The sequence below is a fragment of the Roseibium sp. QJM3NY_11 genome (assembly GCF_056173175.1).
Genome location: NZ_CM149660.1, coordinates 4768063 through 4823577, shown reverse-complemented (window position 1 = coordinate 4823577; position 55515 = coordinate 4768063). Strand labels below are relative to the sequence as shown.

Sequence of the window (55515 nt, the reverse complement as noted above, 5' to 3'; positions counted from 1 at the left end):
CGCAGGAAATGCAGCGCCCCGAAGATTTCCGACAGGCGCATGAGCTGCTGTTCGAAAGGCGGTTCGTCCGCCGTGACCTGCTGCGCGGATACAACCTGCACCGGACACACCAGCAGCGTGGCCGCGACCAGGGACACCGGAAAACAGCGGAAGTGCGATCGGCTTCTTGTCATGGGCGGATCATGCTGAACGGCTGGCGCCATCGCAAGCGTCCTCGTGAGGTGATCCCAAGAAATGCGGCTTGCCGGCCTGCGGCGCGGCGCGGGCGGGCCGAAAGGGGCACCCGTGACAGCTCCAAAAACAGGTCCATTGGTCGACCTGTCCTTGCGTCGCCGTCAAAAGGACGGCTATCCTCTCGAACAGACTGGGAGGAACGGTCTCATGAACAAGAAATGCGGAACGCCGGAGGGCGTCCAGATCCGTTCGATTCTCGTGATCGACGATCACCCGCTTTATTGCGACGCGCTGGCGTCGACACTGGAAAGGTTGTTCGATTCAAGGTCGGTAAAAAAGGCGACATCGCTTCAGGACGGTCTGCGACAGATGAGTTCGCGCGTGCGGCTCGATCTGGTCATGCTCGATCTGAAACTGCCCGACGCCACCGGTATCAGCGGCTTCATCAAGGTGAAGAACCGGTTGCCGGATGTGCCGGTCCTGGTGATTTCGGCTGAATCATCCGATGACTCCGTCGGTGCGCTGATGTCGGCCGGCGCCGCCGGTTTCATCCCGAAAGACGCGTCCGTGCAGGTGCTGCAGAAGGCGCTGCTGGAAGTGCGCGAGGGGCGGCGGTTCTTTCCGCCCGGGTTCACGCCGAGCCCGAAATCCCGCAAATCGGATCTTTCGACCCGGCAGATCGCCAGCAAGATCGCCGATCTCACGCCGCAGCAGAGCCGGATCATGAAGCTGATCTGCGCCGGCAAGCCGAACAAGCAGATCGCCTATGAACTGTCCCTGGCCGAAGCGACGGTGAAAGCCCACATCACCGCCCTGCTGCGGCGCCTTGGCGTAAGCAACCGGACGCAGGCCGCGATGATGGTCAACAGCATCAGCCTTGGAGCGGAGCCTCAGATTTCGGATGCTGACGCCCGGGCCATGTTGAGCTGAGGCTCTTGATGTCCCTGGCAGACACCTTGTGCGACAAACCGACGACGGTCGAAATCGGAGTGTCGCACGCACGCGGCGAGGCAGAGGCCGTTCGGGAGGCGACCGCCGGCTTCAAGCCCGGGGGAACCTGCTTCGTTCTCTTCTTCATGCCGGACCATCTCGATCCTGAAAAGGTCGCGGCGGAACTGTCGGGGCGGATGCCATCGGCGGCCGTGTTCGGCTGTTCGACAGCGGGTCAGATCACGTCGGTGGGTTATGAAAACGATGCACTGCTCGTGATTGCCTTTCCAAGGCGGCATTTCCGGTGTTCGTCCACTCTCATCAAGCCTCTCAAACCCGGCTCCATCGAACGCACGGCCAACCAGGCGCAGGTCCTTGCGGAAAGGTTCTCGCGCACCGGCAACTGGAAGACGGTGGCCTTCGTCATCGCAGACGGCATGTCCAAGCAGGAGGACCTGCTGGTGGCCGCGCTGAACGCCGGCTTGCGGGACATTCCCGTTTTCGGCGGCTCGGCCGGCAACGGCCTCGCTTTCAACGAAACCTATGTTCTTCATGGCGGGGTGGCGCATCAGAACGCGGCGCTTCTTCTGCTGATCGAAACCGACCTGTCCTTCGGCGGTGTCGGCTTCGACCATTTCCGGCCCACAGACCGGCAGATGGTCGTCACCGGGGCCGTTCCCGAAGAACGGCTCGTCATGGAAATCAACGGCGTTCCCGCCGCCCGCGAATATGCACGCTATGTGAATTGCGCGGTCGAAGACCTGTCACCCAGGGTGTTTGCCGAAAACCCGGTTCTGGTGCGAAGCGGCAAAAGCTGGCATGTGAGAGCCATTCAGCAGGTCGCGGACAATGACGGGCTGTGGTTTCTGTCCGCCATTGACGACGGTCTTGTGCTGACACTCGGCCAGGGAACCGAAATTCTGAACACGCTCGAGCAGGGGCTGGAGCAGTGCCGGGGCGAGCATGGCGACCCGGACTTCATCATCGGTTTCGACTGTTACCTCCGCCGGCTCGAGATCGAACAGAACGAACTGGTCGAAGACGCGTCCAGGGTGCTCACGCGCAACCGCGTCTTCGGCTTCAACACCTATGGAGAGCAGCACCTGGGCGTTCATGTGAACCAGACATTCGTCGGTGTGGCTTTCTATCCGCCCGAGGACGGCGTGCTTTATTGATAGATGCCGATCAGCCGCTGGAAGTCCAGCTCGAACGCCAGGCGCGGATCATCAACGCGCTCGTCCGGCGGGCAGCCAGGGAAAACGATGTCGGGGGCTCCGCCTACTCCCTGTTCCAGTCGGCGATCGCCCTCCAGGGGGAAGTGTGGGAAAAGACCAGGCACCTGGAACAGGTGCTCGACACGCTGGGCCAGGCCAGCAACCAGCTCAGGATTTCCGAATTCGCCCGGGAGCAGACCGAACGCAATCTTGTGGATGCGCTCGATGCGATGGAAGGCGGTTTCGCGCTGTTCACCGAAGGCAGGCTGGAAATCTGCAACACCCAGTTCAAGAACATGGTGCCGGAAATTTCGGAGGCAATCGTGGCCGGTCTCGGCATTGATGATTATTTCAATGCCTTGAACAGCAGCGCCGGGGTCATATCCAGCGGTGTGCCGGCCGCCGCGCCGAATGAGGCAAGCGGTGCGCTCAAGCGCAATTCCTCCAGGTATCCGTCCGTTTTCGGATTGAAGAACGACCGCTGGTTTCAGATCACCCAGAAATCCGCCTCCGCCAGCAAGACGGTTCTGCTGTCGACGGAAATCACCAGCATCGTTCTGCAGAACCGCATTGAAAAAGATCGTCTGATCGACGAGCAGGCGGATTTTCTCAAGGCTGCCTTCGAGCATATCTCACAAGGTGTTTGCACCTTCTCGCCGGCCGGATCCCTGACCCTGAGAAACGAGAGGTTTCGAAAGCTGTTGCGCCTTCCGGTCCCGCTGGTGCGCAAGGGAACGGCGCTCAGCCAGATCCTGGAATTCTTTGCCCGCCATGAACTTCCGGCCGAGACCGGGCCGGAGACCGAGAAGGAGTTTCTGGCTGCTGTCGAGCCGGACTGCGAGGGCATCGAGAGAAAGGTCCGGCTGGCGTCGGGTGACATCTTGAACATCAGCATTCATCGCCTGCCGGACAACGGCCTGATCATGAATGTCATGGATTTCACGGCCGAGGCCCAGACGACCGATCTTCTGGAAAGGCGTGTCCGGGAACGGACGATCGAGCTCACGAAAGCCAACAAGCGTCTGCGGTGCCAGAACGAGGAGCAGATCCGGATCGACGAGCAGCTGCGGCAGGCCAAGGAGCGCGCGGAAGACGCGGTTTCGTCGAAAACAAAATTCTTCGCGGCCGCCAGTCACGACCTGCTGCAGCCAGTCAATGCCGCCAAGCTGCTGATTTCGACCATGAGCGACAGCACCCGGAACCAGCCCATTGCGGACACGGTCTCGCGCCTCGAAAAGTCGTTCAAGTCGATCGAATCCCTGCTTCACGCCCTGCTGGACATTTCAAGGCTGGACTCGACGGGCACGGAATTGACGCTCAGCACCTTCAATGTGGGGGAACTTCTGAATTCGGTTGAACGCGATTGCAGGCAACTGGCGGAGGAAAAGGGCCTCCGGCTGGATGTCGTTCCGTGCAGCCTCTGGGTGAAGAGCGACCAGCGCTATCTTCTCAGGTCGATCCAGAACCTGATCGTGAACGGGATCCAGTATACCGAGGACGGCAGGGTGCTGGCGGGCTGCCGGCGCCGCGGACCGAACCTGGTCATCGAGGTCTGGGACACGGGCATCGGCATTGCCAAGAAAGACCAGAAGCGAGTTTTCACCGAATTTACCAGAGCGTCCACCGATGGTGCCGGCTTCGGCATGGGGCTGGGCCTGTCGATTGTGGAGCGTGCCTGCAGACGGCTCGGTCATACGGTGTCGGTGCGCTCGAAACCCGGTGTCGGATCGGTCTTCTCAATCACCGTGCCGGTCGTCGAAGCTCAGGAGGAAAGCGACAGCGGGGAGAACGCGGATCTGGCGGTTCCGTCTAGCGACATGGATGTGATCGTCCTGATCGTGGAAAACAATCCGGATGTTCTGTTCGCGACCGCGCAGAAGATCGAGGCCTGGGGCGGGAGCATACTGACCGCCGCATCGACGGAAGAGGCTCTGGACCTGGTGCGGGAGCTCGGGATGCCGCCGGATATCATTCTTGCGGACTATCAGCTCGATGGCGAGGACACCGGCGTGAAAACCATCCTGGAAGTGAGGCGGGAGACCATGAGTGATGTTCCGGCGATCATGATAACCGCGAACCGGGAAGAGAGCCTCGTGAAGGAAAGCCGCACGCACCAGTTCACGATCCTCACCAAGCCCGTCGAGCTGTCCCGATTACGGCCCCTGATCGACTGGAAGACACGCCGCTTCACGTCGATCGACGGCGAGGACGGCTGACGCCCATCCCCGGCGGCGGGAGGAATGCAGACATAAGTCTGTGCTGACAGGGAGCATGGTCGGCTTAGGCTAGGGGTTCGTGATATTGGCAAAGTCCTTGAAAGCGGGAGGCGAAACAACATGCTGCCATCTGCCATGATGCCAAGGAGCATCATTTCATTTGTCCTGGCGGGACTGGTTGTCTGGCTGGGGGCCTCTGCGGGGCAGGCGGCGGATACTTATGCGCTCCTATTCAAGGAAGGTACCTTGGACGCGGTGCCGAGAACCGCGTCGCTCGACTACCGGAGAAGCGTTTCGGCACCTGAGGACCGGGATTTCGAAACGAGAAGCAACGGCACCATAAAGCTGACATTCACGCCCGGCGACATGGTTGATCTGAATTTCGAAACCGACAGCAAGGCCAGACGGGTCGGGACCTTTCCAGCCAACGTCGGCAATCCGCTGATCATGTATTTTCTTGAATCCGTGGTGAAGGACCTGGCGAGCTTTGCCGGTGGAAGCCCGTACTACATCCGCAACCGGATCAAGGCGGCGCTCCTGCAGGACAGGCCTGTTCGGGAGCGTCAGATCGCCCTGGAGGGGCGCGAGGTGGCCTCCCGGTCGATCGTTCTTTATCCGTTCAAGGATGATCCCGCCAGCGACAGGATGCGCGGCATCGAGACGCTTGCCCTGACGGTCACGGTCTCCGAGGACGTGCCCGGTTGGTATTATGCGCTGAAGGCGGAGACGACGACGGACCGGGGGCAACGCTCGGAGCTGCCCGACACGCTGCCCGCCTATTCCAGTTCGATCGTGTTTCTCAAGCAGGGAGAGACAAAGTGAGGCAAGGCGGACGTATGCGGTCAGACCTGCGCGCCAGCATGACTGTTGCCATGCTTGTTGCAGCCGCGGGTCTTCTGGGGGGGGCGATTTCCGGCGGTGAAAGCGCGCGGGCACAGGGCACCATACAGGCACAGTTGAACGACTACCCGACGGCGGCCAGGGCCGAATATGTGTTTGCCTGCATGGCTTCCAACGGCCAGTCGAGCGATGTTCTGCGCCGGTGTTCGTGTTCAATCGACACGATCGCGTCGATCATTCCCTATGAGAAATACGTCGAGGCGGAAACCGTGCTCTCGATGCAGCTTGTCGGCGGAGAACGCATGTCGCTGTTCAGGACGGCGGCCAGCGCCAAAATGCTTGTCGCCGATCTCCGCCGGGCCCAAGCCGAAGCCGACATTCTTTGTTTTTGAAGCAGGGGCCGGCTTTGTTCTTGAAACAGGGGCCGGGCCCCGCGTTTTGAAAACGCCCTAGCTTTCCTTGTTCTTGCCGAAGACTTCTTTCCAGACATTGCCTTCCGTATCTTCCGCGTGGACGCTCAGGGAATCGGTGCCGTTGTCGTTATACGTGAAGCGGATGACCGGGTTCTCGGACAGGGAAATGCCGCCTTCCAGCGTGAACAGGACATCGTCGCCCTGTTTGACTTCGATGAAGTTGATGAAATGGGCGGAAATGAAAAGCTGAGTGATCTGGTCTCTCTGCAAGCCCGAATAATTCGGATGCCGGATCATGATCTGGGCCTCGCGGCGATTGCTCGTGTCCGCGGCCGGCGGTGCGAAATGTTTCGCCCGGATCAGTCCCATCTGCGAGAGCGCGAGTTCAGGCGATTTCGTTGCCGGGGCGGAGCAGCCCCCCGACGCCTTCACGTACCGCCCGGCCATGACCGACCCGGCCTGTGTTTCAGCGACCACGCGAACGTTGGAATACTGATTGACCCGAACCCTGATCTCCATGTCGAGGGGATGCATGGCTTCACCGAAGGTCATTTCCGCGGCCACGGGAGCGGGGTTTTCGTCGATGATCAGGAGTGCCCGTGTCACGGACGGAGAATTGGGCGAAGGCTGCTTCAGTCCAATGGGCACAGTGGCGGCGTCATGGGCACGATAGGGGGCGTCGAGATCTATGGTGCCGGTGTCCGGTTCCGGGACTGACAGTCCGACAATGTCCTCGCGCAGATCGTTCCAGCTGCCTTCTGACCGCAACGGATTTTCGAGCCTGTCCTGCTCCGCGCCGGTTGCGGCCGAGGACAGGGCAAGAACGGCGCATGATACCGCGATCGGGACAGCCAGTAGCGGCCTCCTCAGACAGCCAGCCGTTTTCCGAAACTCCATGATACGTTCTCCCACCATGCCGCTTGTTGAAACCATGCGGGAACCCGGCTGAGGCAAACGGAGGTGCTTCGGCGAAGTTCAGCCTGTTGCAGCGCAAGATCTCGTCAGTGTAACACGAATGGCCCTGCGCCGAAATCAAGCCTTTGGGATGTATTGTTCAACCTTCTTCGTGCTGTGACGCTGGGTTGGTTCCGCCGGAGACCTCCGGCGATGTTGAGCGGGGTCACGAAACGCATGTTTGAGATCGTCGTCAGTCTGTGTCTGCTTGGCGACCCCGGCATCTGCCGGACACAGTTGCTGGCCGGACTTGAAACGGTTTCCGAAGAAGAGTGCGTTGCCGTTCTGCAGAACCTGGACCCGGGCTCCCGCCTCGATCCGGCAACGGACTATTCGATCGGAAAACCGGCCTGCCGGGAAATGCCGGACGGGATCGCCCTGGAGGAAGTGGCGCAGGGCGTTTTTGTCCATACGGGAGAGATCTCGGAGCCCGATCCCGGAAATCTGGGCGATATCGCGAATCTGGGGGTTGTCGTCGGCGACACCTCCATCGCCGTCATCGATGCGGGGGGCGCCCGCGCGGTTGGGGAGGACCTGTATCGGGCCATCCGGAAAATCAGTGCGTTGCCGGTCGGTCATCTTGTCCTGACACACGTCCACCCCGATCACGTCTTCGGCGCGTCTGTCTTTGCCGAAGCCGGGGCCAGGATCGTTGGGCACCCCAATCTGGTCCGCGCCCTCAGGGACCGGGAACAGTCCTATCTTGAGAGCTTTCGCGCGGAAATCGGTGCGTCCGGATTTCTGGGAACGCGCGTGGATTTTGAGGTTCTGCCGCCGTCAGCGATTGACCTGGGCGGCCGCTCCCTGGAACTCAGGCCCTGGCCGATGGCGCACTCGACTTCGGACCTGACGGTACTGGATGTTCAGACCGGGACCCTGTTCACCGGGGACCTCGTCTTTCATCGTCATGTTCCCGTTCTGGACGGGTCCCTGAAGGGCTGGTTGAGCGTTCTGGATGAGCTCGAAACGCTGGAAGCGGTGCGGATCGTTCCGGGCCATGGCAGTCCGTCCCTGCGGGTGGAGGAAGGTCTGGCGCCGGTTCGGGAGTATCTGCGGGTTCTTCAGGACCAGACACGTCAATCGCTCGACGCCGGCAGCCGCATGAGCGATGCCGTGACCGGGATCGCGCAGGACCAGCGACCCCGCTGGAAACTTTTCGACGCCTTCAATATCAGGAATGCAACGGTCGCCTTCACCGAACTGGAATGGGACTGACCAAATGAGACTGACCGGGGGGAATGACCGGCAGGAATGATTGGCGGGCGCCTCCCGGGGACATTCAGGGGCGCGGATCAGCCGATGCCCTAATCGGCATGCTTGAGAAGAATTTGCGCCAGGGCGTAAAGGCGTTTTTCGATGAGCACCGGTGTTTCACAGACGTAGGTCAGTGATTTGCTCCGGTCGCGGAAGATGCGTTCGTCCCAGTCCAGCTGCTCTTCCAATGCATCGATCCTGTCGAAATCAGGCGTCTCGGAATTTTCCAGCGCGCGCATTTCGGAGCGGACCCTGTCGATCTTGTCCGACAGGGCGATCTGTTTCAGGGAATAGTCCTCGATCCCCCTGATGATCCGCAGGCGGATGCCGCCGAGGGCGTCGAACACGCGCGCAAAGATGGCGGCCATCTGCACGGGATCCGGGTTTTCGTCCCCCGACGCGAACGCCTGCACGGCCGCGCCGGCTTCCTCGAGCGTTATCCGCCGCTGCGCCAGAAGTGCGGCAAGTTCGGCTGCCTGCGGTGGCAGAACCACCTCCGGGAGGCCGGCCGGTCCGTCGGGCAGGGGGGCGGTCCATAAAATCGCAAGAGACAGGGTTTCGACCTTGCGTTGCTGACAGGGCCATGTCGGGTCGTCGAAGGAAGCAGCTTGAACGTATTCAACGCAGCAGAAGCCGAGAAGGACGTTCATAAACAGTATTTTAGAAATAGATTTGATCGGATTCATTCTATTCGGCTCCCTTGTTCCAATGTTAGCGAAACGACCAATTTTGTCCATGCAAAGAAATGCACACTAAGGTCGCAATTGCTTGGTCAAGACCCCCGCCTATAGTCAATCTCAAGGTTGGAAATGCCTGATTTTGATAGAGCGGAGACGTAAATGAAAGTTCGTGCAGCGGTTGCAGTTGCCTCAGGAAAACCTCTCGAAGTCACCACCGTGAACCTTGAAGGTCCGCGCGCGTTCGAGGTGCTGGTCGAGATCAAGGCGACCGGGATCTGCCACACGGACGAGTTCACCCTGTCGGGGGCCGATCCGGAAGGCCTGTTTCCGGCGATCCTGGGCCATGAAGGCGCCGGGGTTGTCGTGGAAGTCGGCCCGGGTGTGACGACATTGAAGCCGGGCGATCACGTGATCCCGCTTTATACGCCCGAGTGCCGCACCTGCGAATACTGCCTGAACCCCAAGACCAACCTGTGCCAGGCGATCCGCTCCACCCAGGGCCAGGGCCTGATGCCGGACGGCTCGTCGCGGTTCACCACGCTCGACGGCGATCCGATCCTTCACTACATGGGCACGTCCACCTTCGCCAACTACACGGTTGTGCCGGAGATCGCGCTGGCGAAGATCAATCCGGACGCCCCCTTCGACAAGGTCTGCTACATCGGCTGCGGGGTCACCACCGGCATCGGCGCGGTGATCAACACGGCCAAGGTCGAGATCGGATCGCGGGCGATCGTGTTCGGCCTCGGCGGCATCGGTCTCAACGTGATCCAGGGCCTGCGCCTTGCCGGTGCGGACCAGATTGTCGGGGTTGACCTGAACGCGGACAAGAAGCCGATGGCCGAGCGCTTCGGCATGACCGATTTCGTCAATCCGACCGAGGTCGAAGAAGATCTGGTTCCCTATCTGGTCAATCTGACCAAGGGCGGGGCCGATTACACTTTCGATGCCACCGGCAATGTCAATGTCATGCGCACGGCGCTGGAAGCGGCCCACAAGGGCTGGGGCGAAAGCATCATCATCGGCGTTGCGGCCGCGGGTGCGGAAATCTCGACGCGTCCGTTCCAGCTTGTGACCGGGCGGTCGTGGCGCGGGACGGCCTTCGGCGGCGCGCGCGGGCGCACGGACGTTCCGAAGATCGTCGACTGGTACATGGACGGGAAGATCGAGATCGACCCGATGATCACCCACACCATGCCCCTGGAAGACATCAACAAGGGCTTCGACCTGATGCATGCCGGCGAATCGATCCGCTCCGTCGTGCTTTACTGAAGCGGGTATGAAATGGAAACCGTTTCCGAAAACAGATGCTTTGGTGGCATGCAGGCGGTGTACAAACACACCTCGAAGGCCTGTGCCTGCGACATGACCTTCGCGATGTTCCTGCCTCCGCAGGTGTCCGAAGGACCGGTGCCGTGCCTGTGGTATCTGTCGGGACTGACCTGCAATCATGAAAACGCCATGACCAAGGCGGGCCTTCAGGCGCATGCCGCCGAACACGGCCTGGCACTGGTGTTTCCGGACACGAGCCCCCGCGGAGACGGCGTCGCGGATGACGAAGCCTATGATCTGGGGCAGGGAGCCGGCTTTTACGTCAATGCGACCAAGGCACCCTGGAATGCGCACTTCAAGATGTATGACTACATCGTCAGGGAGTTGCGCGACCTGGTCCAGGACACGTTTCCGGTCAATGGCCGTCACGGCATAACGGGGCATTCCATGGGAGGCCACGGGGCGCTGATCATTGCCTTGCGCAATCCGGATCTTTACCAGTCGGTGTCGGCTTTCGCGCCGATCACCAACCCGACGCAGTCCGCGTGGGGCCGCAAACAGCTGACGGCCTATCTGGGGGACGATGAGGCTGAATGGGCCGAATACGACGCAACCATATTGTTGCGCGAACGTGGCTGGAACGGCGAAATCCTCATCGATCAGGGTGCGGATGATCAATTCGTGAACCTGCTGCGCCCGCACGCCATTGCCGGAGTGGTCACCGAGACCTGCCAGCCCGCGGTGATCCGTTTGCAGGAACGCTACGACCATTCCTACTTTTTCGTATCGACATTTGGAGGCGACCACATTGCCTGGCATGCGGACAGGCTCTGCGGAAACGGCCAGGCTGCGGTCCCTGCCCGGGAGGCGGCACAGTGAAGTTGAATGAAAGGATTGCACTCTCTTTAATTGTGCTGTCGTCGGTCTTGTGGCATTTTGGCCCGGCGCACGCGATTGAACCGGGAGACCCGGCGAAGGGTGAAAAAGTCTTTCGAAAGTGCAAGGCCTGCCATGCGGTTGGTGCCGATGCCAAGGCAAAGGTCGGGCCGGTCCTGAACGGTGTGGTCGGGCAGTCAGCGGCTGCAAAAAGCGGGTTCAAGTATTCCAAGGCGCTTTTGAAGGCTGCGGAACAGGATCAGCTGATCTGGACTGTTGAAAATCTCAATGAATTTCTTGCGAAGCCCAAAACTTTTCTGCCGGGAACGAAGATGAGTTTTGCAGGACTGCGCAAGGAAAAGGATCGTCAGAACATTGTCGCTTATCTCGCGACCTTCGAAGTGGAAGGAGGATCTTAGGACAGCTTTTGGAGGAGATGGCTGGAATTGACACCTGATTCGAGAACCGTTCGGTGGGAGTGACCGAAACGATCCGGGATAAGGGGTGCCGACACTGGCCGGGAGCATGAAATGGACTTGTCTCGTTAAGGGAGGATTCAATGAGACGTTTACTCACTTCTGCCGCCATTCTGGTGCTGAGCGCCGGAACCGCATTCGCGGATGCGGAATTGCAAAAATTGATAGACGATCCAAACCAGTGGGTCATCCAGACCGGCGACTACAAGAACCAGCGCTTTTCGACGCTTGAGCAGATCAACAAGGACAACGTCAAGGATCTGCAGGTTGCCTGGACATTCTCGACCGGTGTGCTGCGCGGCCATGAAGGCTCTCCGCTGGTCATCGGCGACATCATGTACGTTCACACGCCGTTTCCGAACACCGTTTACGCGCTCGATCTGAACGACGATGGAAAGATCATCTGGCGCTACGAGCCGAAACAGAACTCGGACGTTATCCCCGTCATGTGCTGCGACACGGTCAACCGCGGAGTGGCTTATTCCGACGGCAAGATCTTCCTGCACCAGGCTGACACCAAGCTGGTGGCCCTCGACGCCAAGACAGGCGAGGAACTCTGGACCGTCCTGAACGGTGATCCGTCGATCGGCGAGACCAATACCGCGACGGTTCTGCCCGTCAAGGACAAGGTCATCGTCGGTATCTCCGGTGGTGAGTTCGGTGTCCGCGGCTCTCTGACGGCCTACAACACCAAGGACGGTTCGCTGGCATGGCGCGCCTATTCCATGGGTCCCGACAGCGACATTCTGATCGATCCGGAAAAAACCACCCATCTCGGCAAGCCGGTCGGCAAGGATTCCGGTCTGAACACCTGGGAAGGCGATCAGTGGAAAATCGGCGGCGGCACGACCTGGGGCTGGTATTCCTACGATCCTGACGAAAACCTCGTCTATTACGGAACGGGCAACCCATCGACCTGGAACCCGGCTCAACGGCCTGGCGACAACCGCTGGTCCATGACGATCATGGCCCGGGACATCGACACTGGTATCGCGCGCTGGTTCTACCAGATGACGCCACATGACGAGTGGGACTATGACGGGATCAATGAAATGATCCTGACCGAGCAGGAGTTCAACGGTGAAAACCGCAAGCTCCTGACCCACTTCGACCGGAACGGTTTCGGCTACACGCTGGATCGTGTTACGGGCGAACTTCTTGTCGCCGAGAAATATGACCCGACGGTCAACTGGGCAACCGAAGTCAACATGGATCCGGACTCCGACCAGTACGGTCGTCCGCAGGTCGTGTCGCAATATTCGACCGAACAGAACGGCGAAGACGTTAACTCCACCGGCATCTGCCCGGCTGCCCTTGGTACCAAGGATCAGCAGCCTGCCGCATACTCGCCGGAAACCAATCTGTTCTACGTGCCGACGAACCACGTCTGCATGGATTACGAGCCGTTCCGCGTGAGCTACACGGCCGGTCAGCCCTACGTTGGTGCGACGCTGGCAATGTACCCGCCGAGCGACAGCCATGGCGGCATGGGCAACTTCATTGCCTGGGACAACGTCAAGGGTGAAATCGTCTGGTCAATCCCCGAGCAGTTCTCGGTCTGGTCCGGCGCGCTGGCCACCTCCGGTGACATCGTCTTCTATGGCACTCTGGAAGGCTACCTGAAGGCGGTCGACGCCAAGACGGGTGAAGAACTCTATCGCTTCAAGACCCCGTCCGGCGTCATCGGCAACGTCATGACCTACACCCACAACGACAAGCAGTACATCGGTATCCTGTCGGGTGTTGGCGGCTGGGCTGGCATCGGCCTTGCGGCCGGTTTGACCAACCCGAACGACGGTCTGGGTGCCGTCGGTGGCTATGCGGCCCTGTCCGACTACACCGCACTGGGTGGTCAGCTGACAGTGTTCGCACTGCCGAACTGATCCGAACCTGAAAGACCACTGGAACCGGCGCACTCCTTCAGACTGCGCCGGTTCGCGTCAGAGGTGGGTAATACCACCGAAGTGAATTCCCGGTTCGGCAGCCCGGCATCCTGAATGGCCGGAGGACCGGTTCTCAAAGGACAGGTGATGAGTAAAATCAGACCAATCTGTGTAGTCGCGACAGTCGCATTCTCGGTCTTGTTCGCTGCGCCCACGGCCGCGGAACAGGCCTATGACGAATCCCTGGTCGCGGTGGCCTATTCCGAAGATGGCATTTACTACACGGAAGATGACATCCCCACGTACAACGTGCAGGAAGACGGCACGATCGACTGGCCGACCTATTCCGGTTTCCGCCGGTATCATTCCGAGTGCCACGTCTGTCACGGGCCCGAGGGCGAAGGCTCGACCTATGCGCCGGCCCTGAAGAAGTCCGCGCTCGATATGGACTATTACGATTTTCTCGACGTTGTGACCAACGGCCGGAAGAAGATCAGCGCGTCGGAGAACTCGGTGATGCCCGCGTTCGGCACCAATCCGAATGTGATGTGCTACATCAACGATATCTACGTTTACCTGAAAGCCCGGGGAACCGACGCCGTTCCGCGCGGACGACCGCGCAAGAAGGAAGCGAAGTCGGATGTGATCCGGGAGGAAGAAAATGCGTGTCTCGGCGGATGACAGCCGGCGCCGTCCAGCGAGCCGGAAAAGGCCAGGAGTTCCCGTCGGAGCGCGGCCCGGCGGACTTTCTCAGCGCTTGAAACAGGCGGTTGCAAGCGTGTCGTTACCGTTGTGCGCGGTTTTCCTTCTGGGAACCGGCATGCCGGCGGGGGCACAGACATCGGATCTGGTGTCGCAGACGGAACTGCGCGTCTGCGCGGACCCGGCCAACCTGCCGATCTCCGACAAATCGGGTTCAGGCTATGAAAATCGGCTGGCCGAACTGATTGCCGCCAAGCTCGAACGTCCCGTGTCTTATACCTGGTATCCGATGGCAACCGGGTTCGTGCGCAACACCTTGCGGGCCAACCGGTGCGATGTGATCATGGGCTATGCGCAAGGCCATGAGCTTGTCCTCAACACCAACCACTACATGACCTCCGCCTATACGCTGATCGTCCCCAAAAGCAGTGCTCTCGCCGATGTCTCGACGCTGGCCGATCCGAAGCTGAAGGGCAAGCGGATCGGTATCATCGCGGGGTCTCCGCCGGCATCGCACATGGCCCGCAACGGTCTGATCGCCGCCGCCAAACCCTATAACCTGATGGTGGACAGACGGCACGAATCCCCGGCTCTCGACATGCTTTCGGACCTGGAAGAGGGCGAGATCGATGCCGCCATCCTGTGGGGTCCGATCGGCGGGCCTCTGGTCAAGCAGGAGCACCCGGATCTGCAAGTCACATCGCTGATCAGCGAAACATTGCCTCCACGGCTGGTGTTCCGCATCACCATGGGCGTCCGACAAGGCGAGAAGGTCTGGCAACGGGCGCTCAATTCGCTTATCCGGCGCAACAAGGGCGAAATCAACGAAGTCCTCCAGAAGGCGGGAGTGCCGCTGCTGAACGACATGGGAACGGCACCTTATACCAAAGAGCGTTGATTATGACCCATCTGATGGACCATGGCCGGTCGCCGGCGAGGCGCGTTGCGCAGTCCGGCCTGGTTGGCCGGACAAGCAGCGCAACGACGCCCGGTGCGCGGCAATGGTCCACCGGAGGCCGATCCTGGAAGGTTTTCGGACGGCGTCGCACGTCTTGTCAGATACCCCGCATCGCACTGCGACGTGCTCCTGGCCGAAAACCCTCCAAGACCGGTCAGATGAGTCATAATCAACGCTCTTTGGTATTACGGGGAGGAGTGACGATGTCGTCTTTCCTGCCGGTTGGAATACTGAACGGCAGGACCTTGCGCGCCGCAGTGGTCGCCGCCCTGCTCGCCGCGATGATGACTGCCTGGCCGGCGCCGGTGAGCGCGCAAGGCGTGCCCGAACCTCGGGACTATCGTGAAGAACCCTACCGGGCCCCGGTCCCGGAGACGCTGAGCGGTGGAACGGTTGTTTCGAGCGAGGCGGCGCACGCGCTCTGGCAGGCCGGAGGGACGGCCTTTATCGACGTGTTGCCGCGCGCTCCCAAACCCAAAAACCTTCCAGCCGGCACGATCTGGCGCGACAAGCCGCGTCTGTCGATCCCCGGAAGTCTGTGGCTGCCCAACGTCGGTTACGGACGGATCGCGGAGCTGACGGCGGATTATTTCAGGTCCGGCCTTGAAAAGGCCACCGCGGGCGACGCCGCGCATCCCGTGCTGTTTTTCTGTCTCGACGAATGCTGGATGTCCTGGAACGCCGCCAGACGGGCCCTGGAATACGGCTATGCCAATGTCTACTGGTATCCGGAGGGAACCGACGGCTGGACGTTCGAGGACTTTCCGTTGGTCGAGATCAAGCCCGAGCCGGAGCCCGAATAACACGGCAATGACCCCGGCAAGACGGATGTCTTGAGCGCGCGGACCGTCACCGGCAACACCCGCTCAATAATCCGCCAACACGCGTTCCACTTCGGACGTTGAGCCGTCGGTATCCGTCAGCTTCGCCTTGACGCGCCGGGTGCCTTCGGGGACCGAAACGCTGACTTGCGGGTTTTCACTCAACGAGATGCTGCCGGTCATCGTGGCGAAGGGGGCACCGTTCAGATCGATGTCCAGTGTCTCCACATAGCGCATCGGAGTGTAGAGCAGCGACACCTGATCCCTCTGCATGCCCGAATGGCTCGGATGGCTGATGGCCACGTCCAGGGCGAGGTCGTTGGACCGGCCCGCGCGTCGTTTGCGGACAAGACTTGCGGAATCCGTGAGCGGCCTGAGGATCAGTTCCATCTGTCCCAATGTGGCGAGCGCCTCGTCGGGGTCGGTGCCCGGTGGCGCTGAGCAGGCCCCAAGCCCGGAGGTCTTCACGAAGGTCTCGGCGACGAAGAGCTGGCCGTTATCCAGTTCGGCCACCGCATGAACGGGGGTCGGACCATTGAAACGCATGGTGGCGGCGAATTCGAAGCTTGCAAGCGGCCGGGTAAAGGATACCTGGGCGGAAAGCGGCATCGGGTTGTCATCCAGGATCAGGTGAAGTTCCCTGAAGACATGTCCATCCGGAGCGTCCAGCCGGATGGTCACCTTGGTACGCGCGTCATCGGCGGTGCGGTAAGGGGTGTCGATGCTGATCACATCACTTGAAACGGCAAGGAACCGGTCGCCGTATAGTTCAAAACGAAGGTCCGGCCAGGTATCCTCGCCAGCAGCCGCCGGCTCCGGCAGCAGCAGCGCAAAGACGGCGGCGGCCGCCATGGCCGGCCAGTTCATTCCGCGTGCCGTGTGTCCTGACATGGAACCTCTCCTCCCGGAAATTCATGAATGAAACGCCCGACGGCGCGCGGGCCGTCGCCGGTCCCGATTTCGCCGATGACGTCCAGTGTCACCGGATCGATCAGGCTGACCGTATTGGAAAACCAGTTGGTCGACACAATCAGCCTGCCGTCCGCTGTCACGTCGATGCCTTCGGGGGCCTCTCCGACATCAAGCGTTGCTTCGCGTTCGAAGTCGGAAAGCCTGTAGACGCTGACGGTATCCGAATACTGGTCGGTGGTGAAGGCATGCCCGCCGGCGAAGGCGATCCCGTAGGGGCGGTCCCCGACCGGCACCGTGGCGGTGACGCTGGCAGTCAGCGGATCGATGATCGTGATGTCATCCGAGCCGACATTGGCCACATGGATGCGCCCCTGCGGATCCACGGCAATGCCGAACGGCCGTTCGCCGACGCTGACGCGCGCCCGCAGCGTCATTTCCGGCAGATCGAAGATCGAGACCTGATTTGAATCCCGGTCAGCGGAGGCAAGCCAGCTGCCATCCCCGGCGACGACCAACCCGGCCGGCGCTCCCCCGCTCTCCAGTTCCCCGATTGCCGCAAGGCTTTCGGCATCGAGCACGAAGATGCGGGCATTGTACCAGTCGGAAACGAATATACGACCTGACTGCGGCGCCGTGGCGACGCCGACCGGGCCGCCTTGCACCTCGGTTTGCGCCAGCACCTCGCAGGTGGCAAGGGAAAACCGCCGCACGGTCTTGCTGTCGGGACTGACGGTGTAGAAGGCGTTGAGCGCCGAACTGACCGCGATGCCGGCGGGTTTCCCCTCGACCGGTATCCGCTGGATTTCGCGGCGCCCCTCAAGATCCAGCACGCTGAGATCGGAACTGCTCTGATTGGTGATAAAGGCAAAAGACCCCGCGAGCGCCGGAACGCCCGTGGGGATGGTCAGGAGGAGGCACAGCAGAGGAACGCTGGCAAAGCGTTTCTCAGTTCCCCGCAAAACGCTCATGAAGGGCATCAAGGCCGGCCTTGTAGACTGCAGTGACCGCCGCGATCGCGGCTTCGTCGTTCAGGTTCTCCGGCGGATCGTTGTTGGGATAGCCGCGATAGAACGCGCCGCGCCACGCCACCAGGGACCCCCCGTCTTTCCCCGGCTTGACCGTCAGGTGCGAGGAATAGTTGGTGACCGGAAGAACCTCCACCTTCACGTCGGTGATCCGGTAGGAATAACTCATCTTTTCATCGCTGAACTTGTAGAGCACTTCGTCGATGGTCGGGCCGCCGTCCTGTCCGAGCGTAAGCAGCCGGGTCGCATCAATGGCATTGCCGCCTTCGCCGTTCGTGCTGAACACCGCGGGATGCCAGCTCATGTCCTGAAAGTTTCCGATTAGAGCCCAGACTTCGGCGGGCGGAGCGGCGACCTCTTGCGTGAGCGTTATTTTCTGACGGGTGGGGCCGTGTGCCTGCGCGCCCTGAAACGCGAACGAAGACAGCAGACAGAAGACGAAGATCCGTAGAGCAGTGCGCATTGTCAGTCTATTCCTTGAAGAACGCGGTTTTCAGAATGTAGTTCATCCCGCGGCTCCAGGACCGGTCGGTATTGGTGCGAACGTCGACCGCCCTGGCACGCAGGACCTTTCCCGTGTCCGCGTCGCGGAGAAACAGGTTCATGGAGATGACCAGATTGGAGATCTTGTGGACTGCACCGGTTAGTGCGAAGTCGGCGCCGAGTGTTTTCGCCATACGCACATCGCAGCCGTAACAGTTTCCGGGGTTGGCGATATTGTCGAGTTTGGCGGCAATCGGAGCGAGGTCGACCAGGATCATGCCTTCGTCTAGAAAGCGCTGTCCGACAAGCTCCTCCACAAGCACGAGACGACGGGTCTCGTCTTCCCTCTCGCCGTTGTAGGCGCCTTCGGTCGACAGATCGACGAAACCGAGGCCGAGAAAGGCCACCTTGCTGCCGCGTGGCACACCTTCCGCGGATGCACTGGCCACCAGCGCAGCGGCGTTGAACAGGACCAGAACAATGAGCGTGATGAACGACTTCATGCAAATATCTTAGGGCGCTCAAATTGCACGGCAATAGAGCCTAAAGTATCGATTTTTTTCCCAGGGCGGCTTTGGCACACTCTTGAGAACCGGGAGGAACGGATAGGATCATGGTACAGTCTTTGATCGCGATCTGCGTGTACTGTCTTGTTTTCACTTTCGGATTTTTTCCTTTCGCAAAAATCCAGGCCGCCATGGCTCTTGACGTGACTGTCGGTGTTCTTCGGGTTGATTATCCAGAGCTGGCGCCCGTCTCGCGCTACGACCGCAAGCCGGAAGATCTGGGGTTCGCCGGTGCCGGGCTCGGCAACGAGGACAATCAGACGACCGGTTCCTTCCTGGGGCACGCATTCTCGATGAAAACCGCGACGTCCGCCCCCGGCGACATCGAGGAGGCGGTCGGCTCGTTCATCGGCAACGGCTTGAAAATTATCGTGGTGATCGGGCGCGGCGAGGATGTCCTGAAGGTGGCGGATCTCGCCGGTCCAGGTGTCCTCGTCTTAAACGCGGGCGCTCCGGAAACCGCTCTGCGGGACGCGCAGTGTCGGGAGAACCTGCTGCACGTCGCCCCCAGCCGAGCCATGCTCGCGGACGCGCTCGCCCAGTTCCTGATGTGGAAGAAATGGCCGCGCTGGTTCTTGGTCGAGGGTTCCAATCCCCGCGACGTGAAACTCGCGGAAGCCTATCGCCGGGCAGCGAAGAAATTCGGTGCGAGGATCGTCGAGGAGCGGGTGTTCGAGGATACCGGCGGATCGCGTCGGGCCGACAGCGGCCATGTGCTGGTGCAGCGCCAGATACCGGTCTTCACCCAGGAGGCCGACGAGCATGATGTCATCGTCGCGGCGGACGAGAGCGACGTGTTCGCGCTCTACCTTCCCTTCCATGCCTGGACGCCGCGTCCGGTCGCCGGATCCGGCGGACTGCGCCCGGTGACCTTTCACGCCGCCCATGAAGCCTGGGGAGCGACCCAGTTCCAACGCCGGTTCGAAAAACAGAGCGGCCGGTACATCAAGCCGGAAGACTACAATGCCTGGGTCGCGCTGCGCGTCATCGGCGAAGCGGTCACGCGCGCACGGAGCGACGATCCGCAAGTTCTCAAAGACTATATTCTGAGCGACGCGTTCGAACTCGCCGCCTTCAAGGGGCAGAAAGTCACCTTTCGGGCCTGGAACGGACAGATGCGCCAGCCGGTTCTTCTCACCGACAGCAAGATCACGGTCAGCGTATCCCCGCAGGACGGCTATCTGCACCACCGGTCCCCCCTGGACAGTCTCGGCATTGATGAAGCGGAATCCGCCTGTGAGGCATTCAAGAATTGAGAGACCGGAAATGATGCGGCACCTTCGAAAACTTTCGCCAACACCTTCCCTTTTTGGACGCATGGCGCCTGCGCTCCTGCTGGCCGGCAGTCTTCTGGTTTCCGGTCCGGCGGTCGCGAACAAGGTGTTCGTGAGCAACGAGCGCGGCAACACGGTGACCGTCGTCGACAGCGCAACCTGGGAACAGATCGCCGAATTCCCCGCCGGCAACCGGCCAAGGGGCATCGGCATCAGCCCGGACGGCAAGCATCTTTACGTGTGCGCATCCGACGACGACACCATCAAGGTGTTCGATACCGATACCTACGAATTCCTGTGGTCCCTGCCGTCCGGTCCCGACCCGGAACTGTTCGTCATCAGCCCGGACGGCAGCACGCTGTATGTCTCCAACGAGGACGACAATCTGGTCACCGTCGTCGATACCGCCAAAAAGACGGTGGTCGCGGAGGTTCCCGTCGGTGTCGAACCCGAGGGCATGGCGGTCAGCCCCGATGTGCGGTTTGTGGTCAACACGTCCGAGACGACGAACATGGCGCATTTCATCGCCACCGAAGACTACCAGATCAAGCACAACGTGCTGGTGGACCAGCGCCCGCGCTACGCCCGTTTCACCAATGACGGCAAGACGCTTTACGTCAGTTCGGAAATCGGCGGAACGGTGTCCGTCATCGACATGCTTGGCGAGGCCGGTCCCGAACTGGTCAAGAAGATCGGGTTCGAGGTTGCCGGCGTCCAGCCCGAGTGGCTGCAGCCGGTCGGCATGCGGATCACGTCGGACAACAAGTGGCTGTTCGTGGCCCTCGGGCCGGCGAACCGGGTCGCGGTCATTGACGCCGCCAGCAACGAGGTGGTTCGCTATATACTTGTCGGCCAGCGTGTCTGGCAGCTCGAGTTCACACCGGGCGAACAATACCTGTTGACGACCAACGGCAACTCGAACGACATCACCGTGATCGATGTCGCCGAACAGGAAGCGGTAAAGTCGATCCAGGTCGGACAGCAGCCCTGGGGGGTCGTGGTCGCACCTGACTGATCCGGCGGTCAACGCAAAATGAAATTGGAAGGGTTCCAGATGCACAGGCAGCAAACCGCGGTCTCGAAAATACGGCGATTTCTCGCCGGACGGACGCACAGGCGGCGGATCCTCGGGGGCCTGCTGTGCGCGAGCCTTGCGCTTGCGCTGTCCCCCGCGACAAGGGCCTCTGCCTCGGACCTGCCTGTCCTTCGTGCCGCGGTTCTCAAGATCGGGACCGTCAACTGGGAACTGGACACCATCAAGCGGAATGGCTTCGACACCGAAAACGGGTTCGAACTCTCCGTCGTGCACTATGCCGACAATGGTGCGACACGGGTCGCTCTCGAAGGCGGCGAGGCCGACCTGGCGGTCGCCGACTGGATCTGGGTCGCCAGGCAGCGCGCTGCCGGCAAGGACTATGTGTTCGTTCCCTATTCCAGGGCCGTCGGCGGGCTGGTGGTGCCCGGGGACAGCACGGCGACGACCTTGAAGGACCTGCGCGGCCAAAAGATAGGTATCGCCGGCGGGCCGGTCGACAAAAGCTGGCTCATCCTGCAAGCCTACGCGAAGAAGGAATATGGTTTTGATCTGGCCGCCGAGACCGAACAGGTGTTCGGTGCGCCGCCGCTGATCTTCAAGGCCGGTCTGGGCGGCGACACGGCCGGGGCCATAAATTTCTGGCATTTCCTGGCCAAGATGAAGGCCGCCGGCATGCGGGAACTGATATCCGTCGAAACCGCCGCGACCGCACTCGGCCTCGATCCGGACATTCCGCTGCTGGGCTATGTGCTCAAGGATAGCTATCTGCGCGAAAACCCGCAGATGGCCAGTGCACTTTATGGCGCGTCGCGGGCCGCGAAAGATCTGCTGGCAAGGGACGATGCTGCCTGGGAGGTTCTGCGGCCGCGCATGAACGCGAAGTCCGATGCGGCCTTCGAGGCGCTTCGTCGGGATTTCAGGGCGGGCATCCCGGCTCCGGGAAATATCGACGAGGATGGTGCGGCAACATTCTTCAGCCTGATGGTCAGTCTTGGCGGCGAGAAACTTGTCGGCGGCGCCCGGGAATTGCCGCCCGGCCTGTTCGCAGAACTCGAGTAGAAGCCCTTGGCGACGCCGATCATCCGCGCGATTTCCCTGACGGCGTTCCTGTGCGCCTGGTTCCTCCTGGCAGCGATTGGCAACGACCCGACGGTCCTGCCGTCACCGGCTGCGCTGGTGCAGCCGTTCTGGCAGGAGCTGATGTCGGGAGAACTGGCCTATCATCTGACGATGACGGTCGCGCGGGTGATCGCCGCCTTCATCATCGCCCTTGCAGTGGGCATCGTTCTCGGGTTCCTGATGGGAACGCGCCCCGAACTCGACAAATGGCTGGACCCGTGGCTGGTGGTGTTCCTGAACCTGCCGGCCCTCGTTCTGATCGTGCTGTGTTACCTGTGGATCGGTCTGAACGAGACCGCGGCGGTCGCGGCGGTCGCGCTCAACAAGATCCCCGGCGTAGCGACGATCATCCGCGAGGGCGCGCGGGCACTCGACCGGGAACTGAAATCGATGGCGACGGTCTTCCGTGTCCGTCCGGTCACCTATCTGCGCCACTTCGTGGTGCCGCAACTGGCGCCTTATATCGCGGGCGCGTCGCGTTCCGGCATTGCCGTGATCTGGAAGGTGGTCCTCGTTGTCGAGTTTCTCGGCCGCTCCAACGGCATCGGGTTTCAGATCCACCTGTATTTCCAGCTGTTCAACGTCGCCATGGTGCTGGTCTATTCGCTGAGCTTCATCGCCTTGATGCTGACAATCGAATGGCTGTTGCTGCAGCCCGTTGAAAAACGGGTCCAGGCATGGAGGCAGGCATGATCTCGGTCGATATCAGGACCAAGAATTTTGGCCCGACCCGGGTCCTGAAAGATGTCGCCTTTGAGCTGCAGCGCGGCCAGTGCCTTGCCATTCTGGGCAAGTCCGGGATCGGCAAATCCACCTTGTTGCGGCTCGTCGCCGGAATAGATCCCGATTTCGAGGGAACGGTCAGTCGACCGGAAGCCATGGCGATCGTGTTTCAGGAACCGACGCTTCTGCTCTGGCGCAGGGCGATCGACAATATCCTGATCATTCATCCCCGGCTCGAGGAAACGGCGGCGCGGGACATGCTCGCCAAGGTGGGGCTGGCGGACAAGGCGGACATGTATCCAAGGCAACTGTCGCTGGGTCAGCAACGGCGCCTGTCGCTTGCAAGGGCTTTTGCGGGGCGCCCGGAGCTGTTGATCCTGGACGAACCCTTCGCTTCGCTGGACAAGGCGACGGCGGCGGACATGATCGCCCTGACCAGGACGCTGGTTTCGGAAGTGGCGCCGGCAACCCTGTTCGTCACCCACGAAAAGGACGAGGCCCGCCAGCTTGCGGACCGGACACTTGAACTTGCGGGCTCCCCGGCAACAGTGGTTCCCGATTGCAGGATAATGGAATTTCAAAGGGAGGAAGCATCATGAAAATCAATCTGAAAAGCATTCTGGGCGCCGGTCTGGCCGCGTTTGTCCTGTCTCTACCGGTCCAGGCACACGAATTCGGGTTCGCGGGCATAATGGACAAGACGAACCGGGAAGAGCTGCCCGACCTGATCCTGTCCTCGGGAAAACCGATTTCCGACGGTCCGCTCGTGCTGAAATCCGGGACCATGTACGAGATTGAAATCGTCTCCGACGGCAGTGCGGAACTGGCCCTCGAAGGGTCCGGGTTCTTCCGGGCGATCTGGGTCAACGAGGTCGTCGTCAACGGTCTCGAGATCCGCCCGTTCGGTCTGGAAAGCGTCGAGTTCGATGACGAGGGCACGATGGAGATCGAGTTTCTGGCGATCAAGCCCGGCCGCTATTTCCTGCGCCAACCCGGTTCCACGGGTGAGAACCAGCGTGTCGAGATCACCATCCAGTAAACCGGGTGTCCGGGGGGGGGGGCAGAGCGCATGACGATTTTTTCGGTCCGCAATGTCAGCTACAGTTACGGACCGAAAATGGCTCTGGATGATGTCACCATCGACCTTGAAGCAGGGCGGTTCTGCGCGCTGCTTGGTCCCAATGGCGCCGGCAAATCCACACTCTTCAATCTGCTGACCAGGCTGTTCGTGACGCGGGAAGGCTCGATCCGGATCGCGGGTCACGATCTTGCGCGCGAACCGCGCAAGGCCCTGGCCGCGCTGGGGGTGGTGTTTCAGCAGCCGACCCTGGATCTGGACATGTCGGTGGCGTGGAACCTGAAATATTTCGCCGCCCTGCAGGGCCTGTCCGGGGCCCATGCGAAAAAGCGCATCGACGCGGCCCTGGAGCGTTTGGACATGTCCGAGCGCGCAAGAGAGAAGGTCCGCGAGCTGAACGGCGGCCATCGCCGCCGCATGGAGATTGCCCGCGCGCTGATCCATGAACCGAAGGTCCTGCTGCTGGACGAGCCGACAGTCGGGCTCGATATCGAAAGCCGCATCGCGATCACCGATCATGTCCACGACCTTTCCCAGACCGGGCTGCTTGTCTTCTGGGCGACGCATCTCGTCGATGAAATCAGGCCGTCGGACGATGTCGTCGTCCTGCACCGGGGGTGCATCCTCAAGCATGAGCGGGCCGACAGCCTATGCGCGGGCGGCCGTCTTCAGGACGCCTTCAAGGCCTTGACCAGCGGGCAACAGGCAGAGGTGGACGCCGGGTGAAGAGCTATCTTACAGCGCTGCAGGCCATTGTCTTCCGCGAGGGCTGGCGGTTCATCAATCAGAGAAGCCGCTTTTTCGCCGCCCTGGTGCGGCCGATGGTGTGGCTGGTGGTGTTCGCGGCCGGTTTCAGGGCGGCCCTCGGCCTGTCCATTATCCCGCCGTACCAGACCTACATCACCTATGAAGTCTATATCGTGCCCGGCCTGTGCGGCATGATCCAGCTGTTCAACGCGATGCAATCCTCGCTGTCGCTGGTCTACGACCGCGAGATGGGCTCCATGCGCCTGTTGCTGACCAGCCCCTTGCCGCGGGGCTGGCTCCTGTTTTGCAAGATCCTGGCGGGAACCATCGTGTCCATTGTGCAGGTGTACGTGTTTCTTGCCCTGGCGGCCCTGTTCGGCATCGACATGCCGGCGATGGGCTATGTCTATCTTTTTCCGGCGCTGGTTCTCTCCGGCCTCATGCTCGGTGCGCTGGGGCTGTTCATTTCCTCCACGATCCGGCAGCTCGAGAATTTCGCCGGTGTCATGAACTTCGTGATCTTCCCGATGTTCTTCCTGTCGAGCGCACTGTACCCGCTCTGGAAGATGGCCGAGAGCTCGCCCCTTCTCAGGGACATCTGCGCCTTCAATCCGTTCACCTATGCGGTCGAACTGATCAGGTTTTCGCTGTACGGGCAATTCAACGGCGCGGCGCTCGTGTGGGTTGCCCTGTCCTTCGCCGTTTTCATGACAGGCGCGCTGATCGGCTACGACCCCGCCCGCGGCATGCTGCGGCACCGCGCGGCCGGTCCAAAGTAGGCAAAAGGTGACCGGAAGACGTTTCAGGTGCCGCCGAGCAGCTTGCGGATCCGCTCCGCTGTGCCCGGCGTTGTCAGTCTGTCCTGCAATTCGTCCGGCAGGACCCAGTCGAGGGCCGCGGCGTCGTCGCCGGCCGCGGGTGTTCCCGAGGCATAGGCCCCGCAAAAAACGGTCAGGATGAAATGGGTGGCGACGCGGCCGTCCGCGTCCCGCTGAATGGAGTCGAAGGTTTCAACCGGGTCGCCGAGGTGCGCGGTCACGCCCGTTTCCTCAAGGAGTTCCCGCGCGGCCGCCTCAAGAAGGCTTTCTCCGAGTTCGATCAATCCGCCCGGCAGGCTCCAGTGATCCTTGTAGGGCGGTTTGCCGCGCCTGACCACGAGGGCGCGGCCGTCGCGGTGACACAGGACACTGACGGCGGCACGGGGGGCGTCGGGATAAAACCTGGACATGGCATCCTCGGCAATCTGACGGGGTTGCGATCGGGATTGCGATTCTGTGCAGAGGATAGTCGCCCCGGTCCGGGGCGAACAGGTCTCAAGCGGATTTGCTCAAGCAAACAGCGCGTCGATTTCTGCCTGGGCGCCGTCGCCCTCGTGCTGGGAGGCTTCCGCTTCGACGTGACCGTGGATGATGGCCCCGGCAAAGGCGATCAGGGGCTTGATCTCGTGGGTCGCCCTGTGGGCGATTTCCGCCGCCACCTGGGTCGGGTCGGCGGCTGCGCGCAACTGGTCCTGAATGCTGCCGACCACGCCGTTGATCTCGGCGACATGCACTTCCAGATGTTCGCGCAAGTGAGCGGGGGCCGCATGATAGGCCCGGATGGCGAGGTTCTTGTCCTTGAAGGTCGAGTTTTCGAAATGGCCTTCGTAGTCGAGCGGCTCCCACTCGAGCACATCCGCCGTGCAATCGGGCATGTCAGGCAGCATCTCGAGAAGCATCATCACTTCGTTGAAGTGGTTGAGATAGTCTGTGGCAAGGCCGGTTTGGGCGTTTATGTTTGCCTCCTCCAGCAGTTCGGCTGCCAGCTCACCGGCGCCCAGAACCGGGTGCAAACATTCCATACCTGTCCCCCTGTCATTGACTTGTAAGCTAAGCTACTTCTTTTTTGTTTCCAATTGCCTAACCAGACTGCAGCAAAACTACGATGTTCCGGCATCCGTATTAAGACGGAGTAGCGAGCCATGTGCGGACGCCTTGCCCTGACGACACCGCCCGACGCGGTGCGCAGTTTTTTCGATTACGTGGATCGTCCCAACTTTCCGCCACGCTACAACATTGCGCCGACGCAGCCGCTCGCCATCGTGCGCCAGTCCCTGGACGGGACGCGCCGCTTTCACCTTGTGCGCTGGGGATTGATCCCTTCCTGGGTGAAGGATCCCTCCGCCTTCACCCTTCTGATCAACGCCCGCGCGGAGACCGCGTCGCACAAGCCATCCTTCCGCAATCCCATGCGCCACCATCGCTGTCTGGTGCCGGCTTCCGGCTTTTACGAGTGGCGGCGCACGCCGGAAGGCAAGCAGCCGTTCTGGATCCATCCGGCCGACGGCGACATCATGGGCTTCGCCGGATTGTGGGAGACCTGGTCCGATCCGGACGGCGGCGACATGGACACGGGCGCCATCCTGACGATCGAGTCCAACCGGATGATGTCCGCGATCCATCACCGCATGCCGGTGATCCTGAAACGGGAAAATTTCGGCACCTGGCTGGATGTCGCCAATGTGGACCGGCGCGAGGCCGAGAAGCTGCTGGTGCCTGTCGAGGATGATTTCCTGGTGGCGCGTCCCGTTTCGACCCGGGTGAACAAGGTTGCCAACGACGACCCGGATGTGCTGCGCGAGATTGCCGCCGACGAGATGGCGGTCCCCCTCGGAAAACCCGCGGACAAGGGTCGGCGGCAAAAGACGGCTGAGGACGACAGCCAGCTAGACCTTTTCTGACGTGACAAAAGCACAGTTTTGTCGTGCAAAAGCTTCGGTGGCGGGGTAGGGCAGGGACAACGACACCGGCAGGCAGCACCTGATGCCGGAACGCATTTCTGCCGGGAAGCATTCATGATTGACGACGACACGACGAAGTCCTCGGACGACGATATCGAAAACGAGGCACTTGCCGAGGCTTACAATCGCGGTCTCGGATTGCAGAAGGCCGGAGACCTCGAAGGCGCCGAACGCGCTTTCCGGGAGGCGCTTGCGCTGGACCCGAAGGACACCGGCGGCGTCAGCATCCGGCTGGCGGCCATCGGGGCAGAGCAGGCACCTCTAAAAATGCCGGATGCCTATGTCGCAACCCTGTTCGACCAGCATGCGGACGTGTTCGACGAGATCCTGGTCGATGAACTCGGTTACTGCGTGCCGCTGCTGGTGCGCGAGATGATCGCCCGCCTGGAGGCCGGTCCGTTCGACCGGCTCCTGGACCTGGGCTGCGGCACCGGCCTGACGGGCCTTGCACTTGCCGACTGCACGGTCCATCGAACCGGGGTCGACCTGTCCGAGCGCATTGTGGAACTCGCCTTTGACCGGGAGGTCTATGATGACCTTTATGTCGGCGAGGCCGTCGAGTTCCTGGCGGAGTTCGAGGAAGACGATGGCGTTCGGCCGACCTGGGATCTGATCGCCGCCACCGATGTGTTGCCCTATCTGGGCGCCGTTGAGCCATTCCTGCAAGGGGCCGCCGACCGTCTGGTGCCGAACGGTTTTCTGGCCTTTTCGACCGAAACCCTGCCGGAGGAGGTCCTTCAGGGGCGGTCCTTCATGGTCGGACCGAAAAACCGGTTTGCGCAGGGCGAAAGCTACATCCGTTCCGCCCTTGCCGCCGCCGGCTTCGAGATCCTGGCCATGGACCCGATCACGGTACGCCACGAGGAAGGCCAGCCGGTCCCCGGCCATCTGGTCATGGCCCGGTTGCGCTCCGGATAACGGAAGGGATCGGCACCGGGATCTCCCGCGGAACCATCCTGAAGAAGCATGCCGCGGGGTGTCCGGCATGTCCCGGAATTGCGCATCGCGCCGGATCCCGCTCCGTGTGACCGGCTACTCCGTCCGTTGCAGCCTGAGATAGGGTTCGCCGTCCGAGGTTCTCTTGACGGCGATGCCGTCCGCATCGATGAGACAGGACACGCGGCTGCGATAGGCGGAGAAGCTGTCGAACGTCACCACGTCGACAGCGGTGTCGAATTGCAGGGTCACCCGGTAGTGTCCGGCCGGACCGACCCTTGAGAGCGACAGGACCTCGCCCTCGAAGGGCTGCTTCATGTAGGAGCCCGCCACCCGGTCCCCCACGGCAATGGTCATCCGGTTGGGCCGCGAGGCGGTCGCGCTGGCGGTGTTCCAGTCCTTGAAACCATGTTGGGCGGACAGAAGTTCAAGCGCCTGGCTGTGGGACAGTGTCTGCCCTTTGGCGGCAAGGGCGGATCTCAGGCGTTTTGCCTGGCTCTTGAGCTGGGCAATGCTGGGAAGCGTCATGATGGTTACCTTTCCGGGAAAGGCAGGTACTCAGGCAATTGCCTGTCATGGAGCCCGCATTGCCATCAGCCTGCACATTCCGGTGAAGGTCGGCACGATCGCAGAATTGCCTGCGCGAGAGAATTCACCAGGGGCAGGGCCCGCGGGCGGCCGGCTCTCTCTAGCCAGCCAGATCAATAGGGGCGCGGCATTCCGCTGTCAACGGAACAAAAAAGAAGCCGCAACCGCGGCTTCAAGGAGAGGAGGTTATTTTGAAGGCCCGGCGGCGCTACCGCCGGGCGCATCCCGGTTTGCGAAAACCGGGACATGTCACCGTTCCGAAAAATGCCGGAACAGGCTGCGGCAGCGGGCGTGCCCGATGCCGCCGGTCGCCGGGGAGGAGGGGGATCCCCGGAAAACGGGTCAGGAATGGACCAGCCGCTTCAGCAGCTCGATCTCCTGGGCAACGGCCGCATCCTTCTTCGTCATGGCCTCTATCTTGCGGACCGCGTGCAGGACGGTGGTGTGGTCCCGGTTGCCGAACCGGCGTCCGATTTCCGGAAGCGACCTGCCGGTCATCACCTTGGCGATGTACATCGCGATCTGGCGTGGACGGACCAGAACCCGGGCCCGGCAGGCGGACAGGAGGTCGGCCTTGGTCACGCTGAAATGCTTGCACACCACTTGCTGGATATCTTCCACCTTGATGGAGCGCGGTTCGCCGATCCGCACCAGATCGTGCAGTGTCTTTTCGGCCAGGTCCATCGTCACCGGCTGTTTGGTCAGCTGGTTGTGGGCGAACAGCCTGTTCAGGGCACCTTCCAGATCCCGGGCCGACGAAATCACGTACCGCGCGATATGATCGGCGACGTCATCGGGCACGGAGAAACCCGGATGGGTCCGGCGGGCCGCCGAAATGCGCTTTTCCAGAATGTCGTGGCGCAGGGCATAGTCGGTTGCCTGTATGCTGACGACCTCTCCTTTCTGAACCCGGCTGCGCATTCTTTCGCAAAGCGTGTCGAGCTGCTCGGGGGGGCGGTCCGCTGCCATGATGATCTGGGACGGGGCTTCCATCAGCATTTCGAGGGTCTTGCTGAATTCATCCTGGGCCTGCTTGCCGTGCAGGAACTGAAGGTCGTCGACAAGGAGCAGGTCAATGGATCTCATGGCCTGGCGCAGAACCGGGAACGCGGGCGTACGCAGTGCCGGCACCAGGTGGTACATGAAGAATTCGGCGGACAGGTAGGCGACATGCCGCCCTGTCTTGCGCGCCTCGAGCGCCGCGGCCTGCAGCAGGTGGGTCTTGCCGATGCCGGTCGAGGAATGGATATAGAGAATGTCCAGCGTGCCCTGATGGCCGGCAGCCATCTGGCGGACGGCTGCGCAGGCGAGACTGTTCGAAGCCCCCTCGGCAAAGGTGTCGAAGGTCAGTTTCGGATTGAGCGCCGCGCCATTCAGGAAATCCAGGGCGGCTTCCTCACCGGTGTCCGCGAGACAGGGGATCATGGAAGCGCCGGCGGCGCCGCCGAACTGGGGCGTGCTGGAAAACGGTCCGGGACGGCCGCTGATGCGGCGCACCGTCATCGGTTTGGGTGAAATTCCGGCCTTGACCTGGCGGGGCCGCAAGGCGCCGCGCACCGTCAATTCAATGCGATTGATATCGACCTGTTCGCGTTTCCAGAGGCCGACAAGCTGTTTTTCGTAGTTGCTCTGGATCCAGTTTTTCAGAAAACGTGTCGGAACCGACAGGCGTACCGCATCACCTGTGGTCTCCTCGTGATTGACTCTGCCGAACCAGTTGGAAAAGGCGTCTTCACCGAGTTCTATCCTCAGTTCCTTCTTGACGCGATCCCATTGATCCGAACCGGCTAAGTTCTGAACCTGCATTGAGGCCTCCATTTGAGGGACCGGATGGTTCAGTCCCCCCACGTGCACTGTGTGTGAGCAGCAATTGTCCGCCTTCACTGCTCGTTTGCTTTTATCCGGCCTTCTGACCGTATGGCTTTTGACGCCTATGAGATCACGTTAACTTTTTACTTACCATATTTACAAATAGCTTATTCTTATGACTTCATAGACGTTTCGTATTGTAACATCTGTAGATGTTGGTCGCCTTTCATGTAAATTTTACATAGCAATTCTGACATTGCTCTGATGTCGGCGAATTGTGATGGTTTTGATTGTGATGTTTTCCTTCCGATGATTTGGTTGTGCCTGATGGCGTGTAAATAACGTTAGGAAAAAATTAACTTTTAAGAATATTTTTCTGCGGGTTTTCAAACGCTTGATGAAAAAATAGTAAAATCCGACGAGGCAAGAATTTTTTCGCTGCAAAATTGCATGGTATTTATTCCAAGTACGCGCCGGGCACCCCGATCCCGCCACGGCCTGATTCCTGGCCTCAGCAAGGCTGTGAACCGATTCAGGAGCGTCAACACGCTGTGGAAGTCGCGGAAAACCCGGAAGGCGTTGCGGCGGTTTTGACCGATCGATCAGGTTTGATCGGCGCAGGCCGTCTTGCATAAACCGCTGGCGGATCAGAAAGCTGGAACGGGTTCCGAAAGCGAATGCTTCACTGTCATCAGGAAAGGCCGGTGCCGGCCGAAGCCGGGCCCGGCGCTTTTTTCTGGCAACATGTCAATTCCGACAATTGATTTGGAAGTGTCCCCGGCCCTTCGGCGCGGCGCGTCGAGAAAGCACGGATATCAGCCAGTTCCCATAACAGACCTGAAGTAATTCGAGGTCATGTCAAGGATACCGAAGATACTTCACTTGGCAGGCCGGACAAGCTGAACGGATCGACCGGCAGACCAGGGGCGGCTGCCTTGCTTTCGCGAGGCAGCCGCCCCCGGTCTGGCCAATCAGGCTGCAGGCAGGATCACAGGACCCGGCCGGGGTTCAGGAGGCCCTTGGGATCGAAAGCGGTCTTGATCCGCTGCATCAGGTCGAGCTCGATTTCTGACTTTGCCTGCCTGAGCAGGTCTTTCTTGAGACGGCCGATCCCGTGCTCGGCCGAAATACTGCCGCCGAACTCGCCGACGATGTCATGCACGATGGTGTTCATCTCGTCCCATTTGGCAAGATAGGCGTCCTTGTCGGCGCCAACCGGCTGGCTGACATTGAAGTGTATGTTGCCATCGCCGATATGGCCGAACGGGACAGGGCGGCAGCCCGGAACGAAAGCCTCCACCGCCGCCATCGCCTTGTCGAGAAATTCGGGTATGGAGGCGACCGGAACGGAAACGTCATGCTTGATCGAACCGCCCTCCGGCTTCTGCACTTCCGACATGCCGTGGCGAATGTGCCAGAAGTCCTGCACCTGGGACAGGTTCTGCGCGAAGGCGGCATCCTCCACCAGCCCGTCCTCGAAGGCGTTGCCGAGGACGCTTTCCATGAGGTCGCGGACCGGAAAGGCATCCGAGCCGCTGGACAGTTCCATCAGGACGTACCAGGGATGCGACCCTTCAAGGGGATCACGCGCGCCTTCCAGGTGTTTCAGACAGAATTCGACACCGACGCGCGGCATGATCTCGAACCCGGTCAGCACCGGTCCAGCCTCTGCCTTTGCCAGCGTGAACAGCTTCAGCGCCGCGTGCGGATCGGGCAGCCCGACAAAGGCGGCTTCCAGCTTCCTGGGCTTTGGAAAGAGTTTCAGCGAAGCGGCGGTAATGATCCCCAAAGTGCCTTCGCCACCGATAAACAATTGTTTCAAATCATAACCGGTATTGTCTTTGCGAAGGGTCCTGAGACCGTTCCAGATCTCTCCGTTCGGCAGCACGACTTCGAGCCCGAGCACCAGATCCCGGGTGTTGCCGTAGGCGAGGACGGCGGTGCCGCCGGCATTGGTCGAAATGTTGCCGCCGATCTGGCAGGACCCCTGCGCGCCGAGCGAAAGCGGGAACAGCCGCTCCGCCTTTTCAGCTTCGTTTTGCAGAGCTTCGAGGACCACGCCGGCCTCGGCGGTGATGGTGAAGCCGACGGGATCGACATCGCGGATCCGGTTGAGGCGGGACAGCGACAACACGATTTCTTCCCCGGTTTCCTGCGGAATCTGGCCGCCGACAAGACCTGTGTTGCCGCCTTGCGGAACGATCTTGAGATCATTCTCATAGGCGTAGGTCATGACCTGCGCGACTTCCTGCGTGGTGCCGGGGCGCAGCACAACGGGCGTGACACCCTGGTACAGGTCGCGCCATTCTCTCAGGTAGGGCGCCTGGTCGTCCGGGCTGGTCAGAACGTTGGCCGCGCCGATCAGTTCGGCAAAACGGGCGGCGTGGGGAGAGCGCTCCATGAGCGGGGTCCTCGTGCAGATTAACGGAGAAATTCGGGCGCCAACATAGTGTCTCGATGGGCGCGCGTCGACGCTTCATTCCGTCGCCGGGTCTCTTGTGGGAACAAATCCCTTGTGCCATAGGATGCCAGCCCGTTCGGGTGGAACTGGAATCCTTTTCGGAGATGACGATGGCGGAAACGCGCGGACTGATGAACGGCAAACGTGGCCTGATCATGGGCGTGGCAAACAACAAGTCGATTGCCTGGGGTATTGCCAAAGCACTGGCCGACGCGGGAGCCGAACTGGCGCTCACCTATCAGGGCGATGCCCTGAAAAAACGCGTTGAACCGCTTGCCGATCAGCTTGGCGCTTTCGTTGCCGGACATTGCGACGTGACCGATTCCGCGTCCGTCGACGCAGTTTTCAAGAACCTGGAAGACAAGTGGGGCAAGATCGATTTCCTCGTTCATGCCGTTGCCTTTTCGGACAAGGCCGAACTGACTGGCCGCTTCGTCGAAACGAGTTCCGACAACTTCGCCCGCACCATGGACATCTCCTGCTATTCCCTGGTGGCGGTGACGCAACGCGCTGAAAAACTGATGTCCGACGGCGGCTCCATTCTGACATTGACCTACTATGGCGCCGAGAAGGTCATGCCGCATTACAACGTCATGGGTGTTGCCAAGGCGGCTCTGGAAACGAGCGTGAAGTATCTCGCCATGGACCTCGGACCGCAGAACATTCGCGTCAACGCAATCTCCGCCGGGCCGATCAAGACGCTGGCGGCATCCGGCATCGGCGATTTCCGGTACATTCTCAAGTGGAACGAGTACAATTCACCCTTGCGCAGGACGGTCACCATCGAAGAGGTCGGCGACGGTGCGCTGTTCCTCCTGTCCGATCTCGGCCGCGGTGTGACCGGCGAAATCCAGCATGTGGATTGCGGTTACAACATCGTCGGCATGAAGGCGGTCGACGCTCCGGATATCTCGGTCGTCAAGGACTGACGAGTGTGCCGGCGACGCCGCCGGCGCTCTGCTCTCACAGGTAAACCACATGACTTCCGTTCCGACCTCGCCGGATCCCTCCCTGCTGCCTAAAGTTGCTGTTCCGGATCTGATGATCTTCGTGCGGCACGGTCAGACCGACTGGAATTTCGAAGGTCGGATGCAGGGACGCAAGGACATTCCTCTGAACGCGACCGGCGAAGGCCAGGCGGCCGGCAATGGTGCCCGCCTGATGACCTATCTGGCCGGGCAGGGCATCGATCCGCAAACGCTCGATTTTGTCGCCTCGCCACTCGGCCGGACCCGTTCCACGATGGAACTTCTGCGCGGTGCCCTGGGACTGGAGCCGGCGTCCTACCGGCTCGAGGACCGGCTGAAGGAGATTACCTTCGGCGCCTGGGAAGGCTTCACGCTGGAGGAACTGGCAGACAAGGAACAGGATCTGCTGCTGCAGCGCCGGGCCGACAAATGGGGCTTCGTTCCGCCTGGCGGGGAAAGCTATGAAATGCTGACGGAGCGGATCGGCGGCTGGCTGAAATCCGTCGACAGGCCCGCCGTCGTGGTCTCCCATGGTGGCGTCTTCAGGGCCGTGCGTGGCCTGCTGGAAGGCCGGGACAAAGCCTCGGTGCCCAGGCTCGACGTCCCCCAGGACAAGGTTTTTGTCTGGCGGGACGGGCAGTTTATCGCCGTCTGAAGCGCCGGATTTCCATCAGCATGGGGCGCAGGTTCATGAGAACCGGCGCCGACGGGCATCGATGTCGGCACAAGGTTCCCTTCAGACGCGGACACGTAAAGTTGACCGAATTACGGACGTGCGCCCTGATCGGGATCCGCCGGGTCATGCGTATGAATGCCAATGCAGACACGGATCTCTCTGATCTGGTGGCTTGCCGGCGACCGGATGCGGTCGCGGGGATCCCGATCGACTGCCTTGGTACAGACTACGAAATAGTTCAGGATGTAACCCGTGGCCGCGGACGATTTTTACAGCGAATTGCCGAGTTTTTCAGATTTCAGCGCGGTCGGCGCCCTGGATGAATACCGGCCTGTCCCGGACGACTGGTATGTTCTGGCCGCCGACATCGTCCAGTCGACAGATGCGGTCGCGGCCGGACGGTACAAGGAAGTCAACATGGTCGGCGCGGCGGTCATCGCGGCTGTCCTGAACCGCATCGGCCGCGACAGGGTTCCCTTTGTCTTTGGCGGAGACGGGGCCACGCTGGTGGTGCCGGCGCGTCACGTCGCGGCGGGCCGGGAGGCGCTCGCCGGCGTCGTTGACCTTGCGCGGCAGGTGATGGAACTGGACCTGCGGGCAGCGGCCATACCGGTGTCTCATCTGCGTGAGCTGGGCGCCGACATCCGCGTGCGCAAGTTCCGGCTCAGTCCCGGCAACCATCTTGCGATGATCCTGGGTGACGGGCTGGCTGTTGCCGACCGGATCCTGAAAGACCCTGCGCAGTCGGCTCCGTTTGTCATTCCCGTCAGCCAGTCGGCGCTGCCGCCGCTGGACGGGCTGTCCTGCAGATGGGAGCCGCTTCCCGCGCTCAAGGGGCACATCGTCTCGCTGATCCTCAAGCCCGCCGGCGAAATCCCCCTTCCGGACGTCATGGAGGAGATTGCCGGTGCCCTCGGGTTCGACCCGCTCGCGGACGGTTCCAGGACACGCCTTGCGGAGAAGAGCCGGCTCAGGTTCAGGTTTCCCCCCGCGGGCGCGCGCCTGGAGATCCGCATGGGATCCGCGGACAATCGTGTGCGCGGATGGGCCAGAACGCTGCTCCAGTCGGTGTTGTTCGTGGTGTCCTGTTCCACCGGATTGCGCATTGGCCCGTTCGATCCGAAACGGTATTTTCCCGAACTCAGCACGAACACGGACCACCGGAAGGTCGGTGACAGTCTGCAACTGGTTCTGGATCTGACGCCCGAAGAGCTGTCCTCGTTGAAGAGCCATCTCGAGGCGGCGTTCAGGGCGGGCGCGGTTGTTTACGGAATGCACGTTTCGGACAGTGCCCTGATGACCTGTTTCGTGGAGGACATCGGCAAGGGGCACCACATTCATTTCGTCGACGGTGCCGACGGCGGGCTGTCGCTCGCCGCCGCGCAATTCAAGACACACCAGTCCGAACTGGGCGTGGCTGCGGTCCCTCGCCCCGGACGGTGAGGACAAGGTCGTCCGCGGGTGGCGATTGCAGGAAATTCTGCTTCAGGATCAAGGCCGCCAACGCCTCTTGCGGCACGGCTCTGGAAATCAGGAACCCCTGGATGACATCGCAGCCGTTGCGCTTGAGCCAGTCGCGCTCGCCTTCGGTTTCCACGCCTTCCGCGAGCACGCTGATGTCCAGGCTCTTTGCAAGGTTGATCAGCGCGCTGGTGAATTTCTGAAGGCCGGGGTCGGTATCCACGCCCGACACGAAGCTGCGGTCGATCTTCACGCGGTCGACCTTCAGGTCGCGCAAGCTGGAGATGCTCGAGTGGCCGGTTCCGAAATCGTCCAGCTCGATGAAAAAACCAAGGTCCGACAGCCGGGCGATGTTGTCCTTGATCGGGTCGGCCGTGATTTCGTCGATCATGACGGCCTCCAGGATCTCGAGACTGACGCTGGACGGCTCCAGGCCCAGGCTCCTGACCTGAAAATGCAGGGCGTCGACAGCCTTGGCGCTTGCCAGCAGGCTGGCCGTCACGTTCAGCCCGAGATGGATGGGCTGGCGTGTTTTACCGCGCAGGGCGACGGCAAGTTGCAGGGCGCGTTCACGGACGGTCGCGTCTATCGCCTCCAGGTAACCTGCTTCGACGGCCGCCGGCAGGAAAGAGCCGGGATAGCGGACAATACCGTCGTCTATCCAGCGGGCCAGGGCTTCCGCCCCGACCACTTCACCGGTGTGAATGTCCATCTGCGGCTGGTACCACGCGACGATGTCGCCATCGTTGAGCGCTTTCTGCAGTTCCTTGGCGGTTTCTCCGTTTTCCTCGAAGGCCGTCCGCATCTCCGACTTGAAGAGATCGTAGTTGCGTGGCCCCTTCTGCTTGGCGGAACGCAGCGCAAGGGCGACATCGGTGAGAAACTGGTCCGTGATGCGTTCGCCCGGCTGACTGACCAGAAGGCCCGCGTTGCATTCGATGGAGGTCTTCTGGCCCTGCAGGTTCCGTTCCTTGCCGAGGTCCCGAATGATATTGGCCGCAAGTAGCTCGAAATCCTCGGTGTGCTCGATATTGGGCCGCAGAAGCGTGAATTCCGTGCCGCCGGTTCTGGAGATCAGGTCATCGGCTTCAGCATACTGGATCAGCAACTGGGAGACCTCCCGCAGGATCGAGTCGCCGGCACTGTCCCCGAAACGGTCATTGATCGTCTTGAACTGGCGCAAATCGAGGACCAGAAGCCCGGTCGTCATGTCAGGGAGCGGCTCGGTGCGCGAGCGAATGGTGTTCAGCAGCGCCCGGCGGTTCGGCAGACCTGTGAGCGGATCGTGGAAGCCGAGATTTTCAAATTCCCGAAGCGTCCTGGCGGCAAGGCTGCGCGACAGCAGGACCGCGATCGCAAAGGCCACAATGATGACGAGGCCGCCGATGATGCCGGCGAGCACGACATCCCGCTGCGTCGCGGATCGTTGCAGCAGAAGATCCCCGTTAAGATAATCCAGGCTGGCATTCCAAAGCATCAGGGTTGCGCGCACGAGATCCGGATGCGCTTCGATGACACCGTCGGCGTTGATGTCCGAACCGCTGGTGGCCGTGATGGTCGACGACAGCAATTTGCTGCCCTGCGACTGAAACACGAAATTGGCCTTTCGAAAGGCCTGCGCCACCCGTTGAAGCTCCGCCGCGTTTGTACCGGTCAGTGCATCCAGATATTGCTCGGTCTTGAGAGCGGCGCCATCTGCGGAGGCCTTGAAGCGGCCTCCCTGGACCGGGATCAGCATCTTTTCCCAGATATTGATCTTCGAGCGTTTGACAAGCTTGCGGGCACTGTCTGTTATTTTCGAGGATTCGATGATGACCGAAAACAGCAAGGAGTTCACGAGATCCGGAAGCGTGGAACTCTCATAGGAGACGGCCATGTCCAGTTTCGCCAGATGGGACACGGCTGTGCTGAGCTGCTGGGCGTAGCCCAGCGACGTTTTCACGTCCGGCTCGTTGGTGAAAATATCCAGCATCCGGGTGAGGCTTTCGGTCTGGGCAGGGCCACCGAAGCTGATCAGGTCACGGCGCAGCGGAACCGGAAGCGCGCTCAGTTCTCCTGAAACGGCTTTCTCTTCGACCAGGGGGGTGAGCGCCTGAATAAGATTCAGGCCGCTCAGGCTCCGGTCTATGGCGTTGACGTCCTCGAATTTGTTGTAAAACCAGAGCGAGGCGAACAGCAGACAAGGCGCCAGAAGAAATACGATCAGTCCCGTCAGCCAACCGCGGATGCGCACTTGTGAACCCTCAAGATTATCTTTTCCTGCCAAACAAGTATCGGAAAAGGTTTAAAAAAAAGCAAATTCAACATCTTGCTCCGGATGCGCGGAAAATCTGGAAAAAAACCGGCCACAATATTTGGTTGATCGCGCCGGTTGAGCCGAAATGCTCCGGGTCTTGGTATTACTGATCAATAAAAAATCCTTGGAAACCGGCGCCGCATGGTGATTTCTGCGGTGGCCCGCGCTGCGGACTTGAGCTTGCGGTCCCGATGGCGTATCGCTCGGCACCTGACAGCAAACTATCAAGCCTCGGAAGCCTTTCATGTCGCATAACAGTTTCGGACACCTGTTCCGGGTGACAACCTGGGGAGAGAGCCACGGTCCCGCGATCGGCTGCGTTATTGACGGCTGTCCGCCGCTTCTTCCGCTGACCGAGACCGATATTCAGGGCTACATGGACAAGCGCCGTCCGGGGCAGTCGCGGTTCACGACCCAGCGACGGGAGCCGGACGAGGTCAAAATACTCTCCGGCGTCATGGTCGACGACGACGGTGTCCAGAAGACCACCGGAACGCCGATATCATTGCTGGTCGAAAACACCGATCAACGCTCCAAGGACTATTCCCAGATCAAGGACCGGTTCCGTCCGGGCCATGCAGACTTCACCTACAATGCCAAATACGGCATCCGCGACTATCGCGGCGGCGGGCGTTCCTCCGCACGCGAAACGGCAATGCGCGTTGCCGCCGGTGCGGTGGCGCGCCAGGTTCTGCAGGGCGTGACCATCCGAGGTGCTCTGGTGCAGGTCGGACCGCACCGGATCGACCGGGGCAACTGGGACTGGGCGGAAGTCGACAACAATCCCTTTTTTGCACCCGACGCCGCCGCCGCGGCGTTCTGGGCGGACTATCTGGACGGCGTGCGCAAGGCCGGTTCCTCGGTCGGCGCGGTGGTGGAGATCGTTGCCGAAGGCGTTCCCGCCGGCTGGGGCGCGCCGGTCTACGGCAAACTCGACACCGACATCTCCGCGGCGATGATGTCCATCAATGCGGTCAAGGGCGTGGAGATCGGCAACGGCTTTGCGGCCGCGGGCCTGACCGGCGAGGAAAATGCCGATGAAATCCGCATCGACGATGTCGGCCAGCCGCTTTTCCTGACCAACAATGCCGGCGGTGTCCTCGGCGGCATTTCCAACGGCGATCCGCTGGTCGCGCGGTTCGCGGTCAAGCCGACCTCGTCGATCCTGACCGAGCGCAAGTCGATCACGCGGCAAGGCGAGGAAGTCGACGTGATGACCAAGGGCCGCCACGATCCCTGCGTCGGCATCCGCGCGGTCCCGGTGGGCGAAGCCATGATGGCCTGTGTTCTCGCCGATCATTTCCTGCGCCATCGCGGCCAGGTCGGGTAGGGGCATTTTCGGCGATTACATCTTGTTACAATTCCGGGGGATGGTTGCCATGGACCTTTCCGGGAAAGCAACTAGTTTCAGGATCTGCACAATAGATTGTGCCGATCAGGGAGCCTTGAGATGAATGACATGACACCGGTCCGCCGCATGACGGCGAAGGACTTTCCCCAGGAACTGCTCGATCTTTACGATTTCTATGCGCACGGCAAGATTACCAAGCGCGAATTCATGACGGGCGCTGCGAAATTTGCGGTTGCCGGCGTGACGGCGGCCATGCTGCTGGATCAACTGTCGCCGGACTACGCGCTTGCCCAGCAGGTGGCCCCGGACGATGCGGACATTGTTACCGAACGCATGACCTATCCCTCGCCGAACGGACATGGCGAGGTCAACGGCTACCTGGTCAAGCCGGCCGGTGCGACCGGCAAACTGCCCGCCGTTCTCGTCGTACATGAGAACCGCGGTCTCAATCCCTACATCGAAGACGTTGCCCGCCGTCTCGGCAAGGCCGGCTTCATGGCGCTGGCGCCGGACGGATTGACGTCCGTCGGTGGTTATCCGGGCACGGACGACAAGGGGCGCGAACTTCAGCGCACCGTCGACGGCACCCTGCTCATGAACGACTTTTTCGCCGGTTTCGAGTTCTTGCTCAATCATGACGACAGCACCGGCAAGGTAGGCGCCGTCGGCTTCTGCTACGGCGGCGGTGTCGTCAATGCGATTGCGGTCGCCTATCCGGAACTGGCGGCGGGCGTGCCCTTCTACGGCCGTCAGCCGGACGCCGCGGATGTCGCGAAGATCGAGGCGGCCCTGTTGCTGCAGTACGCCGAACTGGACGAGCGGATCAATGCGGGCTGGCCGGCTTACGAGGAAGCGCTCAAGGCCAACGGCAAGGACTATGTGGCCCATGTCTATCCGGGCGTGAACCACGGCTTCCACAACGACACCACGCCGCGTTACGATGAGGAAACGGCGAAGCTTGCGGAAGAAAGAACGATCGCCTTCTTCAAGGAACACCTGACATAAACGGCGGACAAGACGCATTCGGGCCCGGGCGCTGACACGTCCGGGCTAGACGAACTTGTAGGCACGGATGCGTTCGAGGATCTCTTCGGGATCGGCGGACAGCGTGTGCAGATTGATCGCGAGCAGTTCCCGGCCATGCTCGCGCGGCGTCCGCTTCCAGTTGCGCATCATGAACTTCTTCCAGAGCGGGATCGACTGGGCCTTGATCACGGCATTGTCCAGCGAGCGGGTCAGCAGCACGTCCAGTCTGACGATTTCTACGTTGCGGACGGTGCTGCGTTTGACGTTGGTCATCCGGATGGCCGCCCAGTCGATGAAGCCTATGCGCTCGACATAGAGCCCGTCCTCATTGGCGCCGAGCTGGGGCTTGCCCTTCTCGATCATCGGATAGTGCCGGTAGGCAATCGCGATCGGGGCAATCCCGGCGATGGCCAGAAGCGGCATGCCGCCGATAATGCCGATCGCTGCGAACAAGACACCCAGCAGCAGGCTGCCATAGACCAGAATTTCGCTCTGGCTACGATTGAAGCCAACCGTGAAGGGAACCGGCTCCGGTTTGCTTGGCTCCTCGTTTGTCTGTGCCGCTTTCCTGGCCACCATGTAAGATCACCTCGTCAGGGATCCTCAAGTGTCGAGGATCTCGGTTTCGTCAATCTTGATGTCGAACCCCTCCAGCCCGACATAGTGCCGCTCACGCGATGCCAGCAGGCGAATGGAGCTGACACCCAGGTCCTTCAGGATCTGGGCGCCGAGTCCAACCTCCCGCCATTGTTCCTGTCTGGCTTGCGCGGAGCTGTGCTCTTCGGCTTCGGCGGCGTCCAAATCGGTTCTTGGCCGTTTCGACTGCCGGGCGACACCCACCGAGCCCTCCCGCAGATAGACGATGACGCCCCGGCCGCGCTCGGCGAAATGCCGCATGATCTGATCGAGAGGCTGCGCCTCCCCGAACACGTCGTCGAGGACGGATTCCAGTTGCAGCCGGACGGGTACGCTGCGGCCGTCGAGAATGTCGCCATAGACGATGGCCACATGATGCATCGGGTCGTAGGGTGTCGAATAGGTGGTCGCATAGGCCGGCCCGAAAATCGTTTCGACGGGCTGTTCGTTCACCCGCTCGACCATGCGTTCGGTGCGCTGGCGCCACGCAATCAGGTCGGAGACCGACACCATTTTCAGATCGTGCTCGGCCGCGAATTCCGCGACCTGCTGACCGCGTTTCACGGTGCCGTCGTCGTTGACCAGCTCACTGATCACGCCAACCTGCTCCAGACCGGCCAGGCGGCACAGGTCGACGGCGGCCTCCGTGTGGCCGGAGCGCATCATGACGCCGCCTTCCTTGGCGACCAGCGGGAAGATGTGGCCGGGGCGAACGAGATCGTCGGCGCCGACATTCGGATTGGCCAGCGCGTGCACGGTCGCGCAGCGCTCCTCCGCCGAGATCCCCGTCGTGAGACCATGGCGGTAGTCGACCGAAATGGTGAAGGCGGTCGACAGCGGGGCGTCGTTTTCCGCCACCATCGGATCAAGCCTGAGCCGGCGCGCCTGGGCAGCGGTCATCGGCGCGCAGATGATCCCCGAGGTATGGCGCACCATGAAGGCCATCTGCTCTGGGGCGATCTTGGCGGCGGCGACGATCAGGTCGCCTTCGTTCTCGCGGTCGTCATCGTCGGTCACGACAACCATTTCACCACGTTCGAATGCGCGGATTGCTTCAGCGACACGGGCCTGGGACACGGGATGCTCCTTGGTAGTGGACAGTCCGAGAAAATCGTTCGGGGTGACGCCGCCACTGGTGGCGATGGCGATTTTGCGGGCCATGTCCCGCGAGACCCAGACATTCGGGTCGTTGCACAGGGCTGTGACCGACGCAGGAGACAGGCTTGCGCGCCGCGCGAAGGCGCTGCGGCTTTCTCCGGTCTGCAAGAGCCATTGATCAAGTCTCATACCCGATCATATATGCGCGTTCGCATTCAGCCTCAAGAGAAGGCTGTCAAAAAATTCAGTATGGCTGAAAGATCAGGTGGATTTCACGAATTCCACGGCCCGGGAGACAAAGGCCGGGGTCATCCAGCGCTGCTCCAGACCTTCGCTTGCGCACAGGCCGGTCAGGTCCTCGTCGAGGTAGGACGTGAAATAGGGCTCGTGAAATTGCTGCGGAAACACCGAAAGCAGGCCGTCATAATCCGGCACGTCCCCGGTCTGCAGACTGTCGACGAACAGAAAGGACCCGCCGGGTTTCAGGACCCGGGCGACCTCGGCGATCACCTGGCGCCGAACCTTGGGCGGCAGTTCGTGGAAAAGATAAACGCAGGAGACCACATCCACCGAACCGTCCGGAAAGGGCAGGGCCTCGGCCATGGCCGTCACGAACCGCGCGCGGCGCGTGGTCGTTCTTTCGCGGGCGACGTTGAGATAGGGCTCGGACAGGTCCAGTCCCGTGCCGGTCAGGCGTGGAAACGCGGCCAGTGCCGGACGCAGCAGCCCACCGGTGCCGCAGGCAATGTCCAGATAGGCGACCTTGCGCTGGTCCTTGTGCCGGAGAATGCGCGCGAACGGCACCAGCGCGCGCCGGCGCATGGCGGCGGTGGCGCCGGAAAACAGCACATCCACCTGGAAATCATACAGCCGGGCGCTGTCTTCCGACAGCCAGCCGTCTGTCTGGAAATGGAAATTCTGGCGATAATAGCGCGGCAGGGCGGCGGCGAACCCGTCAGGCTCCGCATTGACTTCCTGGTGCGCGCCGGTGGCCCGGCGGCGGGCGACTTCCGGAACATCCTTGAAGAACGCGCGGCTGGTGGCAAGAAGTTCGCGCGGGCTCATGGTGCCGTCTGAAGGTATCGGATAGTGCCCGGCCTCGACCGCCTTGAGGTCTTCCGCGAACAGGGCCGCGATATCGGCGAGCATGCGTCTCTCGCCCGGTATCGGCCCGTCGGGCACGATCCGGGGCGTGTCGGGGAGATCCTGCTGCAGGCGCCTGTGCATGCGGCGCATGAGTTGCGAATGGGCGGTGTACAGCGCCACGCGGCTGCCCTGATGGAGCGCATAGCGCGTTCTGAGGGCAAGACGCCCGAGCGAGGGCAGTTCCCGGTGTTTATCGGCAGGCCTGAAATCCCCGTCCGCCGCGCTCATGGCTCACTCCCGTGTCAGTACAGCAACCACCTCTATATGGGGCGAATAGTGGAACTGGTCCACCGGTGTGACGCTTTGCAGCACATAGCCGCCGTCGATCAGGATCCTGAGGTCCCGCGCGAGCGTTGCCGGGTTGCAGGAGACGGCGAGGATGGTCCTCACCTTCGAAAGCGCAAGTTGCTCGGCCTGGGCCTGCGCGCCGGCCCGGGGCGGATCGAAGACGACCGCGTCGAAGGCTTCCAGTTCGTCGCGCACAAGCGGTCGGCGGTAAAGGTCGCGCCGCTCGAAGGTGACCTTCTTCAGCCCCTGGGACTTGCGGAGGGCCTTGTCGAAGCCGGCAATGGCGGCCGCGTCGCCCTCGACAGCGTGGACATTGGCCGACCGGGCGAGGCGCAGCGCAAAGGTGCCGGCTCCGGAAAACAGGTCCGCCACCTTTTTTGCCTTGCCGGCACCCGCCATGACCAGCCTGGAAAGGGTCTGTTCCGCCGAAAGTGTCGCCTGGGTGAAACCACCCGGGGCGGCGACCAGTCCGATCCCGCCCATGTCGAGCAGGGGTGGACGGACCTCCAGGATCACCTCGCCGTTCACGGACAGGCGGGCGAGCCCGAAGTCGACGGTCTTTTGTGAAAGTCCCGGGATCTTGCGTTCATAGCCCTTGTCGGCCTTGTCGATGGCCACATCCAGGCCGGTGGTCGTGCACAGCACCGTCAGGCGCAGCTCGCCCTTCTTGGGCAGCACCTCGGATGCAAGGGCCTTCAGTCCGGGCAGGGCGCTGACGATGGCCGGGTCCAGAACAGGGCATTCCTCGATATCCACCAGGCGGTGACTGGCCTTCTCGTGATACCCGAGCAGCGTATGTCGTCCGGCCCTTGTGGCCGTCAGCACCGCCCGCCGTCGTCCGCCCGCAGTCGCGGCAATGGTGTCGGACACCGCGAATTCTATTCCCCGGTCGCTCAGCGCGTTGGTCACAAGATCGCGCTTCCAGGCCAGATAGGGCTCTTCGGCCAGATGCTGCAGCGAACAGCCGCCGCAGGCGTCGTAATGCTTGCAGACCGGCTGTCTGCGGTCTCCGGAGGGCGTTTCAATCACCGGGTCGAGCGCGCGGCCGTTTTCAACCCGCGCACGAACGACCTCGCCCGGCAGTGCGCCTGCTACGTAGATCGGGCCGGTGTCGGTCCGGGCGATGCCATCGCCGCGGTGACCGAGCTCGGAAACAGTCAGTTCTCTCTCACTCATGGCAGAGCGATAGCGCCAAGCGGAAGGATGAGCAAGCCGTTTGGCCCGAAGGAGCGGATATGCATCACGATAACCGCAAGTTGTCTGCCATAATAATCAACTCAAGGGAAAAACAGTTTTTACCTCGAGTTATCAATCCTGTGGGGGAATCGACGTTGAAGTCGGGCAGATAAAAATCTAGCCTCGAACAAGTCGGGAAAAGAAAACAGAAACTTGTCTACCCGGCTTTTGGGAGGAAGTAATGAAGACTATCTTGACGACACTGGCCGCAGTCTCGCTGCTGGCCGGTAACGCACTTGCCCAAACAGCGGGCCTGCCGGACAATCTGGCAAAGCTTGGCGCCTTCAAGACGACGGGTGTCACCGATTTTACCGTTGTCGAACAGACCGGCCCCTTTGCCGACGGCATCAGGAAAAACCTCCAGCGGATCAAGCTGCCCGACGGGTTCAAAATCGAGCTCTACGCGATTGTTCCGGATGCACGTCACATGGCGGTCGGACCCCAGGGGATCGTGACCTTCGTCGGCACCCGGAAGACCGAAGTCTGGGCGGTGACCGACCGCAACAAGGACCGGGTGGCGGACGAGGTCAAGAACTTTGCACCGTCGCTGACCAAGGCGATCCCGAACGGGCCGTGTTTCACCAAGGACGGTTTCCTGATCATCGCCGAGCAGAACCGCGTGCTGCTCTATCCGGCAGCCGAATTCTTCTATGAAAGCCCCGACGTGGTCGCTGTGCCGATCGTTCCGAGCGGCACGCTGGTCCCGCCGGATGAAGAGAGCTACAACCACACAGCCAGGGTCTGCAAGATCGGTCCGGACGGCAAGGTCTATATCTCGCTCGGCCAGCCGTTCAACGTCTTCGCGCCGGAAAAGATGGAGCTTTACAACGAAACCGGGATCGGCGGCATGATCCGGATGAACACGGACGGGACCGACCGCGAGGTTTACACCCGCGGTATTCGCAACTCGGTCGGCCATGACTTTCATCCGGTGACCGGCGATCTGTGGTTCACCGACAACCAGGTTGACGGCATGGGGGACGACATCCCGCCGGGCGAGCTCAACCATCAGACCGATGCCGGTCAGCATTTCGGCTTCCCCTGGTACGGCGGCGGCAGCGTCCGCACCAACGAGTACAAGGATAGCGAACCGCCGGCGGATGCCGTGTTTCCTGCCGTCGAAATGGTGGCTCACGCGGCCGATCTCGGCATGACCTTCTATACCGGCAAGATGTTCCCGGAGAAGTATAAAAACGCGATCTTCTCCGCCCAGCACGGGTCCTGGAACCGGACGACACCGGTCGGCGCACGCGTCATGGTGACCTTCATAGATGACGAGGGCAACGCGACCAGCGAGCCGTTCGCCGAAGGCTGGATCGACGAGAACGACGAGTATCTCGGCCGTCCGGTGGATGTCGCGCAGCTTCGCGACGGCTCCATTCTGGTCTCCGACGATCTGGCCGGTGCGATCTACCGCATCAGCTACGGCCAATGATGCGAGCTGCACTCCTGAGCCTCGGCGTGGTGTTCCTCGCCGGGGCCGTTCCGGCCGCCGAGTTTCCAAAGGGAGATGCGCAGGCCGGCAGGAAACAGGCGGGCCAGTGCCGGACCTGTCACGGGCTTGACGGGTTTGCACAAATTCCGATTGCGCCGCATATCGGCGGGGAGCCCGCTGACTACATTGCGCAGCAGCTCACGGCCTTTCGGGACGGAACGCGCACACACGAAATGATGAGTGTCGTGGCCAAAAGCCTCGACGATGAAAAGATCGCCGATGTCGCGGCCTGGTATGCCGGACACCGGATTGTCGCGACGCCGACCCGGGGCGAGGACGGCGCGCCGCCGGACTGTGTCTCCTGCCACGGCGTCGACGGCATTGCGGTCATCGAGGAAGCGCCCAATCTGGCCGGGGAATCCACGATCTATATCGACACGCAATTGAAGGCCTTTCGGACAGGCAAACGGACCAATGAGATCATGAACCAGGTTGCCGCCGACATGAGCGATGCGGACATCCGGGCGGCCGCGGACTGGTACGGATCGGTGAAGATCGAAATCCTGCCCCCGGCGACACAGTGACCGGGCTCCGGGCTGGCCGGTCTTTCAGGTCCGGTCGGTCCTCTCCCCGCAAAGCAGCCATTCCGAATTGCCGTCGCCACCCTTGACCGGGGAGGGGACAAGCGCGCCTGCCTGCCAGCCGGGCACGGTGCCGAGCCAGGCCTGAAGGTCTTCGGCAACCGTTTCAGCGACAGCAGCATCAACCAGCCCGCCCTTGCCGATCCTGTCCTTGCCGGCCTCGAACTGCGGTTTGACCAGAAAGAGGCCTTGTGCTCCCGGAGCTGCCAGCGCGAGAGCGGGCGGCAGGGCGAGTTTCAGGGAAATGAAGCTGACATCGGAGACCAGCAGCTGCGGATGGTCACCGTCGAGATCCGGCAGCGTCAGATCACGGGCATTGAGCCCTTCGCGAACCCTGACCTGGGCGTTCTGGCGCAGGCTGTCGTGCAACTGGCCATGGCCGACATCGATTGCATGAACCCTGGCGGCGCCACGTTCCAGGAGGACCTGCGTGAAACCGCCGGTCGAGGCGCCGATGTCGAGACAGATCCGCCCGGCCGGGTCGATGCCGAAGCGGGCAAGGCCCTCGATCAGCTTCAGTGCGGCCCGGCTGACATAGCCGGAGGCCGGGTCCCGAACGATGATGGCGGACGCGGGCGAGGTCTTGTGCGCCGGTTTGGTGCATAGGGCGCCGTCCACGGACACCGTACCGCGCAGGATCGCGTCCCGGGCCCGGGCCCGGCTTTGAAACTGGCCCGTGTCGACGAGATGCTGGTCAAGGCGTTGTTTCGGCATGGGCGAGGCGGTCAGAAGCAGCCGGCGATCGCCGAGATCAGGCGATCGACATAGACCCGCTCACCGGCATAAAACCACAGCGCCGCCGCCAGCGCGACGATCCCCGTCGCACCGGCTGCCAGTCCTATGAAAAGCGGTTTACCCATGCTCTCCGGCTCGCTTTCCGACCCGCTCCCAATCTATTTCATGCCCGGTTTGCACTTATGAGGAAGCGGGGGCGTTCTCGATCAACCGGCGCAGCTTCTGCAATGCGGTTTCCTCTGCCTCGCCGTAGGCGATGGTGCCGACAAACTTGTTGTCCGCATTCATCAGATAGACGGCGGCGGAATGGTCCATCGTATAGTCGCCATCGTCAAGGGGCACCCGCTTGGCGTAGACCCGGTAGGCCTTCAGCATGACGTCGACCTGTTCGCGCGAACCGGTCAGAGGCGCAATCCGCTTGTCGAAGGCCCAGACATAGTCGCGCATCACGTCCGGCGTGTCCCGTTCCGGGTCGACCGTGACGAATGCATAGTTCAGCTTGCCGGCATCCGGACCGAGTTCCGCCATCCAGCCCTGCAGTTCCGACAAGGTGGTGGGACAGACATCCGGGCAGAAGGTGAAGCCGAAGAACATCACCGTCGGTTTGCCGGCAAACGTCTTTTCCGTCACCGTTTCACCCGAGCCGCTGACAAGTTCGAACGGGCCGCCGATGGACGCAAGTGGCTCGATCAGCGCACCTGAATTCTGGTTGCCCGCGGTTTGCTGGTAGACCAGCCATCCGGAAACGACGGCAAGGGCGGCAACCGCCGCCCAGGCCCCGTACCGGAAGAGTTTCAAACCAGACATGGGTCGTATCCTCTTCAGGGTGTGATCAATTGGTGCTGTGGTTCATGTGGCCGCCATCCGGGCTTTTCGCGCCCATCTTGGCAACCGGCAGCTCCACCGCAACGTCGCCTGCTTTTTCGAACGTCAGTATCACGGGCACGTTGGTGCCTTCCTCAAAAGACTCCTTCAGTCCCATGAACATGATATGGAGGCCACCGGGTTTCAGGGCAACGGTTTCCCCGGCCGGGATTTCGATGCCATTCTCCAGTTCACGCATTTTCATGACGCCGTCGGTGACGGACATCTCGTGCAACTCCACTTTGGCGGCAACGTCGGAGCTGGCGGCGATCAGGCGGTCGGCGTCGGAGCCGCCATTGACGATCTCTATGAAACCGCCGCCTGCTTTCGCCTTCGGCGGGGTCGCACGTGTCCATGCGTGGCTCAGCGTCAGATCGCCGACGGTGGTGTCCTGCGCCAGCGCAGACAATGAAACAAGCGAAACGACCGCTGCTGCGGCGATGGATTTTAAGAGGCTCATGATGAGTATCCTTGATATCTGAGAACTTCGGGGTTTGTCAGATCAAGGAGAGCGGCGGTGCTCTGATAGCCCTGGTACGCTCGAATTGCCGGGGAAGAGTGGTCGTCGTGGCGGCTGCCTCAGCGCCGGCTCCGGAGAACGGGTCGGGATTCGTGGCAGCGGACAGCGTCAGAAGTCCCGGTCCGAACACGCAGCCGTGGCTGCAAACGGGACCGCACTGACAGGTGAGGGGATCGTGGGATGCCGGAGAGGTCCGCTCCAGGCCGGATGACTGGCACAGTCCGGTCAGACCGGTCGCGACGGCCGCATCCGGTGTGAGGGCGCTGGCAAGAACGAGAAGACACAAGCGCGCGGCGAAGGCAACAGCCGTCAGCGCCACCAGCGGGTGGCGCTCTTGCCGGAGCATTTGCAATCGTGTCATGCGCGGGGTCATGGAGCGGCTATAGGACGGATCCGATGCGATGTCGAGCGGCGAAACGGCACAGGCCCCGCCGCCCGTGCCATGCGGCCGGCAGCCGCTTAAGCCGTTGTGTCGCTGTCACGGACGGGCTGTGCGGTCTCGTCCGCCGATGCCTCGGAAGGGTCGGTGCCGTCGTCCTCGGCGGTGTCGAAGTTGTAAATGTCGTCCTCGTAGGCCGGAAACTCCTCGGGCGGGATGACATATTCCTCCGTTTCCCAATCGAGCGGCTCAGGCGAGATGACCGAACCGACCTGGGCAGTGGAGGTGTATTCGAAGTCCGTCTTTTCCTCGGACGTGAGCGCCTGGTAGACGAAAATCCGGAAGACGATGAAGGCGACCATGACGATATTGGCGCCGATCACCATGACAAAGAGGCCGGACGGTCCGATCTGCCCCATGATGACGGACGCAAGCAGGGGGCCCACGATGGAGCCGATGCCGAAGGAAAGCAGCATGCCGGACGAGGTTTCGACAAACGCTTCCGACGGTGCGTGGTCGAACGCATGGGCGACCGAGATCGCGTAGAGCGGCTGTGTGACCATGCCCAGAGCGACTGCCGAGCCGATTGCGATGTAAAACGTGTCGGGCGAAAACACGACGATCGCAAGAGACGCCGCGATTGTGGCGGCGCCCAATCCGACCAGAACCAGACGCCGGTCGACCCTGTCCGACAGACGGCCGACCGGCCACTGGGCGAGCACACCGCCGCCGACGATGGCCGCCGCGTAGAAGGCGGACTGATTGGTCGACAGGCCTATCTGTGAGCCGTAGAGCGGTGACAGCGTCAGCAGTCCGCCCTGCGTCGCGCCGATGAACAGAACGCCGACAAAGGCGGCGGGCGAGTTCTGGTAGAGCTGCTTCGGGCGGAAACGCACCAGGGTGATCGGCGCGGGCTGCGCCGATGTCGTCAGCGAGATCGGGATGACCGCGATGCTGACCGTGACGGAGGCGATCACGAAGGGCACGAACGAAGCGATGCTCATCGTCGCGATCGAAATCTGACCCATCATCAGGGCGGCAAACAGGATCACGATGTAGAACGACATGATCGTGCCGCGGTTTTCGTTGGTGGCGCTTTCGTTCAGCCAGCTCTCGACAATCATGTAGAACCCGGCAAGGCAGAAACCGGACACGATGCGGATCAGGAACCATGCGTAGGGATCGACGATCACCGGATGCATGATCGCGGAGGCCGACATCAGCGAAACCAGCGCGGCGAAGGCGCGAATATGGCCGGCACGCATGATGATCAGCGGTGCGCCGAGACAGCCCAGGACCAGGCCAATGAAGTAGGACGACGACATCGCACCGATCTCGAGATCGGAAAAATAGAACCGGTCGGCGGCAAGGGGCAGAAGCGTGGTCTGCAAACCGTGCCCGAAAACGAAGAGGGCGACGGAAATCAGGAGAGCGGACACGGAAAGAAGCGTCTGAGCCATGACGGCATCCTGGAAAAGACAACGGTCGACAGCCCTTTCCGGAGCTGCCCGTTGCGATGCATGGAATAAAACAATAGCGCCGTCGGAACGCGGCGCCATCGATGTTGCAATCCAGCATTTTCAGGTCTGGTGGCAGCTGTCAATCACCAAAAACCGCCGCTCCCCCGGCCAGATCGGGCAGTCGGCGGGTCCGGGGGCCGCGCACAAGGCTTATGCGAGGCGGGGCGCGCTCACGGTGTGCTTGCCGAGGGCGGTGAACACCGTCTTCAGGATACCGTCGCGATCGAGCCCGGCCTGGGCGTACATGACATCCGGCTTGTTCTGGTCGATATAAATGTCCGGCAGGGCGAGCGTGCGCACTTTCAGGCCGTTGTCGAGCAGGCCCTCCTGCGTCAGACGGGTCAGCACATGGCTGCCGAAGCCGCCGGCGGACCCTTCCTCGATCGTCACCAGGACCTCGTGTTCGCGGGCGAGCCGCCGGATGAGGTCGATATCGAGCGGCTTGGCGAACCGGGCGTCGGCCACGGTCGTCGACAGGCCGGCCGCGTCGAGTTCCTCCGCCGCTTTCAGGCATTCGTTCATGCGGCCGCCAAAGCTCAGCAGCGCGACCTTTGTCCCCTCCCGGCGGATCAGGCCCTTGCCGATTTCCAGGATGCTGCCGCGCTCCGGCATTTCAAGGCCGACGCCCTCGCCGCGCGGGTAGCGGAAGGAAATCGGACCCTCGTCATAGGCCGCCGCCGTGGCCACCATGTGCCGCAATTCGACCTCGTCGGCCGCCGCCATCACCACGAACCCGGGCAGACAGGACAGAAACGCCGTGTCGAAGGCGCCCGCGTGGGTCGGCCCGTCGGCGCCCACAAGTCCGGCGCGGTCGATCGGAAAGCGGACCGGCAATCCCTGAATCGCGACGTCGTGGATGACCTGGTCGTAGGCGCGCTGCAAAAAGGTGGAGTAGATGGCGGCGAAGGGTTTGAAGCCCTCCGTGGCCAGCCCGGCGGCGAAGGTGACGGCGTGCTGTTCGGCAATGCCGACATCATAGGTGCGTTCCGGAAAGGCCTCGCCGAAAAGGTTCAGGCCGGTTCCGTCGGGCATGGCCGCCGTGATCGCAACGACCTTTTCGTCTGCTTCCGCTTCCTTGATCAGCGATGTCGCGAACACATTGGTGTAGCTCGGTGCATTGGCCTTCGGCTTGGCCTGCTTGCCGGTGATGACATCGAATTTGGCGACGCCGTGATACTTGTCCCTTGCCCCTTCCGCCGGTCCGTAACCCTTGCCCTTCTGGGTGACGGCGTGGATCAGCACAGGCCCGTCGTGGGTGTCGCGCACATTTTTCAGAACAGGCAGCAGGTGCTCGAGATTGTGGCCGTCCACGGGGCCGACGTAATAGAAGCCGAGTTCCTCGAACAGCGTTCCGCCGGTCCAGAACCCGCGCGCATATTCTTCCGCCCGCGCGGCTTTCTCGAAAACCGGCTTGGGCAGGTTCTTGGCAAGGGTTTTCGCAGCATCGCGCAACGTCCGGTAGGTCGGGCCGGAAACAAGCTTGGCAAGATAGGCGGACATGGCGCCGACGGGCGGCGCGATCGACATGTCGTTGTCGTTCAGGATCACGATCAGACGGGAGCCGAGATGTCCGGCATTGTTCATCGCCTCATAGGCCATCCCGGCGGACATGGCGCCGTCACCGATGACGGCGATGACATTGTTGTCGCCGCCTTTCAGGTCCCGGGCTGCGGCCATGCCGAGTCCGGCGGAAATCGAGGTCGAGGAATGGGCAGCGCCGAACGGGTCGTAGATGCTTTCCGCTCTCTTGGTGAATCCGGACAGTCCGTTGCTCTGGCGGAGGGTGCGGATCCGGTCACGGCGCTCGGTCAGGATCTTGTGCGGATAACACTGGTGACCGACGTCCCAGATGACCTTGTCTGCGGGCGTGTTGAAGACATAGTGCAGCGCCACCGTCAGTTCGACGACCCCAAGTCCGGCTCCCAGATGTCCGCCCGTGATCGATACGGCATCGATCGTCTCGGCCCGCAATTCCTCGGCAAGCTGCTGCAACTGGGTTTCATCGAGTTCGCGCAGGTCGGCCGGCGACAAAACCTTGTCGAGAAGGGGGGTATCAGGCTTGGAAGACACTCTGCAGATTGCTCCACGAATTTGAATCTGGCGGGCAGGCATACACCAACCCGATATAGGGCGCAAATTCGCTGAGGGGAATGTGACGGAATGTTACCGGGGGGGCTCCCGGGCCGAAAGTGCGTCGGGATCGGCGCGATGACCAAAAAGGGCTAAATTTCTGGTTGGTGCTGCGGTATTTATGCAACTTTGCAAGAAATTGCTTTCAGTCACCCGTTTGGGTGATGCTTTGCGTACTGATCTATCTTAATTGAATGGGTGTGGTCGATGGGGCCACGTGCACAGTGATCAACTTGGGGTCGCATCTCGCGGCCCCTTTTTTTGTGCCTTGCGGCTTCCGAAGCGTTTTTTTCCTGCAGTCATTGCGGGGCGGCAGGGGCAAACAGATCCCTGCGGAAACTCTCTAAAACAGCTGCGCCAGCCGGTGAACCAGCTTTGCAAGTTGAAGTTGCGTGTTGACGCCGGTTTTTTCATAGATGCGCCGCAAGTGGGTCTTGGCCGTATTCCGGGTGATGCGAAGATCGCTGACCGTGGCACTCATGGATCCGGTCATGGTCAGATGCCGAGCCAGATGAGCTTCCGATTGCGACAGGTCGAAATGGTCCTGCAGCCATTTTTCGAGGTCCTCCGGCACCTCCCGGGCCTCCGAAACCTTGAGGACGAAAAACGGGGCCGGTGTCTGCTCCGGCGCGGCGCGAGACGGGTACACGGTGCTGATTGAAATACGTTGGGGAAAGCTGTCCACTTCGTCAATGACGAGGGATCGCTGAAGCTGGGTGTGCGCGCAGGCGGGGGGGGGCTGCGGGACTGCTGCCGCGGTCAGGTCGGCAAGCGCCGTATCAAGCTTCATGCAGGAGGTTGTGAGCCTTTGACCATTCGCGGTCGCAGCCCCCATTCTGGCCAGGGCCTTCATGACGTTGCCGGACTGCGCCAGAATATCCCGGTCCGCGTTGATCAGGACAGCGGGTCCGTCCACTTGCGACAACAGCAGGCGTTGAAACGCGTGGTCCCGGCGTTCCCGTTCAAGCTGGAAACAGATGTTCAGGCCCGGGGTGAGCGCTTGAACGATCGTCCGGAAGGTTTCATTGGCGACCGAGATGTCGATGGTGTTCGGATTGCGGCCTGTGAACAGGCAGCCGAACAGGATCGTGGAGGTGTCGGTGCGCCGGATCGGCGAAATCAGTCCCGGCGCCACAAGCAGGCTGTCTTCCAGCCCCGGCTGCATTGCGGTGACGTCACGGCCGGGTGTTCCGGCAGCTGTTTTGCCCGCTGGATCGATATTGCCACCCGGCCCGGCTGTTCTGCCCCTTGTCATGTTTGTCTTGCAATAGGGATAGAAGAGAGACGCCTCCGAGAGCAGGAACTGAAGCGCGCTGCGCCCGCCTTCCATCTCGATCTGCTGCAGCATGTTGCCGAAATCGAAAGCCGGTTGCTGACCGCCGAATCGAGCGGCCGGCGCGCCTTGTCCGTCGAACTCAGCCAGAAAAGATCTGCAATTGAGGGTTTCGTCGATGAAGCCAAGAACCTGCGGCCAACCATCGGTTTGTAACGGGCACTCCAGGACGCGCATAAGTAGTTTTGACTGGTCTGTTTCGCTAAGTGCCGGCATATCTTTTTGTATCTACTAACCTTTACATACGTTTCTCTTCTCTTGATAAATTTACTAACAGTTTTCAGTTGGCAAGGCAACAGTAGCTTGACAGTTCAACTGGAGAATAAACTTTAGGCGAAGATGTCCCGCCATCGGGCGGACCGGTTCAGCCAGGTTGCTTTCGGCCCGTTGCAAGATGCGAGCTGGATGGAGACCCGGGCTGTTCGGGAACCTGCGAAGGAACACGTGGAACGCGGCCGGACGGCAGGACCCCGGACCAGCCGGCGACAGCGGTTCGTTGAATTCTGTCTTCAGGCGTCGCCTGGTCGCAGAGAGCAGAGGATTTGCTGCACTGGCCCGTCTGTTGTACGGGCTTTCG

At 61.4% G+C, this 55515-nt stretch carries 55 protein-coding genes (1 of these 55 only partly in view); 30 read left to right on the top strand and 25 right to left on the bottom strand.

What is annotated here, in order from left to right; all coding sequences use genetic code 11:
- Window positions 1-203: the 5' end (the start) of a TIGR02301 family protein gene (locus tag AC0VX3_RS22115; protein WP_475522327.1), read on the bottom strand. The gene continues 238 nt to the left of window position 1, outside the view; only the first 203 of its 441 coding nucleotides appear in the window; it begins with the start codon at window positions 201-203; its stop codon lies off the left edge, out of view.
- A 178-nt stretch (window positions 204-381) separates the two neighbouring features.
- Here AC0VX3_RS22115 and AC0VX3_RS22110 point away from each other — a divergent pair, with 178 nt between their 5' ends.
- The 5 genes from AC0VX3_RS22110 (at window position 382) to AC0VX3_RS22090 (ending at window position 5766) form a co-directional block, all read left to right on the top strand.
- The gene (locus AC0VX3_RS22110; RefSeq protein ID WP_342890881.1) at window positions 382-1104 is read left to right on the top strand and encodes a response regulator transcription factor; all 723 of its coding nucleotides are present in this window, start codon (window positions 382-384) and stop codon (window positions 1102-1104) included.
- Window positions 1105-1112: 8 nt separating this feature from the next.
- Window positions 1113-2279, top strand: a complete 1167-nt coding sequence (locus AC0VX3_RS22105) for an FIST N-terminal domain-containing protein (RefSeq protein WP_475522326.1) — start codon at window positions 1113-1115, stop codon at window positions 2277-2279.
- Window positions 2276-4534 (top strand): hybrid sensor histidine kinase/response regulator, encoded by a 2259-nt coding sequence (locus AC0VX3_RS22100; protein ID WP_475522325.1) that lies wholly within the window; start codon window positions 2276-2278, stop codon window positions 4532-4534. Before AC0VX3_RS22105 ends, AC0VX3_RS22100 begins: the two co-directional genes overlap by 4 nt.
- Before the next feature lie 120 nt (window positions 4535-4654).
- Window positions 4655-5356, top strand: coding sequence for a hypothetical protein (locus tag AC0VX3_RS22095; protein WP_475522324.1), 702 nt, complete (start codon window positions 4655-4657; stop codon window positions 5354-5356).
- 38 nt (window positions 5357-5394) lie between these two features.
- Window positions 5395-5766: a hypothetical protein gene (locus tag AC0VX3_RS22090; RefSeq protein ID WP_475525233.1), complete on the top strand. Its 372-nt coding sequence runs from the start codon at window positions 5395-5397 to the stop codon at window positions 5764-5766.
- Window positions 5767-5823: 57 nt separating this feature from the next.
- Here the strand turns inward: AC0VX3_RS22090 and AC0VX3_RS22085 are convergent, their stop codons facing one another.
- The gene (locus AC0VX3_RS22085) at window positions 5824-6684 is read right to left on the bottom strand and encodes a quinoprotein dehydrogenase-associated SoxYZ-like carrier (protein WP_475522323.1); all 861 of its coding nucleotides are present in this window, start codon (window positions 6682-6684) and stop codon (window positions 5824-5826) included.
- Window positions 6685-6918: 234 nt separating this feature from the next.
- Between AC0VX3_RS22085 and AC0VX3_RS22080 the strand changes: the two genes are divergently transcribed.
- The gene (locus tag AC0VX3_RS22080; RefSeq protein ID WP_475522322.1) at window positions 6919-7956 is read left to right on the top strand and encodes a quinoprotein relay system zinc metallohydrolase 2; all 1038 of its coding nucleotides are present in this window, start codon (window positions 6919-6921) and stop codon (window positions 7954-7956) included.
- 89 nt (window positions 7957-8045) lie between these two features.
- Here the strand turns inward: AC0VX3_RS22080 and AC0VX3_RS22075 are convergent, their stop codons facing one another.
- Entirely contained in the window at window positions 8046-8645 is a 600-nt protein-coding gene (locus tag AC0VX3_RS22075; RefSeq protein ID WP_475522321.1) for a hypothetical protein, read from the bottom strand.
- Between the two features lie 189 nt (window positions 8646-8834).
- Between AC0VX3_RS22075 and AC0VX3_RS22070 the strand changes: the two genes are divergently transcribed.
- The 7 genes from AC0VX3_RS22070 to AC0VX3_RS22040 all read left to right on the top strand — a co-directional run bounded on the left by AC0VX3_RS22070 (window position 8835) and on the right by AC0VX3_RS22040 (window position 15645).
- Window positions 8835-9947 (top strand): S-(hydroxymethyl)glutathione dehydrogenase/class III alcohol dehydrogenase, encoded by a 1113-nt coding sequence (locus AC0VX3_RS22070; RefSeq protein ID WP_475522320.1) that lies wholly within the window; start codon window positions 8835-8837, stop codon window positions 9945-9947.
- A 12-nt stretch (window positions 9948-9959) separates the two neighbouring features.
- Window positions 9960-10826, top strand: a complete 867-nt coding sequence (gene fghA / locus AC0VX3_RS22065) for an S-formylglutathione hydrolase (protein WP_475522319.1) — start codon at window positions 9960-9962, stop codon at window positions 10824-10826.
- Window positions 10827-10828: 2 nt separating this feature from the next.
- On the top strand, window positions 10829-11242 hold the full coding sequence (locus AC0VX3_RS22060) for a c-type cytochrome (RefSeq protein WP_475525232.1): 414 nt from the start codon (window positions 10829-10831) through the stop codon (window positions 11240-11242).
- A 140-nt stretch (window positions 11243-11382) separates the two neighbouring features.
- Window positions 11383-13182, top strand: coding sequence for a lanthanide-dependent methanol dehydrogenase XoxF5 (gene xoxF5 / locus AC0VX3_RS22055; protein ID WP_475522318.1), 1800 nt, complete (start codon window positions 11383-11385; stop codon window positions 13180-13182).
- Window positions 13183-13329: 147 nt separating this feature from the next.
- A complete protein-coding gene (locus AC0VX3_RS22050; RefSeq protein ID WP_475522317.1) occupies window positions 13330-13863 on the top strand; it encodes a c-type cytochrome, methanol metabolism-related in 534 nt (177 codons plus the stop codon).
- 139 nt (window positions 13864-14002) lie between these two features.
- The gene (locus AC0VX3_RS22045; protein ID WP_475525231.1) at window positions 14003-14782 is read left to right on the top strand and encodes a substrate-binding domain-containing protein; all 780 of its coding nucleotides are present in this window, start codon (window positions 14003-14005) and stop codon (window positions 14780-14782) included.
- Between the two features lie 341 nt (window positions 14783-15123).
- Window positions 15124-15645 (top strand): PQQ-dependent catabolism-associated CXXCW motif protein, encoded by a 522-nt coding sequence (locus AC0VX3_RS22040; RefSeq protein WP_475525230.1) that lies wholly within the window; start codon window positions 15124-15126, stop codon window positions 15643-15645.
- A 63-nt stretch (window positions 15646-15708) separates the two neighbouring features.
- Here AC0VX3_RS22040 and AC0VX3_RS22035 read toward each other — a convergent pair whose 3' ends face one another.
- From AC0VX3_RS22035 to AC0VX3_RS22020, 4 genes are read right to left on the bottom strand one after another with little or no spacing between them, the layout of a single operon-like run.
- Window positions 15709-16554, bottom strand: a complete 846-nt coding sequence (locus tag AC0VX3_RS22035) for a quinoprotein dehydrogenase-associated SoxYZ-like carrier (RefSeq protein ID WP_475522316.1) — start codon at window positions 16552-16554, stop codon at window positions 15709-15711.
- Window positions 16527-17543 (bottom strand): YncE family protein, encoded by a 1017-nt coding sequence (locus AC0VX3_RS22030; RefSeq protein WP_475522315.1) that lies wholly within the window; start codon window positions 17541-17543, stop codon window positions 16527-16529. Before AC0VX3_RS22030 ends, AC0VX3_RS22035 begins: the two co-directional genes overlap by 28 nt.
- Window positions 17521-18063, bottom strand: a complete 543-nt coding sequence (locus AC0VX3_RS22025) for an SRPBCC family protein (protein ID WP_475522314.1) — start codon at window positions 18061-18063, stop codon at window positions 17521-17523. Before AC0VX3_RS22025 ends, AC0VX3_RS22030 begins: the two co-directional genes overlap by 23 nt.
- 7 nt (window positions 18064-18070) lie before the next feature.
- The gene (locus AC0VX3_RS22020) at window positions 18071-18586 is read right to left on the bottom strand and encodes a DUF3280 domain-containing protein (protein ID WP_475522313.1); all 516 of its coding nucleotides are present in this window, start codon (window positions 18584-18586) and stop codon (window positions 18071-18073) included.
- Window positions 18587-18696: 110 nt separating this feature from the next.
- Between AC0VX3_RS22020 and AC0VX3_RS22015 the strand changes: the two genes are divergently transcribed.
- The 8 genes from AC0VX3_RS22015 to AC0VX3_RS21980 all read left to right on the top strand — a co-directional run bounded on the left by AC0VX3_RS22015 (window position 18697) and on the right by AC0VX3_RS21980 (window position 25405).
- Window positions 18697-19905, top strand: coding sequence for an ABC transporter substrate-binding protein (locus AC0VX3_RS22015; RefSeq protein ID WP_475522312.1), 1209 nt, complete (start codon window positions 18697-18699; stop codon window positions 19903-19905).
- Between the two features lie 61 nt (window positions 19906-19966).
- Window positions 19967-20938, top strand: coding sequence for a PQQ-dependent catabolism-associated beta-propeller protein (locus AC0VX3_RS22010; RefSeq protein WP_342894392.1), 972 nt, complete (start codon window positions 19967-19969; stop codon window positions 20936-20938).
- A 39-nt stretch (window positions 20939-20977) separates the two neighbouring features.
- Window positions 20978-22018, top strand: coding sequence for an ABC transporter substrate-binding protein (locus tag AC0VX3_RS22005; RefSeq protein WP_475522311.1), 1041 nt, complete (start codon window positions 20978-20980; stop codon window positions 22016-22018).
- A 6-nt stretch (window positions 22019-22024) separates the two neighbouring features.
- Window positions 22025-22771, top strand: coding sequence for an ABC transporter permease (locus AC0VX3_RS22000; RefSeq protein ID WP_475522310.1), 747 nt, complete (start codon window positions 22025-22027; stop codon window positions 22769-22771).
- Window positions 22768-23400: an ABC transporter ATP-binding protein gene (locus AC0VX3_RS21995; protein WP_475522309.1), complete on the top strand. Its 633-nt coding sequence runs from the start codon at window positions 22768-22770 to the stop codon at window positions 23398-23400. Before AC0VX3_RS22000 ends, AC0VX3_RS21995 begins: the two co-directional genes overlap by 4 nt.
- On the top strand, window positions 23397-23840 hold the full coding sequence (locus AC0VX3_RS21990; RefSeq protein ID WP_475522308.1) for a hypothetical protein: 444 nt from the start codon (window positions 23397-23399) through the stop codon (window positions 23838-23840). The genes AC0VX3_RS21995 and AC0VX3_RS21990 overlap by 4 nt, the downstream gene beginning before the upstream one ends.
- A gap of 30 nt (window positions 23841-23870) precedes the next feature.
- Window positions 23871-24605: an ABC transporter ATP-binding protein gene (locus tag AC0VX3_RS21985; RefSeq protein WP_475522307.1), complete on the top strand. Its 735-nt coding sequence runs from the start codon at window positions 23871-23873 to the stop codon at window positions 24603-24605.
- Entirely contained in the window at window positions 24602-25405 is an 804-nt protein-coding gene (locus AC0VX3_RS21980) for an ABC transporter permease (RefSeq protein WP_475522306.1), read from the top strand. Before AC0VX3_RS21985 ends, AC0VX3_RS21980 begins: the two co-directional genes overlap by 4 nt.
- 23 nt (window positions 25406-25428) lie before the next feature.
- Here AC0VX3_RS21980 and AC0VX3_RS21975 read toward each other — a convergent pair whose 3' ends face one another.
- Both AC0VX3_RS21975 and AC0VX3_RS21970 read right to left on the bottom strand, forming a co-directional pair.
- Entirely contained in the window at window positions 25429-25854 is a 426-nt protein-coding gene (locus tag AC0VX3_RS21975) for an NUDIX hydrolase (protein ID WP_475522305.1), read from the bottom strand.
- A gap of 99 nt (window positions 25855-25953) precedes the next feature.
- Window positions 25954-26466: a hypothetical protein gene (locus tag AC0VX3_RS21970; RefSeq protein ID WP_348150739.1), complete on the bottom strand. Its 513-nt coding sequence runs from the start codon at window positions 26464-26466 to the stop codon at window positions 25954-25956.
- Between the two features lie 120 nt (window positions 26467-26586).
- On the opposite strand from AC0VX3_RS21970, the gene AC0VX3_RS21965 reads away from it, so the two are divergent.
- A complete protein-coding gene (locus AC0VX3_RS21965) occupies window positions 26587-27345 on the top strand; it encodes an SOS response-associated peptidase (RefSeq protein ID WP_475522304.1) in 759 nt (252 codons plus the stop codon).
- Between the two features lie 114 nt (window positions 27346-27459).
- Window positions 27460-28323, top strand: coding sequence for a class I SAM-dependent methyltransferase (locus AC0VX3_RS21960; protein WP_475522303.1), 864 nt, complete (start codon window positions 27460-27462; stop codon window positions 28321-28323).
- Window positions 28324-28437: 114 nt separating this feature from the next.
- Here the strand turns inward: AC0VX3_RS21960 and AC0VX3_RS21955 are convergent, their stop codons facing one another.
- The 3 genes from AC0VX3_RS21955 to AC0VX3_RS21945 form a co-directional block, all read right to left on the bottom strand.
- Window positions 28438-28869, bottom strand: a complete 432-nt coding sequence (locus AC0VX3_RS21955) for a glyoxalase superfamily protein (protein ID WP_475522302.1) — start codon at window positions 28867-28869, stop codon at window positions 28438-28440.
- A gap of 402 nt (window positions 28870-29271) precedes the next feature.
- Entirely contained in the window at window positions 29272-30735 is a 1464-nt protein-coding gene (dnaA, locus tag AC0VX3_RS21950; RefSeq protein ID WP_475522301.1) for a chromosomal replication initiator protein DnaA, read from the bottom strand.
- A gap of 991 nt (window positions 30736-31726) precedes the next feature.
- Entirely contained in the window at window positions 31727-33139 is a 1413-nt protein-coding gene (locus AC0VX3_RS21945) for an FAD-binding oxidoreductase (RefSeq protein WP_475522300.1), read from the bottom strand.
- Window positions 33140-33309: 170 nt separating this feature from the next.
- On the opposite strand from AC0VX3_RS21945, the gene fabI reads away from it, so the two are divergent.
- From fabI to AC0VX3_RS21930, 3 genes are all read left to right on the top strand, one after another.
- A complete protein-coding gene (fabI, locus tag AC0VX3_RS21940) occupies window positions 33310-34128 on the top strand; it encodes an enoyl-ACP reductase FabI (protein WP_348142031.1) in 819 nt (272 codons plus the stop codon).
- Between the two features lie 49 nt (window positions 34129-34177).
- The gene (locus tag AC0VX3_RS21935) at window positions 34178-34822 is read left to right on the top strand and encodes a histidine phosphatase family protein (protein WP_475522299.1); all 645 of its coding nucleotides are present in this window, start codon (window positions 34178-34180) and stop codon (window positions 34820-34822) included.
- A 273-nt stretch (window positions 34823-35095) separates the two neighbouring features.
- Window positions 35096-36286, top strand: a complete 1191-nt coding sequence (locus AC0VX3_RS21930; protein ID WP_475522298.1) for a DUF3095 domain-containing protein — start codon at window positions 35096-35098, stop codon at window positions 36284-36286.
- On the opposite strand, the gene AC0VX3_RS21925 is transcribed toward AC0VX3_RS21930, so the two are convergent.
- Window positions 36231-38537: a putative bifunctional diguanylate cyclase/phosphodiesterase gene (locus AC0VX3_RS21925; RefSeq protein WP_475522297.1), complete on the bottom strand. Its 2307-nt coding sequence runs from the start codon at window positions 38535-38537 to the stop codon at window positions 36231-36233. The two genes, AC0VX3_RS21930 and AC0VX3_RS21925, sit on opposite strands and share 56 nt — an antisense overlap.
- A gap of 307 nt (window positions 38538-38844) precedes the next feature.
- On the opposite strand from AC0VX3_RS21925, the gene aroC reads away from it, so the two are divergent.
- Window positions 38845-39930: a chorismate synthase gene (gene aroC / locus AC0VX3_RS21920; RefSeq protein ID WP_342894408.1), complete on the top strand. Its 1086-nt coding sequence runs from the start codon at window positions 38845-38847 to the stop codon at window positions 39928-39930.
- Window positions 39931-40050: 120 nt separating this feature from the next.
- On the top strand, window positions 40051-40956 hold the full coding sequence (gene yghX, locus AC0VX3_RS21915) for a YghX family hydrolase (protein ID WP_342894409.1): 906 nt from the start codon (window positions 40051-40053) through the stop codon (window positions 40954-40956).
- 45 nt (window positions 40957-41001) lie between these two features.
- Here yghX and AC0VX3_RS21910 read toward each other — a convergent pair whose 3' ends face one another.
- From AC0VX3_RS21910 to AC0VX3_RS21895, 4 genes are all read right to left on the bottom strand, one after another.
- Window positions 41002-41556: a hypothetical protein gene (locus tag AC0VX3_RS21910; RefSeq protein WP_475522296.1), complete on the bottom strand. Its 555-nt coding sequence runs from the start codon at window positions 41554-41556 to the stop codon at window positions 41002-41004.
- 24 nt (window positions 41557-41580) lie between these two features.
- Window positions 41581-42900, bottom strand: coding sequence for a 3,4-dihydroxy-2-butanone-4-phosphate synthase (gene ribB / locus AC0VX3_RS21905; RefSeq protein ID WP_475522295.1), 1320 nt, complete (start codon window positions 42898-42900; stop codon window positions 41581-41583).
- Between the two features lie 72 nt (window positions 42901-42972).
- Window positions 42973-44085: a class I SAM-dependent methyltransferase gene (locus AC0VX3_RS21900; protein ID WP_475522294.1), complete on the bottom strand. Its 1113-nt coding sequence runs from the start codon at window positions 44083-44085 to the stop codon at window positions 42973-42975.
- Window positions 44086-44088: 3 nt separating this feature from the next.
- On the bottom strand, window positions 44089-45321 hold the full coding sequence (locus tag AC0VX3_RS21895; RefSeq protein ID WP_475522293.1) for a class I SAM-dependent RNA methyltransferase: 1233 nt from the start codon (window positions 45319-45321) through the stop codon (window positions 44089-44091).
- 241 nt (window positions 45322-45562) lie between these two features.
- Between AC0VX3_RS21895 and AC0VX3_RS21890 the strand changes: the two genes are divergently transcribed.
- Window positions 45563-46816 carry a PQQ-dependent sugar dehydrogenase gene (locus AC0VX3_RS21890; protein WP_475522292.1) on the top strand — a complete coding sequence of 418 codons (1254 nt, stop codon included), beginning with the start codon at window positions 45563-45565 and terminating at the stop codon, window positions 46814-46816.
- Complete coding sequence (locus tag AC0VX3_RS21885; RefSeq protein ID WP_475522291.1) at window positions 46813-47400, top strand: c-type cytochrome; 588 nt, start codon at window positions 46813-46815, stop codon at window positions 47398-47400. Before AC0VX3_RS21890 ends, AC0VX3_RS21885 begins: the two co-directional genes overlap by 4 nt.
- 24 nt (window positions 47401-47424) lie before the next feature.
- Here the strand turns inward: AC0VX3_RS21885 and AC0VX3_RS21880 are convergent, their stop codons facing one another.
- The 8 genes from AC0VX3_RS21880 to AC0VX3_RS21845 all read right to left on the bottom strand — a co-directional run bounded on the left by AC0VX3_RS21880 (window position 47425) and on the right by AC0VX3_RS21845 (window position 55154).
- Window positions 47425-48171 (bottom strand): TlyA family RNA methyltransferase, encoded by a 747-nt coding sequence (locus AC0VX3_RS21880; RefSeq protein ID WP_475522290.1) that lies wholly within the window; start codon window positions 48169-48171, stop codon window positions 47425-47427.
- Window positions 48172-48182: 11 nt separating this feature from the next.
- Window positions 48183-48317, bottom strand: a complete 135-nt coding sequence (locus tag AC0VX3_RS21875) for a hypothetical protein (RefSeq protein WP_342894417.1) — start codon at window positions 48315-48317, stop codon at window positions 48183-48185.
- Window positions 48318-48372: 55 nt separating this feature from the next.
- Window positions 48373-48999 carry an SCO family protein gene (locus tag AC0VX3_RS21870; RefSeq protein ID WP_475522289.1) on the bottom strand — a complete coding sequence of 209 codons (627 nt, stop codon included), beginning with the start codon at window positions 48997-48999 and terminating at the stop codon, window positions 48373-48375.
- Between the two features lie 25 nt (window positions 49000-49024).
- Window positions 49025-49516 carry a copper chaperone PCu(A)C gene (locus tag AC0VX3_RS21865; protein ID WP_475522288.1) on the bottom strand — a complete coding sequence of 164 codons (492 nt, stop codon included), beginning with the start codon at window positions 49514-49516 and terminating at the stop codon, window positions 49025-49027.
- 37 nt (window positions 49517-49553) lie between these two features.
- Window positions 49554-49937 (bottom strand): hypothetical protein, encoded by a 384-nt coding sequence (locus AC0VX3_RS21860; RefSeq protein ID WP_475522287.1) that lies wholly within the window; start codon window positions 49935-49937, stop codon window positions 49554-49556.
- Between the two features lie 98 nt (window positions 49938-50035).
- On the bottom strand, window positions 50036-51415 hold the full coding sequence (locus AC0VX3_RS21855; RefSeq protein ID WP_475522286.1) for an MFS transporter: 1380 nt from the start codon (window positions 51413-51415) through the stop codon (window positions 50036-50038).
- Window positions 51416-51625: 210 nt separating this feature from the next.
- A complete protein-coding gene (gene dxs, locus AC0VX3_RS21850) occupies window positions 51626-53587 on the bottom strand; it encodes a 1-deoxy-D-xylulose-5-phosphate synthase (RefSeq protein WP_475522285.1) in 1962 nt (653 codons plus the stop codon).
- Window positions 53588-53948: 361 nt separating this feature from the next.
- Entirely contained in the window at window positions 53949-55154 is a 1206-nt protein-coding gene (locus AC0VX3_RS21845; protein WP_475522284.1) for a helix-turn-helix transcriptional regulator, read from the bottom strand.
- Window positions 55155-55515 lie beyond the last annotated feature (361 nt).

Excerpts from the sequence above, each read along its gene's own strand:
- AC0VX3_RS22110 (WP_342890881.1), top strand. The coding sequence starts at position 382 with ATGAACAAGAAATGCGGAACGCCGGAGGGCGTCCAGATCCGTTCGATT.
- AC0VX3_RS22105 (WP_475522326.1), top strand. The coding sequence starts at position 1,113 with ATGTCCCTGGCAGACACCTTGTGCGACAAACCGACGACGGTCGAAATC.
- AC0VX3_RS22095 (WP_475522324.1), top strand. The coding sequence starts at position 4,655 with ATGCTGCCATCTGCCATGATGCCAAGGAGCATCATTTCATTTGTCCTG.
- AC0VX3_RS22090 (WP_475525233.1), top strand. The coding sequence starts at position 5,395 with ATGACTGTTGCCATGCTTGTTGCAGCCGCGGGTCTTCTGGGGGGGGCG.
- AC0VX3_RS22085 (WP_475522323.1), bottom strand. The coding sequence starts at position 6,684 with ATGGAGTTTCGGAAAACGGCTGGCTGTCTGAGGAGGCCGCTACTGGCT.
- AC0VX3_RS22080 (WP_475522322.1), top strand. The coding sequence starts at position 6,919 with ATGTTTGAGATCGTCGTCAGTCTGTGTCTGCTTGGCGACCCCGGCATC.
- AC0VX3_RS22075 (WP_475522321.1), bottom strand. The coding sequence starts at position 8,645 with ATGAACGTCCTTCTCGGCTTCTGCTGCGTTGAATACGTTCAAGCTGCT.
- AC0VX3_RS22070 (WP_475522320.1), top strand. The coding sequence starts at position 8,835 with ATGAAAGTTCGTGCAGCGGTTGCAGTTGCCTCAGGAAAACCTCTCGAA.
- fghA (WP_475522319.1), top strand. The coding sequence starts at position 9,960 with ATGGAAACCGTTTCCGAAAACAGATGCTTTGGTGGCATGCAGGCGGTG.
- xoxF5 (WP_475522318.1), top strand. The coding sequence starts at position 11,383 with ATGAGACGTTTACTCACTTCTGCCGCCATTCTGGTGCTGAGCGCCGGA.
- AC0VX3_RS22050 (WP_475522317.1), top strand. The coding sequence starts at position 13,330 with ATGAGTAAAATCAGACCAATCTGTGTAGTCGCGACAGTCGCATTCTCG.
- AC0VX3_RS22045 (WP_475525231.1), top strand. The coding sequence starts at position 14,003 with ATGCCGGCGGGGGCACAGACATCGGATCTGGTGTCGCAGACGGAACTG.
- AC0VX3_RS22040 (WP_475525230.1), top strand. The coding sequence starts at position 15,124 with ATGATGACTGCCTGGCCGGCGCCGGTGAGCGCGCAAGGCGTGCCCGAA.
- AC0VX3_RS22035 (WP_475522316.1), bottom strand. The coding sequence starts at position 16,554 with ATGTCAGGACACACGGCACGCGGAATGAACTGGCCGGCCATGGCGGCC.
- AC0VX3_RS22030 (WP_475522315.1), bottom strand. The coding sequence starts at position 17,543 with ATGAGCGTTTTGCGGGGAACTGAGAAACGCTTTGCCAGCGTTCCTCTG.
- AC0VX3_RS22025 (WP_475522314.1), bottom strand. The coding sequence starts at position 18,063 with ATGCGCACTGCTCTACGGATCTTCGTCTTCTGTCTGCTGTCTTCGTTC.
- AC0VX3_RS22020 (WP_475522313.1), bottom strand. The coding sequence starts at position 18,586 with ATGAAGTCGTTCATCACGCTCATTGTTCTGGTCCTGTTCAACGCCGCT.
- AC0VX3_RS22015 (WP_475522312.1), top strand. The coding sequence starts at position 18,697 with ATGGTACAGTCTTTGATCGCGATCTGCGTGTACTGTCTTGTTTTCACT.
- AC0VX3_RS22010 (WP_342894392.1), top strand. The coding sequence starts at position 19,967 with ATGGCGCCTGCGCTCCTGCTGGCCGGCAGTCTTCTGGTTTCCGGTCCG.
- AC0VX3_RS22005 (WP_475522311.1), top strand. The coding sequence starts at position 20,978 with ATGCACAGGCAGCAAACCGCGGTCTCGAAAATACGGCGATTTCTCGCC.
- AC0VX3_RS21995 (WP_475522309.1), top strand. The coding sequence starts at position 22,768 with ATGATCTCGGTCGATATCAGGACCAAGAATTTTGGCCCGACCCGGGTC.
- AC0VX3_RS21990 (WP_475522308.1), top strand. The coding sequence starts at position 23,397 with ATGAAAATCAATCTGAAAAGCATTCTGGGCGCCGGTCTGGCCGCGTTT.
- AC0VX3_RS21985 (WP_475522307.1), top strand. The coding sequence starts at position 23,871 with ATGACGATTTTTTCGGTCCGCAATGTCAGCTACAGTTACGGACCGAAA.
- AC0VX3_RS21975 (WP_475522305.1), bottom strand. The coding sequence starts at position 25,854 with ATGTCCAGGTTTTATCCCGACGCCCCCCGTGCCGCCGTCAGTGTCCTG.
- AC0VX3_RS21970 (WP_348150739.1), bottom strand. The coding sequence starts at position 26,466 with ATGGAATGTTTGCACCCGGTTCTGGGCGCCGGTGAGCTGGCAGCCGAA.
- AC0VX3_RS21965 (WP_475522304.1), top strand. The coding sequence starts at position 26,587 with ATGTGCGGACGCCTTGCCCTGACGACACCGCCCGACGCGGTGCGCAGT.
- AC0VX3_RS21960 (WP_475522303.1), top strand. The coding sequence starts at position 27,460 with ATGATTGACGACGACACGACGAAGTCCTCGGACGACGATATCGAAAAC.
- AC0VX3_RS21955 (WP_475522302.1), bottom strand. The coding sequence starts at position 28,869 with ATGACGCTTCCCAGCATTGCCCAGCTCAAGAGCCAGGCAAAACGCCTG.
- dnaA (WP_475522301.1), bottom strand. The coding sequence starts at position 30,735 with ATGCAGGTTCAGAACTTAGCCGGTTCGGATCAATGGGATCGCGTCAAG.
- AC0VX3_RS21945 (WP_475522300.1), bottom strand. The coding sequence starts at position 33,139 with ATGGAGCGCTCTCCCCACGCCGCCCGTTTTGCCGAACTGATCGGCGCG.
- fabI (WP_348142031.1), top strand. The coding sequence starts at position 33,310 with ATGGCGGAAACGCGCGGACTGATGAACGGCAAACGTGGCCTGATCATG.
- AC0VX3_RS21935 (WP_475522299.1), top strand. The coding sequence starts at position 34,178 with ATGACTTCCGTTCCGACCTCGCCGGATCCCTCCCTGCTGCCTAAAGTT.
- aroC (WP_342894408.1), top strand. The coding sequence starts at position 38,845 with ATGTCGCATAACAGTTTCGGACACCTGTTCCGGGTGACAACCTGGGGA.
- yghX (WP_342894409.1), top strand. The coding sequence starts at position 40,051 with ATGAATGACATGACACCGGTCCGCCGCATGACGGCGAAGGACTTTCCC.
- AC0VX3_RS21910 (WP_475522296.1), bottom strand. The coding sequence starts at position 41,556 with ATGGTGGCCAGGAAAGCGGCACAGACAAACGAGGAGCCAAGCAAACCG.
- ribB (WP_475522295.1), bottom strand. The coding sequence starts at position 42,900 with ATGAGACTTGATCAATGGCTCTTGCAGACCGGAGAAAGCCGCAGCGCC.
- AC0VX3_RS21900 (WP_475522294.1), bottom strand. The coding sequence starts at position 44,085 with ATGAGCGCGGCGGACGGGGATTTCAGGCCTGCCGATAAACACCGGGAA.
- AC0VX3_RS21895 (WP_475522293.1), bottom strand. The coding sequence starts at position 45,321 with ATGAGTGAGAGAGAACTGACTGTTTCCGAGCTCGGTCACCGCGGCGAT.
- AC0VX3_RS21890 (WP_475522292.1), top strand. The coding sequence starts at position 45,563 with ATGAAGACTATCTTGACGACACTGGCCGCAGTCTCGCTGCTGGCCGGT.
- AC0VX3_RS21885 (WP_475522291.1), top strand. The coding sequence starts at position 46,813 with ATGATGCGAGCTGCACTCCTGAGCCTCGGCGTGGTGTTCCTCGCCGGG.
- AC0VX3_RS21880 (WP_475522290.1), bottom strand. The coding sequence starts at position 48,171 with ATGCCGAAACAACGCCTTGACCAGCATCTCGTCGACACGGGCCAGTTT.
- AC0VX3_RS21875 (WP_342894417.1), bottom strand. The coding sequence starts at position 48,317 with ATGGGTAAACCGCTTTTCATAGGACTGGCAGCCGGTGCGACGGGGATC.
- AC0VX3_RS21870 (WP_475522289.1), bottom strand. The coding sequence starts at position 48,999 with ATGTCTGGTTTGAAACTCTTCCGGTACGGGGCCTGGGCGGCGGTTGCC.
- AC0VX3_RS21865 (WP_475522288.1), bottom strand. The coding sequence starts at position 49,516 with ATGAGCCTCTTAAAATCCATCGCCGCAGCAGCGGTCGTTTCGCTTGTT.
- AC0VX3_RS21860 (WP_475522287.1), bottom strand. The coding sequence starts at position 49,937 with ATGACACGATTGCAAATGCTCCGGCAAGAGCGCCACCCGCTGGTGGCG.
- AC0VX3_RS21855 (WP_475522286.1), bottom strand. The coding sequence starts at position 51,415 with ATGGCTCAGACGCTTCTTTCCGTGTCCGCTCTCCTGATTTCCGTCGCC.
- dxs (WP_475522285.1), bottom strand. The coding sequence starts at position 53,587 with ATGCCTGCCCGCCAGATTCAAATTCGTGGAGCAATCTGCAGAGTGTCT.
- AC0VX3_RS21845 (WP_475522284.1), bottom strand. The coding sequence starts at position 55,154 with ATGCCGGCACTTAGCGAAACAGACCAGTCAAAACTACTTATGCGCGTC.